We start from the raw sequence: 56,781 nt of genomic DNA, 5'->3' as shown, positions 1-56,781 counted from the left end.
CGCCACCCGGCCCGCCGCGGTCTCCAGGGTGTCCGCGAGCACCGCGAGCGGGTCCACAGAGGCCTCGGCCTCCTCCTCGGGCGCCGCAGCGTCGACGTCGGCGGACGCTTCCGCCGCCTCGGCGACGATCACCCGGAACGGCGCGTCCAGCAGGCCGCCGTACAGGTCGCCGGCCACGGCCCGCGCGTGATCAGGTTCGCCGGCCAGGAGCATGCGCAGCAGCGCCGCGCCCAGCCGCTGCTCCGCCTCCTGCAAAGCCCGGGAGCGCTCGGTGGTGAGAGTGAGCAGAGCGATGGCGGAATGCACGGCGTAACGTTCGGCGGTTCCCAGGGGCGCGCCCGTCCCGACGGCCAGCACTCCGCGTGCGCGCCGCCCGGAGCCGAGTGACTGAAGTTCGACGCGGTCGGCTCCTTCCTCGGCAGGGTCAGTGCCCAGGACGGCGGTCGCGGGCGCGGGGCGCTCCCTCAGCCGCTCGACGTCCGCTCCGAGGCGCGCGGCACGGCGCGCGGCCCACTCGGGCGCAGCCGCGACGACGCCACCTGAGGCGTCGTACAGCGCCGCCCAGCCGTCGAGGTGCGCGGCCAGCCTGGCGACGAGGGCGGCCGGGCCGTCCGGCCCGAGGGCGGCCCGGGTCAGTTCGCGCTGGGCCTCGAACCCGGCGGTCACCGCCCGGTACTGGTCGGCGGCGATGGCCGCGGACACGGCCTTGGTGATGGCGATGAAGGGCGTGCGACGAGGTACCTCCAGCAGGGGCAGGCCCTCCGCAGCGGCGGCGTCGACCAGGGCCTGGGGCACCGTCTCGTAGTTGACGCCGACCGCGAAGCCCAGGCCCACGACGCCGGCGCGCACGAGGCGGCGCACGTACTGCTGCATGGCCTCCGGATCCTCCGCATCGATCTTCAATGCGGTGATCAGGAGCAGTTCGCCGCCGTCCATCCACGGCACCGGATCGGCCAGCTCGCTGACGTGCGCCCAGCGGACCGGCCTGTCCAGCCGGTCCTCCCCCGCGAGCACGGTGAGTTTCAGCGCGGAGTGGTGGACAAGCGAAGCGAGCGTGGGGGGCATGGCACCTTCGGAGGGGGCGTCGCGACAACAGTGCCGCCGCGTATGAACTACTGCGACCGATTCTGCCTCAGTGGAGCAATCGCGGGGAACACAAGTCGCTTCACCGCTGCAGATCGATCAGCACGGGAGGCGCACTGCTGCCCCGTACGGAGGTCACGGACAGCACGGCGTGCCCCGCAGGCACGCCGTGCGCCAGTTCGGAAGCGGACCAGCGCTCGCGCTCCACCTTGCGGACCGTCACGGACTGGGCGGTGACCGCGCGCCCCGTGACCAGCCTGCGCACCACATGGGTGACCCGGGTCAGCGGCTCGTGGGCGATGACCTGGCGGTCGGTGACGTCACGGGTCTCCACCCACTCCTTGCCCCACACCTCCGCGAAGCGCGCCCCGTCCCACGTGGTGACCCCGGAGAAGGCCATGCGGCAGCCGACGGCGCCCAGCAGCGCACTGCGCAGGGACTCGGGTACGTCGTCGAGCGTGCGGAGGGTGAGCAGTGCCCCGGCGTTCGCGGAACGGAGCCGCGCCAGCCCCCGTACCGCCTCGGTGGTGACGGCGTGGGTGGCGTCGTCGAGCACGAGGCAGGCGAAGAGGGAGCGGTCGCCCCGGGCGACCGCGCACTCCGTGAACTGGGCGAGGACGAGCCGGGCCAGCATCCGCGACGCCTCGGCGTGTCCGCGCTCGGGCAGATCGATCCGGACGCGCAGGGGGTGCTCCAAGGCGCGCAGGGAGAAGGTGCGGGAGGGGTCGGTCGTGTCGAAGAAGCGGGCGAAGGCGGGGCGGTCGAGGAGCGCGAGGCGGTCGGCGAGCATGGGGCCGGCGTCGCCGGGGCGGTGAGCCTGCCGTTCCCGCGCGTCGATCTCCCGGACGAGGGCCTCATGCCCCGCGTCCACGAGGGCCGCGCGCAGGGCGCCTACCGCGGAGGGCGAGCCATCCAGGAGCTCCCGCAGTTCGGGGACGGACGGGAAACGGCCGTGGGCAGCGCGGTAGGGGCCGAGGATCTGGGCCAGGGCCGTTGCGGCCCGGCGCCCGCCCTCACCCGGCAGCGTGGCGGTGAGGTCGCCCACGAGCCCTTCGGCGAGGACGGCAGCCGCCTCGTCGGGGTCGTCGGTGCCGCCGTACAGGTCGAGGTCGTACGCGGAGTCCTGCCGGCCGATCCGCACCACGACGTCGAACGCCTCGTCGGGCGCCAGCCCCGCCCCTGCCGCGCCGACCGCAACGACGGCCGCCCGGCCGGCGAGGGCTTGCAGGCACTGCGACTCCAGCACGGGGCGGACCAGACGGTCGGTCTTGCCGCTGCCGGGCGGGCCGACGGCGAGCAGGGAAGTGCCGAGCAGGCCGGGGTCTAGGGCATATCCGGCGCCGCGATGTACGTAGGGATTGCGTTCGTCGTCCAGGGCGGCGCCGATGCGCACCTGCCGGGTGACGAGGTCGTGGCGGGCGGCGCGTACGGGGAGGTCTCGCGCACCGGAAGGGTGCGCACAGGCGGCCGCCCCGTGCCGCAGAACGGTTTCGGTGAAGGCGGCGAGCCGTCCGGGCTGTACGCGTACGGACTGCCAGGCACGCTCGATGCGGGAGTGGTCGACATCGCTCATCAGCCCCGCGCGGGCCTCCGCGGCGAGCCGGTCGGCGGCCTCATGCGCGCCGGCGGCGCGGAGCTGCGGCCAGTCGGCGGGGTCCTGGCGGGGCCCGCCCACAGCAGCAGGGATGACGCCTCCGTCGTCCCACAGGCGCGCGAGCAGCGGGGCGGCGTACCGCCGCCAGACCTGGGGCCAGCGCCCCAGGCGGCCGAAGACGTAGATGAGCGCGCCGAGGCAGATGGCGTAGTAGATGTAGACGGTCCACACCGCTGCCATGCCCTGGTGCCAGGAGTTGGGGGTCAGGACGGTCAGGGGCCAGAGCCAGTACGTGCCGAGGTAGCCGTTCCAGAGCAGCGAACCCAGCAGCCAGCCGCACAGAAGGGCGATGACCGCCCCGCTGAAGAGCTGCCGCCCTGGGATGCGGTCCGGCTCCTCGGGCGGCTTGGGACGGTAGCCGTACGCCCAGATGCCGGGCCCGGCGGAGACGCGCGACGCACGGAGCCAGGTGAGGAACGCGGACCGGTCGTGCGAGGCCGCCTCAGGCGCCCTCCCGGGCTGCTGGGGCACGGCACGGGGCCGGGGCGGGGCCTCTACGGGCATGGGGGGAGGTGCCCCGTGCGGCATGGGGGGTGCGGCATGAGGCATGGGCGGCGCCGCCGGCACGCCCGTGTACTGCTGCGGCCGGGGCGGGGCTCCGGCCGCCCGGGCAGACGCCTCCGCCGCCCCAGGCGGGCCGCCTCGTGCGCCCGGTGCGTCGTACGTGCCCTCGTGCTCCATCGCTGCCCCTCGCCCCCCGCCGGCCGGCTTCATGCTTGTCGTGTGAGTGCGCGCCGCAGCTCAATCTAGTGGCCCGCCGTGGCGAGTTCAGCGCCCCGTGCCATGCCATCCTCGTGATCACCCGGGGAACGTGCGGGCGGGCCCGGTGCGCCCCGCCATGTCCGGTGCGGACAACGCGGCGCGCCCACTTCTCCCGAACGGAGCATGCCCGACCCCCGCCGCCGCCCCTAGCCTGCGACTAAAAGCCTGTCCGAAGCCCGTTCTCTCCCCCTGGAGCACCTCATGACTGAACTGACCGGAGGCCCGGCCCTCCCCCAGGAGCGCCGAATCGTCACCGCGATCCCCGGCCCGAAGTCGCAGGAGCTGCTGGCCCGGAAGAACGCGGCCGTCGCGGGCGGCGTCGGCGTGACACTGCCGGTCTTCACCAAGCGCGCCGGCGGCGGCGTGCTCGAGGACGTGGACGGCAACTCCCTGATCGACTTCGGCTCCGGCATCGCCGTGACCTCGGTCGGCAGCTCCGCCGAGGCCGTGGTGCGCCGTGCGACCGCGCAGCTCGCCGACTTCACCCACACCTGCTTCATGGTGACGCCCTACGAGGGCTACGTGGAGGTCTGCGAGCAGCTCGCCGAGCTGACGCCGGGTGACCACGCCAAGAAGTCCGCGCTGTTCAACTCGGGCGCCGAGGCCGTCGAGAACGCGGTGAAGATCGCCCGCGCGTACACCAAGCGCCAGGCCGTCGTCGTCTTCGACCACGGCTACCACGGCCGCACGAACCTGACGATGGCGCTCACCGCCAAGAACATGCCGTACAAGCACGGCTTCGGCCCGTTCGCCCCCGAGGTCTACCGCGTGCCGGTGGCCTACGGCTACCGCTGGCCCACCGGCCCGGAGAACTGTGCCGAGGAGGCCGCGGCCCAGGCCATCGACGCCATGGCCAAGCAGGTCGGCGCCGAGAACATCGCCGCGATCATCATCGAGCCGGTGCTGGGCGAGGGCGGCTTCATCGAGCCCGCCAAGGGCTTCCTGCCGCGCATCGCGCAGTTCGCGAAGGACAACGGCATCGTCTTCGTCGCGGACGAGATCCAGTCCGGCTTCTGCCGCACGGGGCAGTGGTTCGCGTGTGAGGACGAGGGCATCGTCCCCGACCTGATCACCACGGCCAAGGGCATCGCGGGCGGTCTGCCGCTCGCCGCCGTGACCGGCCGCGCGGAGATCATGGACGCGGCGCACGCGGGCGGTCTGGGCGGCACGTACGGCGGCAACCCGGTGGCCTGCGCGGCGGCGCTCGGCTCGATCGAGACCATGCGTGAGCTGGACCTCAACGCGAAGGCCAAGCGCATCGAGGAGGTCATGAAGGGCCGCCTCTCCGCCATGCAGGAGAAGTTCGACATCATCGGCGACATCCGCGGGCGCGGTGCGATGATCGCGATCGAGCTGGTGAAGTCGGGCACCAAGGACCCCAACCCGGAGGCCGCCGGCGCTCTCGCCAAGGCCTGCCACGCGGAGGGCCTGATCGTGCTCACCTGCGGCACGTACGGCAACGTGCTGCGCTTCCTGCCGCCGCTGGTCATCGGCGAGGACCTGCTCAACGAGGGCCTGGACATCATCGAGGCCGCCTTCGCCCGCCTGTAGCCACGGCAGGGGGGGACAGGGGTGAAGAACCTGTGCGGAGCGGGTAGTGGACGGGTGATCCGGCTGTCCGGACCACCCGGCCTGCCGTACGGTTTCTGCAGATGAGAGAAACACCTCGTCCGCAGGGGACTGCGGGCGGAGCCGAGCCGGTACGTCCCCAGTGCCGACCCGGCCGTGCCTTCGCGCACACCACTGGAGCCCTGCGCTCCGGACATCCTCACCGATCGGATGGCCGCCCGCCCCATACCCCCCGGGGCGTGCGGCACCCCGGTCCTCACGGCGGCCTCGGAACCTCCCCCCCTGTTCCGGGGCCGCCGGCATTGCGCCGCCGCCTCATGCGCGGGTTCTTCCCTGCGCTGTGCGCACTGCTCTTCGTTCTGATCACCTGGCAGGTTGCGGACCACGGGCCCTTGCGGACGCTCGACGAGGATCTCGGCCGTACGGTCGCGGTTTCGTCCGTCCCCGGGGGTGCCGCGCAGTTCCTCGCCGACCTCGGCAACGCGTCGGTCGCGGTGCCCGTGCTGATCGCCGCCATGGCCGTTTCCGTGCTCGTACGCCACCGGCGGCGTCCCAGGCCGTGGCTGCCGGCGGTGTGGGCGGCCCTCACGATGGCGGCCGTCCCGGCCGTGATCGTGCCGGTGAAGGCCTGGATCGGCCGCACGGGGCCACCGGCCATGGCAACGTCCGGGGCGCACGACGGCTTCTTCCCTTCAGGCCATACGGCCACCGCCGCGGTCGCGTACGGGGCTGCTCTCCTGCTGCTCATGCCGCCTCTCGCCTCCACGACACGGGCGCGGCCTCATGCGGGTGTCTCTCCACCACCCCATGCCGCGTGTTCGCGGACCGCGCCTCATGCCGGTTCTGCTGTCGGCAGCAACCCGCCTCATGCCCGCCTCTCCCGCCTGAAGCCACGCAGCCGCTACGCGCGCACGCGCGCGTGGGCCGCAGTCACCTATGTCCTCCTGAACGCGGGCGTGGCGGTCGGCCTGGTGCGGTGCGGCTACCACTGGCCGCTGGACGTGGTGGGCGCCTGGTGCCTGTCCGGCGTACTGCTGTGGGGGCTGGCACAGGCCCTCATGCGTCCCGTTCACGGGCGAGGGTCACGGCCGCCTCGTGCATCGACAACTCCAGCAGCACGGGGTCGGTGAGCGTGCCCGTACCGTCGGGCGGGACCACCCAACGGACGCCTGAGGCGGCACGCGACGGGTGGGGCACGACGACCCAGCTACCGATCCCGGCAGCGCGTACCCCCGTGGCAAACCATCCGGCAGCGGTGCCCGGGGGCACGAAGAAGCCCATGCGGCAGTCGCCGAAGTCCGCCAGGACGGGGCCTACCTGCTCCGTGCAACGGGACAGGATCTCCAGCGTGGGGCGCCCCAGTTCACTGGAGAGGATGAGGACGTCCCAGAGCCTGCCGGCGGGCAGCAGCGTCACCCCGAGGGGGGTGCGCTCCCATTCCCACCGGCAGGTCCCGGGATCGGGTGCCGCCGTCGCCAGCCACTCCACCGCGCTCGGCCTCCCCGTGTCGTCACTCATGGCAGTGCCTCCGTTCCGTGTCCGCTCGTTCTGCGTTCACGGATGGAGAGGCCCCGGAGTGCGGATCATTACGCGGGTTTCCGGGCCGGGTGGAGGTGAAGGGTTCACTGTCCGCAGGACGGCGTGCCCCGGTGCGCCCGCACGCCGCGCATGGGGCACCATGCGGGACGGGCATGAGTTCAACGTGCGGGGGGGGACGCATGAGGCCCGCAGCCCCCGCCGCATGGGGCGGCCTGTGCCCCCTGCGCATGAGGCCGACACGCCGGCCGGCGCACGAGGCAGCTCCCTGCCCCGCCCTGCCGCCCTCAGCTGTCGAACCCCAGGCCGACCTTGTCCATCGCCTTGAGCCAGAGGTTGCGGCGGCCGCCGTTCTCGTCGGCCTTCGTCATCGACCACTGGGTGATGCCGATGCCCATGGAGCGCACCGGTTCGGGCGGGAACGGCAACGGCTTGCTGCGCACCATCTCCAGCTCGGTGCGCTCCGTGCGCTCGCCCGAGAGGAGGTCGAGCATCACGTCGGCACCGAAGCGTGAGGCGCCGACGCCCAGCCCCGTGTAGCCGAGGGCGTAGGCGACCTTGCCCCCGTGCGCCGTGCCGAAGAACGCCGAGAAGCGTGAGCAGGTGTCGATGGCACCGCCCCAGCTGTGGGTGAAGCGCACGTCCTCGAGCTGAGGGAAGCAGCGGAAGAAGTGCTCGGCGAGCTTCTGGTACGTGGCCGGGTGGTGGTCGTATTCCGACCGGACGCCACCGCCGTAGTGGTACACGATGTCGTAGCCGCCCCACAGGATGCGGTGGTCGGGCGTGATGCGGAAGTAGTGGAAGTGGTTGGCGGCGTCCCCGAGCCCCTGGTGGCCCTTCCAGCCGACGGCGGCGAGCTGTTCGGCGCTCAGCGGCTCCGTCATCAGGGCGTAGTCGTAGACGGGCGCGATGTAGGAGCGGACGCGCTTGACCAGTGAGGGAAAGGCGTTGGTGCCCAGGGCGGCGCGGCGGGCGAAGACGCGCCCGTACGGGGTGCGGACGGCGAGGCCGGCAGCGCGGGAGGACAGTTCGGTGCCGGGCGTGTGCTCGTAGATGCGTACCCCGAGCTCCGTGCAGGCCCGTTTGAGGCCCCATGCGAGCCGGGCGGGGTGCAGCATCGCGACTCCGTCGCGGTCCCAGAGACCGGCCAGGAAGGTCGGGGAGCGGACCTCGGCGCGCAGGGCGTCCCCGTCGAGATACTCGTAGCCTGTGAGGCCGAGGGCCTCTAGTTCCTCTGCGGCCTCCTGGAGCTCGTGCACCTGGTGCGGGGCGGTGGCGATGTCGATCTCACCGGTGCGTTCGAAGTCGCAGTCGATGCCGTACCGGGCGAGGGTGGCCTCGATTCCGTCGAGGTTCTTGAGGCCGAGTTCGTGGAGCGTGGCGAGCTCGTCGGGCCAGCGTGAGGCGCCGTTGGCCCAGCCGTGGGTGAGGGAGGCGGAGCAGAAGCCGCCGTTGCGGCCTGAGGCCGCCCAGCCGGTCTCCCGGGCCTCGATGAGGACGACGTCCCGGCCGGGGTCGCGCTCCTTGGCGAGGAGCGCGGTCCACAGTCCGGAGTATCCGCCACCGACGACGAGCAGGTCGCAGTGCTCGTCGCCGACGAGCGCGGGGAGCGCCCCCGGCCGGGAGGGGTCGTCGAGCCAGTAGGGCCGGGGAGCGGCGTCGGAAAGTGCTTGGACAGGGTTCATGGCACGAGCGGCCATGTTCTCAGCTCCTTTTACGGCGCCCGCCGATCAGCTGACCGGCAAGGACGCACAGCACGGCGATGGCGAACATCGCCGTTCCGATGACATTGATTTGAACGGGTGTGCCCCGTTGTGCGGATCCCCAGACGAACATGGGGAAGGTCACAGTCGAGCCGGCGTTGAAGTTGGTGATGATGAAGTCGTCGAAGGACAGGGCGAAGGAGAGCAGGGCGCCCGCCGCGATGCCGGGGGCGGCGATCGGGAGGGTGACCCGCAGGAAGGTCTGCAGCGGGGTGGCGTAGAGGTCCTGGGCGGCTTGCTCGAGGCGGGGGTCCATGGACATCACCCGGGCCTTGACGGCCGTCACCACGAAGCTCAGGCAGAACGTGATGTGGGCGATCAGGATGGTCCAGAAGCCGAAGGTGACGCCCATGTTGAGGAAGAGGGTTGCCAGCGAGGCGGCCATGACGACCTCGGGCATGGCCATCGGCAGGAAGATCAGGGTGCTCACGGAGGAGCGGGCGCGGAAGCGGTAGCGGGCGAGCGCGAAAGCGAGCGCCGTGCCTAGGACGGTGGCGCCCACGGTCGCCCAGACGGCGATCTGCAGGCTGAGCGAGAGTGAGCCGCAGAGGTCGGCGACGCCGCACGGGTCGGTCCAGGCGTCGGTGGAGAAGCGCTGCCACTCGTAGTTGAAGCGGCCGTTGGGCTTGTTGAACGAGAAGACGGTGACGATGACGTTCGGCAGCACGAGGTAGGCCAGCGTGGCCAGGCCTGCGAGCACGACGAAGTTGCGGCGGAGCCACCGCACGGGGCGGCTGGAGAGGGCGGCCGGGCGGGCGGGCAGAGCAGGCATCAGACCAGGTCCTCCGTCCCGGACTTGCGGATGTAGGCGGTGACCATGGCGAGGATGGCGGCCATGAGGATGAAGGACAGGGCGGCGGCGGTCGGGTAATCCAGGACGCGCAGGAACTGGGACTGGATGACGTTGCCGATCATCTTCTGGTCGGTGGAGCCGAGCAACTCGGCGTTGATGTAGTCGCCTGTGGCGGGGATGAAGGTGAGCAGGGTACCGGCGACGACACCCGGCATGGAGAGCGGGAAGGTCACCTTGCGGAAGGTCGTCAGCGGCCGCGCGTAGAGGTCGCCGGCCGCCTCATGCAGCCGTGAATCGATGCGCTCCAGCGAGGTGTACAGCGGCAGGATCATGAAGGGCAGGAAGTTGTAGGTCAGGCCGCAGACGACGGCGAGGGGCGTGGCGAGGACGCGGTGTCCTTCGGTGACGCCGAGCGCGTCGGTAACGTCGAGGACGTGCAGGCTCGCGAGCGCGGAGACGACGGGGCCGCCGTCGGAAAGGATCGTCTTCCAGGCGAGGGTGCGGATCAGGAAGCTCGTGAAGAACGGCGCGATGACGAGGATCATCAGGACGTTGCGCCAGCGGCCGGCCTTGAAGGCGATGAGGTAGGCCAGCGGGTAGCCGAGGGCGAGGCAGAGCGCGGTGGCAGTCGCGGCGTAGGCCACGGAGCGCAGGAACTGGGGGTAGTACTCGGTCAGCGCGTCCCAGTACGTGGCGAAGTGCCAGGTGACCTGGAAGCCCTCTTCGAGGGAGCCGGTCTGTACGGAGGTGGACGCCTGATAGACGAGCGGGGCGGCGAAGAAGACGAGCAGCCAGAGGATGCCGGGGAGCAGGAGCCAGTACGGGGTGGGCTTCCCGCCTCGTGCGGCCGTGCGGCGGGTCGCACGAGGCGCTGGGGTCTTGTCGGTGACGAGTGCCATCAGGTGCCCTCCCCCGCGTCCGTGCCGGCCTCGATGCTCTGCGCGGCGTCCAGACCGAAGCTGTGCCCGGGGTTCCAGTGCAGGACGACGTCGGCGCCCGGCACGAGGCGGCTGTCGCGCTCGATGTTCTGCTCGTAGACGGACAGGCCCGTGGCCGCGGGGCTGTCGACGAGGTACTGGGTGGAGACGCCGATGAAGCTGGAGGCGGTGATGCGGCCGTGGACGCGATTGCGCCCCTCGGGGATGGTGCCGGCGTCGTCGGCGTGCGCGAGGGTGATCTTCTCCGGCCGTATCCCGACGAGGAGCTTCCCGCCCGCACGGGGGGCGGCGGTACATCGCGCACGGGGCAGGGCGAGTTTGGTATCCGCGGCGCGCAGGACGAGGGTCTCGCCGGAGGCGTCGAGGACCTCGGCGGTGATGAGGTTCGAGGTGCCGAGGAAGTTGGCGACGAAGGTGGTGCGGGGGGTCTCGTAGAGGTCGGCGGGGGCGCCGAGCTGTTCGACCCGGCCGGCGTTCATGACCGCGACCGTGTCGGCCATCGTCATGGCCTCCTCCTGGTCGTGGGTGACGTGGATGAAGGTGATGCCGACCTCGGTCTGGATGCGCTTAAGCTCGAGCTGCATCTGGCGGCGCAGCTTGAGGTCGAGGGCGCCGAGGGGCTCGTCGAGGAGGAGCACCTGGGGGTGGTTGATCAGGGCGCGGGCGACGGCGACGCGCTGCTGCTGTCCGCCGGAGAGCTGGTGGGGCTTGCGGCGGGCGAAGTCGCCGAGCTGGACGAGGTCGAGCATGTCGCCGACCTGCTTCTTGACGGACTTGATGCCGCGGCGGCGCAGGCCGAAGGCGACGTTCTCGTAGATGTCGAGGTGCGGGAAGAGCGCGTAGCTCTGGAAGACGGTGTTGACGGGGCGCTTGTGCGGGGGGAGGGCGGTGACGTCCTTGCCGGCGAGTTCCACGGTGCCGGCGGTGGGCTGCTCCAGGCCGGCGATCATGCGCAGGGTGGTGGTCTTGCCGCAGCCCGAGGCGCCGAGCAGGGCGAAGAAGGAGCCGGCGGGGACGGACAGGTCGAGCGGGTGGACGGCGGTGAAGGCGCCGTAGCTCTTGCTGATGGCGGTGAGGCGGACGTCCGTGCCGCTGCTGCTGTCGGTCGGGGCGGTTGCTGTCATGGTTCTTCGGTCCAGGGGTCTCGAGGGCGTGAGCGCGTACGGCACGTACAGCCGCGTACGTTCTCATATGTCCGGGGCCGGGCGCCGCGCCGGTGGCCCGTTTCGGCGGTTCAGGCGCCGGTGAGCTCGGAGAAAGCGGCCTCGAACGCCTTGTCCTCGGCGGCGGTCAGGGAGCGGAAGGCGTGGGCCTTCGCCAGCATCGCCTCGCCGGGGATGATCAGGCTGTTGTCGGCCAGCTCCTTGTCGATCTTCGCGAGCTCGTCCCGCAGCCCGGCGACGGGGCTGACGTAGCTGATGGCGGCGGCGAGCCGCGCGGCGATCTTCGGCTGGTAGTAGTAGTCGATGAGGCGCTCGGCGTTCCTCTGGTGGCGGGCGTTGCGGGGGACCAGAAGATTGTCGCTGGAAAGCATGTAGCCCGCGTCCGGTATCGCGTACTGGATGTCTGTGTTGTCGGCCTGGAGCTGGACGAGGTCGCCCGCCCAGGCGATGCAGGCGGCGATGTCGCCCTTGTTGAGGTCGCCCGTGTAGTCGTTGCCGGTGAAGCGGCGGATCTGGCCGCGGTCGCGGGCCCGGCGCAGTCGGGTGATGGCAGCGGTGTACTCGTCGGCAGTGACTTCTTCGGGCCTGTTGCCCATGTCGAGGAGCGTGAGGCCGACCGTGTCGCGCATTTCGGAGAGCAGTCCGACCCGCCCTTTGAGCCGGGGGTCCTCCAGAAGTTGGGACATGGAGTCGACTTTGCGTCCGCCGGTGGCTTTGCGGTTGTAGGCGATGACAGCGGGGATGCCGGTCCAGGGATAGGAGTGGACGCGCCCGGGATCCCAGTCGGGGTTCCGGAAGGCGGGGGCGAGATTGGCGTAGGCGTTGGGGAGGTGTGATGCGTCGAGCCGCTGTGCCCAGCCGAGCCTGATCATGCGGCCGGCCATCCAGTCGGTGACGCAGACAAGGTCCCGGCCGATGTCCTGGCCGGCGGTGAGCTGTTTGCTGACTTTGCCGAAGAATTCGACGTTGTCGTTGATGTCCTCGGTGTACGTCACGGCGATTCCGGTCCGGCGCCGGAAGTCGTCGAGCGTGGGGTGGCCCTTGCCGTCCGCGCCGGCGTCGATGTATCCGGTCCAGCTGGAAAAGGCGACGGCTCGCTCCCGGGCGGAGCGGTCCGCGGAGGTGCCCAAGGCGCCGTCCGGGCGCCCCGCGGGCGGGATGCCGCAGCCGGCGAGGGCTCCCAGCCCCCCGATGGCGAGCGCACCCGCTCCGCCCGCACGCAGCAGGGCCCGGCGGTTCACCACGGTCCGTGGCTGGTAGCGCTCCATGCGGGGTGCCCTTTCCGTAGCTCCGACGGACTTTGAGCGTGGATCCTGGCAGAGGAAACGGAACCGAACAAGGGATTCCGTTGTTTCCTTTTGATTACGCGGGACCTGCGCTCCCCATGCGTCCGAGCAGGGGAAAGCGAGTGGGCAGCACAAATTCCACTCACGGCACGGAACGGGGGCAATTTCAGGGCAGGCTTACGCGCCGATTGCCGGACCGTGGCAATGCGGGAGACCGGCGGCTGCGAGTGCCGGGCCGGGGTCTATTACGGAAAGACCCGCGAGAGAAAGGCCCGTGAACATGGCAGCCCTGATGTCGGCCCGCATTCGCCCGTTCGGCATCCGGGCCGACCGGGACACATTCGATCGAGGACCGGCCGAACCGGGATTCCGTCGACCAGCATGAGGAATGACGTGTCAGTCCAGCGAGAACACGGTTCGGTGCCACGCCTTCCGGGCGACGGCAGTGTTGTCGGACATGACGTGCTTGATCTGGGTGTATTCATCGAACGAATAGGCGGACATGTCCTTTCCGTAGCCCGACGCCCGGTACCCGCCGTGGGGCATCTCACTGATGATCGGGATGTGGTCGTTGACCCATACGCAGCCCGCCTTGATCTCCCTGGTGGCCCGCCCCGTGCGGTAGACGTCGCGGCTCCATGCGGACGCTGCCAGCCCGTACGGCGTGTCGTTGGCGAGGGCGATGCCCTCGTCGTCGCTGTCGAAGGGCAGCACGACGAGCACGGGGCCGAACACCTCGTCCTGGACGATCTCGCTGTTCTGGGGTGCGCCTGTGATGAGCGTGGGGAGGTAGTAGGCGCCCTTGGCCAGCTCCCCCGCGGGCGTCGCGCCGCCGGTGACGACAGCGGCATACGTACGCGCCCGCTCCACGAATCCGGCGACGCGGTCGCGCTGGACGTGCGAGACGAGCGGACCCAGGTCCGTGGCGGGGTCGAAGGGGTCGCCGAGGCGGACGGACGCCATCAGGTCGGCGACCCCTGAGACGAACGCCTCGTACAGGGGGCGCTGCACGTAGGCGCGGGTGGCCGCGGTGCAGTCCTGGCCGCTGTTGATGAGGGCTCCGGCGACCGCCCCGTGCACCGCGGCTTCGAGGTTTGCGTCGTCGAAGACGACAAACGGGGCCTTGCCGCCGAGTTCGAGGTGGAGCCGCTTGACCGTCCTGGTCGCGATTTCGGCGACCCGCCTGCCGACCACCGTGGAGCCGGTGAACGACGTCATAGCGACGGCCGGATGGCCCACGAGGCGCTCCCCCGCTTCCGCGCCGGCTCCGCTGACGACGTTCACGACACCGTCGGGGATGCCGGCCTCGGTGGCCGCCTGGGCGAACATCAACGATGTCAGGGGCGTCAGCTCGGCCGGCTTGAGCACGACGGTGTTGCCGGCCGCGACGGCAGGCAGGACCTTCCAGGCGGCCATCTGGAGGGGATAGTTCCACGGTGCGACGGAGCCCACGACGCCGATGGGCTCGCGGCGTACGTAGGAGGTGTGGTCAGCGCTGTACTCGCCGGCGGAGCGGCCTTCCAGATGGCGCGCGGCGCCCGCGAAGAAGGCCGTGTTGTCCACGGTCCCCGGGACGTCGAACTCGGTGGTGAGGCGGATCGGCTTGCCGCATTGCGCGGACTCCGCACGTGCGAACTCCGCCGCCCGCCGGGCGAGCACGCCCGCGAAGCGGTGCAGCGCGTCGGAGCGCTCCCCGGGCGTTGCCCCGCCCCATGCGGGAAAAGCGGCTTCAGCGGCCGCGACGGCGGCATCCACGTCCTCCGCGCCGGCCAGCTCGTACCGGAGCAGTTCTTCGCCGGTGGCGGGGTTCACGACCGCGTGCGTACGGCCCGAGGTGCCCGGGCGCAGCCGCCCCGCGATGTACTGCGCACCGCCGGCGAACCGCTCCGCCGCATCGAACCGCTGATCCGTCGCGCCCATCGCACACTCCTCCGCCGACTGCGTCCCTGCGCGCTGTACAGCACAGGGGCATCGAGGCCGATCCTGACAGAGGAGACGTCGACCAACAAGGGATTCCGTCGCAGTTACGAGGCCCTGCGACGGAATCGGTGCAGCAGGTGGGATCCGGCTACAGCCCGGCGCCGAGGCCGAGCAGGCTCGCGAAGAAGGCGAACCACAGCACGGGGAGCACCAGGGCCACGATGCCGAGGACGATGCCGGTGGTCGCGGCGCTCCGGTTGTTCGCCTCGCCCTTCGTGACCTTGGAGCGGCCGACGGCGCCGAAGATGATGCCGAGGATGCCGAGGATCAGGCCGAAGAACCACAGGAAGACCAGGAGGCTGCATACGGCGCCGATGATGCCGCAGACGAGGCCGGCGGTACCCATGCCGTTGCTGGGCTGCATGGGGCCCGCGTAGCCGCCTGCGGGGTAGGCCTGGGCGGGCGGTGCGGAGGGGTAGCTGCTCTGCGCCGGGTAGGCGTTCGGCGCCTGTGCGGGGTAGCCGCTCTGACCGGGATAGCCGCTCTGCGCCGCCTGGTTCGGGTAGCCGTAGCCGGGCTGCTGGGGCGGCACCGGGGGCTGCTGGGGCACCTGCTGCGGCGCTCCATAGGGATTCTGGTTGTAGTCAGACATGAAAAATGTCCCCTCCGTTGAACTGCGTCCGGCAATGCTATGGGGAACGGTCGGGCACGGTCAGCCGAGTTCAGGTGCCCGCGGAGGACGCACAATGACAGACATGAAGATCAACGGGGACCTGCGGGGAGACGAGCGCATGGAGCGGCATGCGGGGCAGCAGGAGGGGCGGCAGGCGGACGGGCCGCGCTCGGTGGCGGAACTGACGGCGGCTGTCGCCCGCGGGGAGCGCTTCAAGTACGTCTACTTCTGGGGGCACCAGCCGCTGCGTGATGGGCGCATAGGCGCGAGCTGCTTCAGCCAGTGGTGGCCTTCGCCGTTCACGGTGGACGGCACCGTCTACGCCACCGCCGAACACTGGATGATGGCCGGCAAGGCACGGCTCTTCGGCGACGCGGAGGCGGCAGCCGAGGCGATCGCGGCCTCGCACCCGAAGCAGGCGAAGGATGCGGGGCGCAAGGTGCGCGGTTTCGACGAGGAGACGTGGCGGCGCCACCGCTTCGGGCTGGTGGTGGAGGGCAGCGTGCACAAGTTCGCGCAGGACGCCGCGCTGAGCGACTACCTGCTGGGCACCGGGAACCGGGTGCTGGTGGAGGCCAGCCCGCTCGACCGGGTCTGGGGCATCGGCCTCGCCACGGACGACGAGCGGGCCGCGGACCCGGCCCGCTGGCAGGGCGACAACCTCCTGGGCTTCGCGCTGATGGAGGCGCGTCAGCGGCTGGCCGGGCGGTCCACGATCAGCACCGGCGCCGACAGGTAGGCCCCATAGGTCCCCTCGGGGTCGTCCTCGGGCGCCGGACCGTCGCTGTCGTCGACATCGATGTTGATGTACACGATGACCATCAGGACGGTGGCGATGAGCCCCACGCCCCCGAGGATCAGGCCGGCGAGCGCCTGCCCGGGGTTCGTGGCCTCTCCCTTGCGCGCCTTGACTCGGCCCACCGCGCCGAAGACGATCGCCAGGACGCCGAGCACCGCCCCCAGGACGACCGTGGGGGCGAGCACGGTGCCGACGATGCCGAGTACGAGGGCCGCCAGCCCCATGCCGTTGCTGGGCACGGGCGGCACGTAGAACGGGGCGACCGGATAGCCGTACGAGCCCGGCTGATACGCACCCTGGCCGTACGGGCCCTGGCCGTACGGCTGCGGCTGCATGCCGTAGGGGGCCGGGCCGGGGGGTGCGGAGGGGAGACCGGGCGGTCCGTAGAGCGTCTGGTCGTACGGGTTGCCCTGGTACGCACTGGGGGTGCCGGGGCCGGTCGGTGCGAGGGGCACGGGCGGGACGGTGCCCGGGGCCGGAGCGGAGGGTGGCACCGGGGCCGCATGGGGCCCGACCCGGTCCGCATGAGGCGGGACGACGGCATGAGGCACGGGCGCTGCATGAGGCGGCAGCGGTCCGGCGGCATGGGGCACCGGAGCGACACCTGCGTGCCGCCCGGGGGCCGGCTGCGCATCAGGCTTGTCGAGGGGTATCCGCGGCGGCGGAGCCCAGGGATCGGAGTCCCGCGGCTCCGGCTGCTCGTCGGCCCCGGTGGCCTTGTCGGACATAGCCCTCCCCAGTCGATACTCCGTCATGCTAAGGCCTGAGGACAACGGTCGCGCACGTCCCGCATACGATGAACGGCACCCGTCGACCGGCTCCAGCCGACCGCGCCATGGAGGCACGCATGTCCGTACTCGACTCGTTCATCGCAGGGCTCCCGAAAGCGGAGCTCCATGTGCACCACGTCGGGTCGGCATCCCCCCGCATCGTCGCCGAACTGGCCGCCCGCCACCCGGACTCGCCCGTCCCGACGGACCCCGAGGCGCTGGCCGACTTCTTCACCTTCCGCGACTTCGCGCACTTCATCGAGGTCTACCTCTCTGTGGTCGACCTGATCCGCGACGCGGAGGACGTGCGGCTACTGACGTACGAGGTCGCGCGTGACATGGCGCGGCAGAACATCCGCTACGCCGAACTGACCGTCACCCCCTTCAGCTCGACCCGGCGCGGCATTCCCGACGCCGCCTTCGTGGAGGCCATCGAGGACGCCCGCAAGGCGGCCGAGACGGAGCTGGGCGTGGCGCTGCGCTGGTGCTTCGACATCCCCGGCGAGGCGGGGCTGGAAGCTGCGGAGGAGACCGCGCGGATCGCCTGTGAGCTCAAGCCCGAGGGGCTCGTCTCCTTCGGGCTGGGCGGGCCGGAGATCGGAGTGCCCAGGCCGCAGTTCAAGCCGTACTTCGACCGGGCCATCGCCGCGGGGCTGCACAGCGTGCCCCATGCCGGTGAGACGACGGGCCCGCAGACCATCTGGGACGCCCTGGTCGACCTGCGCGCCGAGCGCATCGGGCACGGCACCAGCGCCCCTCAGGACCCGGACCTGCTGGCCCACCTGGCCGAGCACCGCATCCCGCTGGAGGTCTGCCCGACGTCCAACCTCGCCACCCGCGCCGTGACCGACCTGGAGCAGCACCCCATCAAGGAGATGGTGGCCGCCGGCGTCCTGGTGACGGTCAACAGCGACGACCCGCCCATGTTCGGTACCGACCTCAACCGCGAGTACGGGGTCGCCGCCCGCCTCCTGGAGCTCGACGCGGCCGGCGTCGCCGGTCTCGCCAAGAACGCCGTTGAGGCTTCGTTCATGGACACGGCGGGCAAGGCGGCGCTCCGGGCCGAGATCGACGCGTACACCGCAGCCTGGCGGGGCTGACGGCCTCAGGCGCACTCCGCGGCGACAATGAGCAGCATGTCCAGCCCGAACTCCCCCGCTGTGGAAGCCCGCGCCGTGACCGCTGTCGCCCACCGCGGCGATCCGTACCGGTTCCGGGAAAACACCCTGCCCTCGATCCGTTCGGCGCTGGAGGCCGGAGCCGGGGCGGTGGAGATCGACGTCCGCCTCACGCGTGACGGCGTGCCCGTACTGCTGCACGACTCGACGCTGGAGCGCCTGTGGGGCCTCACGCGGGTCCTGGACTCGCTCTCGGCGGACGAACTGCGCGAGCTGACCGGCGGCGGCGTGCCCACCCTGCGTGAGGCCCTGCACCTCGGCGCGGGGCACTCGGGGCAGCGGCTGTTCATCGACCTGCCGGATGCATCGGCCGCCGAGGCGGCGGTCGCCGAAGTGCACGCGAGCGGGGCCACCGAGCGCGTCTACTACTGCGGTGGCACGGCGTCGATGCTGGCGATACGCCGCGCGGACGCGGACGCGGAGACGGCTCTGACGTGGACGACGCTGATGCCGCCGCGCCGTGCGCTGCTCAGCGCCGTCGCTCCGCGCTGGCTGAACTACCGCTTCGGCCTGGTGAGCCCCGAGCTCGTGGCCCGCAACCACTCCGACGGGCTGCTGGTGTCGGCCTGGACCGCGGACACCCGGTTCACGATGCGGCGGTTGCTGGCGGCGGGCGTCGATGCGATCACCACGAACCGGATCGGCACTCTGCTGTCGCTGCTCCCGGGCTGAGGGCTGGGGAGTGCGGCGGGGCTGGAGTGCCGGGGTGCATGGGGCGGGCGGCGGAGGCTGCCGCATGAGGCGGGCTAGAGGCCGACGATCTCGTTCCACTCCTTGGTGAAGACCGGCCGCTCCCTCGCGGTCATGTCGCGCGCGGTCGCCAGGCGTTTGCGCATGTCGTCGCTGGGGAAGATGAGCGGGTTCTCGGCGAGCTCAACCTCTTCCTTGTCCGAGGACGAGGCGAGGACGTCGCGCGCGGCCGGCACGGGGCAGACGTAGTTGACCGCGGCGGCAAGCTGGGCGGCGACTTCCGGCCGGTAGTAGTAGTCGACGAGCGCCTCGGCGTTGCGCTTGTGGCGGGCGAGGTTGGGCACCATGAGGCTCTCGGCCCACAGCTCGGCGCCCTCTTCCGGGACCACGAACTTGATGTCGGGGTTGTCGGCCTGGAGCTGGATGATGTCGCCGGAGTACGCCTGGCAGGCCAGGACGTCGCCGGACGAGAGGTCCTTGATGTAGTCGTTGCCCGTGAAGCGGCGGATGTGCCGCTTGCGCACGAGGCGGCGCAGTTGGTCGGTCATGGTGTGGAAGTCGTCGGCGGTCCAGCGGGTGACGTCGGCGCCGTTGCCCTGCATGAGCAGCGAGTACGCCTCGTCCAGGCCGGCGAGCAGCGTGACCCGGCCGCGCAGGTCGTCCTTCCACAGGTCGGAGGTGTGGCGGATCTCCCGGCCGAGCTTTTTGCGGTTGTACGCGATGCCCGTGATGCCGGACTGCCAGGGGACGGTGTGGAGCCGGCCGGGGTCGAAGGAGGGCTTGCGCAGCAGCGGGTCGAGGTGGCGGTCGACGTTCGGCTGACGCGATCGGTCCATCTCCTGGACCCAGCCCAGGCGCACGTAGCGGGACGCCATCCAGTCGCTGACGACGATGAGATCCCTCCCCGTCTCCTGGTGGTTCATCAGGGCGGGGCTGACCTTGCCGAAGAACTCGTCGTTGTCGTTGATCTCCTCGGTGTACTTCACCGATATGCCGCTCTGCTTCTCAAACGCGTCGAGCGTGGGGCGCTTCTGCGGGTCGTTCTCGTCCACGTCGATGTAGAGCGGCCAGTTGGCGAACACGAGGCGCTTGTCACTGCCGGACCGGTCTTCGGCGGCCCTGTCGGCCGGCTCGACGTAGGCGGCGGGTACGCCGCAGCCTGCGAGTGCGGCGGCCCCGGCGCCCGCGCCCAGCGCGCGCAGCAGGGTCCGGCGGGACAGGGGCTTCACGGGCTTCTCTCGCATTCCGGCAGCATGGTGGGTCGGATCTTCGCGGACAATGTACGGCCTGTCCGGGAGGTGACCGCTCTTCCCGACACCCTGACGGCCGGGAACGGCCGGCCGTCGATGATACCGGCGCAAAGCGCGCGACGGCCCGCACCGGAACGATCATCCGGTGCGGGCCACGGCGGCGGCATGGGGCACCGCGGGGCAGCGGGCCTGGGGCGCACAGCCTTACGGCATGAGGCCGGCGGCCGTGCGGCATGGGGCGCGGTGGCTCCTGCGGCATGAGGCGGGCCCGTCCACGGCATGAGGCAGCCCGGCCGCCGCACGAGGCAGGCGCGCTCCCTACATGAGGCGAGCCCCCCGGCCGCATGAGGCGGGCTGATCCGCCGCATGAGGCGGGCCCCCGCCCCTCGCATGAGGCGGAGGCCGGCCCGGCCCTCGTCAGTCCAGCGACGTCATGACGTGCTTGACGCGCGTGTAGTCCTCGAAGCCGTAGGCCGAGAGGTCCTTACCGTAGCCGGACTTCTTGAAGCCTCCGTGGGGCATCTCGGCGACCAGCGGGATGTGCGTGTTGATCCACACGCAGCCGAAGTCGAGCTTCTTGGACATCCGCATGGCGCGGCCGTGGTCCTTCGTCCACACCGAGGAGGCCAGCGCGTACTCGACGCCGTTGGCGTACTCGACGGCCTGGTCCTCGTCCGCGAAGGACTGGACGGTGATCACGGGGCCGAAGACCTCGTGCTGGATGATCTCGTCGTCCTGCTTGAGGCCGGAGACGACGGTCGGGGCGAAGAAGTAACCCTTCTCGCCGACCCGGTGCCCGCCCGCCTCGAGCTTGGCGTGGCCGGGCAGCCGCTCGATGAAGCCGGTGACCTGCTTGAGCTGGTTGGCGTTGTTGAGGGGGCCGTAGAGCACGTCCTCGTCGTCCGGCTGCCCCGTCTTGGTGTCGGCGGCGGCCTTGGCGAGGGCGGTGACGAACTCGTCGTGGATCGACTCGTGGACGAGGACGCGGGTCGCGGCCGTACAGTCCTGGCCGGCGTTGAAGTAGCCGGCGACGGCGATGTCCTCGACGGCCTTGGCGATGTCGGCGTCGGAGAAGACGACGACGGGGGCCTTGCCGCCGAGCTCCAGGTGGACGCGCTTGAGGTCCTTGGAGGCCGACTCCGCGACCTGCATGCCGGCCCGCACGGAGCCGGTGATCGAGGCCATGGCCGGCACCGGGTGCTCGACCATGAGGCGGCCGGTCTCCCGGTCACCGCAGATGACGTTGAAGACGCCCTTGGGGTGGCCGAGCTCCTCCAGCACGCCGCCGATGATCTCGGCGATGAGGACGGTGGAGGCGGGCGTGGTGTCGGAGGGCTTGAGGACGACGGTGTTGCCCGCGGCGAGCGCCGGGGCGAACTTCCACACGGCCATCATCATCGGGTAGTTCCACGGGGCCACCTGCGCGCAGACGCCGATCGGCTCGCGGCGGATGATGGAGGTCAGGCCCTCCATGTACTCGCCCGCGGAGCGGCCCTCAAGCATCCGCGCGGCGCCCGCGAAGAAGCGGATCTGGTCCACCATAGGGGGGACCTCTTCGCTGCGCGTGAGGCTCAGCGGCTTGCCGGTGTTCTCGGACTCAGCGGCGATGAGCTCCTCGGCGCGCGCCTCGATGGCGTCGGCGATCTTGAGCAGGACCTTCTGGCGCTCGCCCGGCACCAGGTCACGCCACGCGGGGAAGGCCGCCTCGGCCGCGGCCATGGCGGCGTCGACGTCCGCGGCGCCGGACAGCGGAGCGGTGGCGTAGGCCTCGCCTGTGGCCGGATTGACCACCTCGGTGGTCCGCCCATCGGCGGCGTCCCGGAACTCCCCGTCGATGAAATTGCGAAGACGACGCAGTTCGGTGGTCATGGCTGCCACCCCTCCTGTCAGATGTCCACTGGGTGAGACCGTCAGCCTAGTCAGTGAGCCCGCGTTTTCGACATACCTCACAGCCATGAACGACGGAATCAGTTATTCAGGGACCTTACCGCAACGAATTTCATCGCTTCAGGGTTGCCACACGGGCGAGACGCATGCACAGTGGACGTGTGGCCACTCGTAGTCCAGACCCGAAGAACGTGCACGGCACGCCGCCCATCGACGCCGTCTCCCTGGCGATCATCGAGCAGCTCCAGGAAGACGGCCGCCGCCCCTACGCGGCGATCGGCAAGGCCGTGGGGCTGTCCGAGGCAGCCGTGCGGCAGCGTGTCCAGAAGCTGCTCGACCAGGGCGTGATGCAGATCGTCGCCGTCACCGACCCGCTCACCGTGGGCTTGCGGCGCCAGGCGATGGTCGGCATCAACGTAGAGGGCGACCTCGATCCGGTCGCCGACGCGCTGACCGCGATGGACGAGGTCGAGTACGTCGTCGTGACCGCGGGCTCCTTCGACCTCCTCATCGAGATCGTCTGCGAGGACGACGACCATCTCCTCGAAACGATCAACAAGCGCATCCGGACCCTGCCGGGCGTGCGCTCGACCGAGAGCTTCGTCTACCTCAAGCTCCGCAAGCAGACCTACACATGGGGAACCCGATAGCCGTGAGCAAGGACCTCTCCCAGACTGCGTACGACCACCTGTGGATGCACTTCACCCGCATGTCGTCGTACGAGAACGCCCCCGTGCCGACCATCGTGCGCGGCGAGGGCACCTACATCTTCGACGACAAGGGCAAGCGCTACCTGGACGGCCTCGCGGGGCTGTTCGTGGTCCAGGCGGGCCACGGGCGGGCCGAGCTGGCCGAGGCGGCCGCCAAGCAGGCTCAGGAGCTGGCGTTCTTCCCCGTGTGGAGCTACGCGCACCCCAAGGCGATCGAGCTCGCCGAGCGGCTCGCCCACTACGCGCCGGGCGACCTCAACAAGGTCTTCTTCACCACCGGTGGCGGAGAGGCCGTGGAGACCGCCTGGAAGCTCGCGAAGCAGTACCACAAGCTCACCGGCAACCCCACGAAGTACAAGGTCATATCCCGGGCCGTCGCCTACCACGGCACGCCCCAGGGGGCGCTGGCCATCACCGGCCTGCCGGCGCTCAAGGCTCCTTTCGAGCCGCTCGTCCCCGGCGCGTTCAAGGTTCCCAACACCAACATCTACCGGGCCCCGATCCACGCTGACGACCCGGAGGCGTTCGGCCGCTGGGCCGCCGACCAGATCGAGCAGCAGATCCTCTTCGAGGGTCCCGACACGGTCGCGGCCGTCTTCCTGGAGCCTGTGCAGAACGCCGGCGGGTGCTTCCCGCCCCCGCCCGGCTACTTCCAGCGGGTACGCGAGATCTGTGATACGTACAACGTGCTGCTCGTCTCGGACGAGGTCATCTGCGCCTTCGGCCGCCTGGGCACGATGTTCGCGTGCGACAAGTTCGGCTATGTCCCGGACATCATCACGTGCGCCAAGGGCATGACGTCCGGCTACTCCCCCATCGGCGCCGCCATCATCTCCGACCGGATCGCCGAGCCGTTCTTCAAGGGCAGCAACACCTTCCTGCACGGCTACACCTTCGGCGGCCACCCCGTGTCGGCGGCGGTCGCGCTCACCAACCTCGACATCTTCGAGCGCGAGGGCCTCAACCAGCACGTGCTCGACAACGAGGCGGCCTTCCACGCGACCCTGTCGAAGCTGCACGACCTGCCCATCGTCGGCGACGTGCGCGGCAACGGCTTCTTCTACGGCATCGAGCTGGTGAAGGACAAGGCCACCAAGGAGTCCTTCACGCCGGAGGAGTGCGAGCAGCTGCTCTACGGCTTCGTGTCCAAGAAGCTGTTCGAGAACGGTCTGTACTGCCGCGCCGACGACCGCGGCGACCCCGTCATCCAGGTCGCCCCGCCGCTGATCTCCGACCAGTCGACCTTCGACGAGATCGAGCAGATCGTCCGCGGCGTGCTCGCGGAGGCCTGGACCAGGATCTGACGGACCAGGGCAGGCCGCCGGCACCGCCCGCGGTTCGCCCCTCCCGCCGTGGCCCCGCGCGACCCCCCACAGGTCATGCGCGCGCGGGCCACGGCTTCGCTGCATGCGGGCGGGCATGAGGGCGCAGGTACCGCGCGGCGCCCCAGGCCGGGCCCCATGCGGGCCCCATAACGGGACCTCAAGCCGAGCTTCGTGCCCGGCCTCATGCCGGGCCTCATGCGGGGCCTCATGCCGTCGGCGGGCCCGTGGCGCTCCAGGGCGCATACGACCGCACACCCGTCGCACGCGGGACGTACGCCCGTCGCACGCGCACCACGCCCCACCGCACACCCGGTCGCACGGTTCCGTCGCATTTGCGCTCCGACTCATATGTGACCCCTGGGGCATGAGGCCGACCGGAGGAAAGTGGGCCCTCCAGCGCCGAGCCTGGGCAAAGGCTAGGATCCCGGTTCCGTACGGTGCCAGTGACCCAATGGCCTCCGGTTCGTTCCCCCGGACAGGGGAACGGACCCTACAGCGACCCGAGGTGCTCGATATGGTGGCCCCGCCGGACAACGACGTGCTCTGGGCACGCGGCCTGCACTACGCCCACAGCGGTTCCCCCGCGCTCGCGGGGGTCTCCATCGGCGTACGCGAGGGAGAGATTCTCGCCATCACCGGGCCACGCGGCTCAGGCAAGACCACGCTCCTCAAATGCCTGTCCGGGCAGATCGTTCCCTCCCCCGGCGAGGTGTGGTTCAACAGCGCCCCCGTGCACACCCTCTCGCGTGCCGCCCGGGAGCGGCTGCGGCGGGAGCGGTTCGGCTGGATCGACAGCGAGCCCCACCTCGTGCCGGAGCTGACGGCCTGGGAGAACACGGCGCTGCCGCTGCTGATGCGCGGCGTGGGGCACCGGGCAGCCAAGCGCACCGCCGGTGAGTGGCTGGAGCGTCTCGATGTCGGCGATTGCCAGCGCAAGCGGCCGGCCGCCCTGCTCCAGGCGCAGCGCCAGCGGATCGCCATTGCACGGGCGCTGGCGAGCGAGCCCACTGTGCTGTTCGCCGACGAGCCGACGGCCCCGCTGCACAACGCCGACCGCGCGCAGGTGTTGCGCACCCTGACCACGGCAGCGCGCTCGCACCACATCACGGTCGTCATCGCCACACTGGACGATGAGATTGCGACCTTGGCCGACCGGACGGTCTCCCTGGTCGACGGCCGCCGGGGCACCGCTCTCCCGGTGCTTGACGCGCCTGACGGAGAGGGCAGGGCGGCGTGCTCAGTCTCCGCCTAGCGCGCGGCGCGCACCCGCTCGTCCTGCTGCGCAGGCTGCTGGTGGCGGCCGCCGCTGCGGGCGTGGGCTTCCTGCTGCTGTGCACGCTGGGTTACGCGGTGGCCCATCCGCAGTCGACGGGCCAGTCGCTCGTCCGGCTGGTGTGGTGCGCGGTGCCGCTTGCGGCGGTCGTGCAGTTCGCGCTTGCAGTGGCCCGCAGCGACCCGGCCACGCGCCCCCGTGACGGCCTGGATGCCGCGGGCCTCGGCCCCGTGCAGCTCACGCTGCTTGCCGCGGCGTCCACTGCGATCTCGTGCACTCTCGGCAGCGGGTTCGCGCTTCTGCTGTACATGGAGCTCCGTGGCGACCTCGGTGGCCCGCTGAGCGGTTCGGCGAGAGGACTGCTGGACGGGCAGGCGCACCTGCCATGGGGCGCGACGCTGACCCTGCTCGGGCTCCTGCCGGCGCTTGCGGCGGGCGCCTGCATCATTGCGCTGCACCCTCGGCGTGAGGCGGCGGCCATGAGGCAGCAGGCTGCCGATCAGGCCCCCATGGAGCCCGCGGAGGGCACGGAGGACGCGGAGGCAGCGGAGACCCCTGCCGAGGCCTCTCCGGTCCCGCCTGCCGCCCCCATGCCCAAGCCCGCCTACGCGGGCCTCCCGTGGGGCATCGCGATCATCGCGGTGGGGCTCGCCCTGGAGGCGTACGTGGGTCACGGCCCGGCGCCCGACCCCAACAAGCTGATCTCACTGCCCGGACGTACGGACGGCACCTCTCCCGGCGTGCTGGGGGGCTGGCTCCTGGCCTCCCTGGGGCTCGTGCTGGCCGGCCCCGGGCTGACCCACTGGTGCGGTGTGCTCCTGGCGGCCGGGCGGCCCGGAGCGGTGCGGCTGCTGGCCGGGCGGATACTGCAGGACGCCGCCACCCGGATCGGCCGGCCGCTCGGCGTGCTCTGCGCGGTCGCCTCGAGCGCCCTGGCCGCCGCCGAACTCTACGGCGCCGCCTGGGACTCCTCCGGGCCCCGCCCCTTCGGCCCTCTCACAGGCCTCGGCGCAGCGCTCGTGATGGCCTGTGTCACGGCTACGGCCATCACTGCGGCCCTGGACAGCCGGCAGAACCGGACCGGCACCACGGCGGCCTTGCAGCGCCTCGGCATCCCCGCGTCCATGCTCCGTGGGGCGGCCGTCCTGCGTACGTGCGTGCTGCTTGCCGTCCTGACGCCGCTGACGTGGGCGATCGCCGAGCTGGTGGCACTGCCGATGTCACGCTGAGGGCGCCTGGGGCGGGCCCGCGCTCCAGGCCGGGCTCCAGGCCCGCCAAGCGGCTGCAACACAACAGTTCTTGACCAGTTCTTGACTCAAGGCAACTTCGTCGCCGGATTGAGCGTCTGCTGAAGAGCACGACGGATATCCGGCGAACGGAGCTATTGGTGATCATCGGCCTTGTGACGGCTGTCGCGGCCTCGGCCTGTTATGGCACAGGTTCGGTCCTGCAAGCCGTGGGCTCGCGGAAATCGGCCCGCCGGGAGGCCGAGAAGGCCTCTTCGACGGGCACCACCCAGCACGGTGGACCGAGCCTGTCCTCCACCGCGAAGGCCGCGGTGACGTGGGAGTTCATGGTCGGTACGGTCCTCGACTTCCTCGGCTTCGGGCTCGGCGCACTCGCCGCCCGCATGCTGCCGCTCTTCCTCTCCCAGACGGTCATCAGCGCCAACCTCGTCGTGACCGCGCTGCTGAGCATCAAGCTCCTGGGCATCCGGCTGACCAGGCCCGAGTGGGCGTCCATCGGTGTCGTCTGCTCGGCTCTGGTGCTGCTGGCGACGGCCGCGGGCCACGAGGGCGGCGGTGACACCCCGATGTCCACGCACTGGTGGCTGCTGATCATCTCGGTCGTGCTGATGGGGGGCGGCACCGTGGCCGTCCGTCTGCTGGGTGCGCGGGCCGCGATCCTGGCCGGCCTGCTGTCCGGTCTCGGCTTCGGTGCGATCGGTGTGGGCGTCCGGATCCTGGACGGGATCGACCCGTTCGACCTGCCGACGCTGATCGCCGACCCTGCGCTCTACGCGATCCTGATATCCGGTGCGGTCGGCATGTACCTGCACACGGTGGCCCTGCAGATCGGTTCGGTCAACGGCGCCACGGCGGCGCTCGTGGTCGGCGAGACCATCCTTCCGGGCATCATCGGCGTCCTGCTGCTCGGCGACAACTCCCGCCCCGGCTTCGCCTGGGTCGCCGTCCTCGGCTTCGTCCTGGCGGTCGCGGGTGCTGTCTCAGTCGCCTGGTTCGGTGAACCGGACACGCCTGTTGCCGAGCCCGAATCACAGGAGCTCCAGCCGTCGGCGGTCCGCTGACCGCCGTCCGGGCCCCGGTCGCCGCCCAGGCAGCCGGGGCTCGGACGTATCCGGCCTCATGCCGTCGCTCAGCCGTGCCCCGCGGCCGCGCTGTCCAGCACGACGACATCCGCCACGTCGAATGCGACGCCTACGCGGTCACCGGCTTCGGGGGCCCCGTGCAGCCCGCATGCGGCCTCCAGCACGGGTCCGTCCGCGGGGCGCAGCATCAGCACCACGTGATCGCCGCGGAACGTCCGCCCGGTGACCGTGCACGGCAGGCCCTCCGCCTCAGGCACCAGCCGTACGCCTGCGGGCCGCACGAGCAGCCTGCAGGCGCCCTGCCGCGAACCTGACGGGACGGGAACCGTGCCCCATGCGGTGTCCGCGCGATCGCCGCTGACCGTCGCCTCGACCACGTTGTCGAAGCCCAGGAAGCGGGCCACGAATTCGGACGCCGGCCGCTGCCACACCTCGAGCGGGGTGCCGGCCTGGGCGATACGGCCGTCACGCATGACGACGACCCGGTCGGCGAGTGCGAACGCCTCCCCCTGGTCGTGGGTGACGGCCAGCACCGTGGTGCCCAGTCGGCCGAAAAGGTCGCGCAGCTCCACCACCAGGCGCTCGCGCAGTCCGCGGTCCAGCTGTCCGAGGGGCTCGTCGAGCATCAGCAGCCGGGGCTGCGGTGCGAGGGCCCGGGCGAGGGCCACCCGCTGTTGTTCGCCGCCGGACAGGGCCGCGACCGAGCGGCGCTGTGCACCGGGCAGCCCCACCAGGTCGAGCAGATCGGCGACCTTCCGGGCCGTCTCGGCGCGCCCTGTCCCGCGCATGCGCAGCCCGAACGCGACGTTGCCCGCCACGTCCCGCTGCGGGAAGAGCTGGTGGTCCTGGAACATGAGGCCCACCCCGCGCCGGTGCGTGGGGACCCCGCTCTGGTCCTGGCCTGCGAGGAGCACCCGTCCGGCGTCCGTGGTCTGGAGGCCGGCCACCACCCGCAGCAGTGTGGACTTGCCGCTGCCGCTGGGGCCCAGCACGCAGACGATCTCGTGCTCGGCGACCTCCAGGTCCACTGCGTCGAGCACCGCGCGCTCACCGAAGCGCACGGCGACATCTTCCAGGTGCAGCAGGGCCATCTAGAACTCCCCCGTACGGTCGGTGCGGATACGTTCCAGCACCAGCAGCGCTGCGGCACACACCAGCATCAGAATCGTGCTCAGGGCCATCGCCTGCCCGTAGGTGAGCTCCCCGGGCCGGCCCAGCAGCCTGGCGACCGCAACGGGCAGTGTGGGGCTGTCGGGGCGGGCGATGAAGACGGTCGCCCCGAACTCGCCCAGGGACACGGCGAACGCGAAACCGGCCGCAACCCCGAGCGCCCTGCCGACCAGCGGCAGATCCACCTCCCGCCACGCCCGCAGCGGTGAGGCGCCCAGCACGGCGGCGGCCTCACGCAGCCGTGCGTCCACAGCACGCAGGACCGGCAGCACGGTGCGGACGACGAACGGGACGCCCACGAGGGCCTGTGCGAGCGGTACCAGGATCCACGACGCCCGCAGGTCCAGCGGTGGCTTGTCGAGGCTGATGAGGAAGCCGAAGCCGACGGTCACGGCGGACGTGCCGAGCGGCAGCATGAGCAGGGCGTCGAAGCCCCGCACGAGGCGCCCCTCGCGCCGCGTCAGCGCCGCGGCCGCCAGCCCGCCGACCACGACCGCGATGGCCGTCGCGGCGAGCCCGTACGCGAGGGAGTTGCCGATCGCCTCCAGCGGGGCGACGACGAACGTGCCGGCGTTGCCGTCCGCGGAGGCAAGGGCGCGGTAGAAGGCCAGCCCGTATCCGTCCGGGCCGTCGAAGGAGCGCAGCACGAGGACCACGAGCGGCGCGAGGATGAGCACCGCGATGACCGCCAGGACGGACGCCAGGAACGCCCACTGCCCCGCGCCCCGTGGGCGCCGCGCGGTGCGCGACGGGTCGACCAGCCGCAGGGTCGCCTCACGCCGGCGCACCGTCCAGGCGTGCACGGCCAGCAGGGCGGCCACGGCCACGAACTGGAGCAGGGTGAGGACGGCTGCCGTCGGCAGGTCGAGCATCTGCGCGGTCTGCTGGTAGATCTCCACTTCCAGGGTGGCGTAGTGCGGTCCGCCGAGGATCTGCACGACGCCGAAGGAGGTGAAGGTGAAGAGGAAGACCATGAGGGCAGCGGCGGCCACCGATGGGGCCAGGGCGGGCAGCGTGACCCGCCGCCAGGCCGTGAAGCGCCCCGCGCCCAAGACCCGCGCCGCTTCCTCCTGACGGGGGTCGAGCTGGGCCCACAGGCCGCCGACGGTGCGGACGACCACGGCGTAGTTGAAGAACACGTGAGCGATCAGGATCGCCCAGACGGTGGTGTCCAGACGCACCCCCCACCATTCGTCCAGCAGTCCTCCGCGCCCGAGCAGCGCCAGGAAGGCCGAGCCCACGACGACGGTCGGCAGGACGAACGGCACGGTCACCACGGCGCGCAGCATGCGCTTGCCGGGGAAGTCGAACCGCGCGAAGGCGTACGCCCCGGGCAGGGCCACGGCGAGCGTCAGTGCGGTGGAGGCGGCCGCCTGCCAGGTGGTGAACCACAGCACGTGGCCGATGGCCGGGTCGGTCAGGACCTCGCCGACGCGGGCGAACTGCCACTGCCCGCCGTCCTTCAGGCCCCGGGAGACGATCGCGGCGACGGGGTAGGCGAAGAAGACGCCGAAGAAGGCGAGCGGCAGGGCCATGAGGCCGAGCCGCACCGCCGTCCGCCGCCCGGAGCCGGCTGCGCCCCGTGCGGGGCCCCGTGCCGCGGCCCCGGCTCCTACTTCAGGACGAGCGAGGACCATGCCTTGACCCACTGGTCGCGGTTCTTGGCGATCTTCTCGGGGGCCAGGGTGCCGGGCTCGTTCACCTGCGCGCCGTACTTGGTGAACAGCTCGGGCAGCTTGGCGTCCTGGTTGGCGGGCTTGACGAACATCTGCAGCGGCATGTCCTCCTGGAACGTACGGCTCAGGAGGAAGTCGATCAGGGCCTTGCCGCCCTCGGGGTTCTTCGCGCCCTTCAGCAGCCCGGCGAACTCTGTCTGCTGGAAGCAGGTGCCCGTGGCCACGCCGGTCGGCGCCTCGGCGGGCTGCGGCTTCACGCCCATCACCTCGGCCGGCGGGCTGGAGGCGTAGGAGACGACGAGGGGCTTGTCGCCCTTGGCCTTCTTCCCGCCCGCGGAGCCGGAGAAGCGCTCGTTGTAGGCCTGCTCCCAGCCGTCCACGACCTCCACGCCGTTGGACTTGAGCTTCTTCCAGTAGTCCTGCCAGCCGTCGTCGCCGTACTTGGCGGCCGTGGCGAGCTGGAAGGCGAGGCCGGGGGACGAGGTGGCGGCGTTCTCGGTGACGAGGAGGTTCTTGTACTCGGGCTTGACGAGGTCGTCGAGGGTCTGCGGCGGGGCCAGCTTGTGGTCGGCGAAGTAGGCGCGGTCGTAGTTGACGCAGATGTCGCCGGTGTCGACGGGGGTGACCCGGTGCTCGCCGGCGTCGGCCTGGAGCTTCCGCGGGACCCGCTCCAGGCCCTTGGCCTCGTACGGGGCGAAGATGCCGTTGTCGAGCGCCCGGGAGAGAAGGGTGTTGTCGACGCCGAAGAAGACGTCGCCCTGCGGGTGGCTCTTGGACAGGATGGCCTGGTTCACGGCCTGGCCGGCATCGCCGCCCTTGAGGACGTTGACCTTGTAGCCGGTCTGCCGGGTGAACTGCTTGAGCACCTCGTCGGAGGCGTTGAAGGAGTTGTGCGAGACCAGGGTGACGGTCTTGTCCTTGCTGCCGGACGCGCCCGAGCCGCCGGAGTCGTCCGAGCCGCCGCATGCGGCCAGGGCCGGGAAGGCGACCGCGGCAAAGGCGGCGGTGCCGATGGCACGCCGCAGGTTGGTGTTCATGGTTGAGCTGACTCCCTACGCCGGTATGACCCGGATCAGGTCCGAGGGTCTGCGGGCCGTGCCGCACTCTCAGCGCCCCGTGGGCGCTCCCCTGTCGGATTGTTCATTTGTGCGAGGGCACCGTATCAGTGCCCTCTCCACGGATCGGCGTCCGACCTGCGGCGCCCGCTCAGCGCTCGGTGGCGGCCAGCTGTCCGCAGGCGCCGTCGATCTCCTGGCCGCGGGTGTCGCGGACGGTCACGGGCACGCCGTGCGCGGCGATCGCCGCGACGAAGGCGCGCTCGTCCTCGGGCCGGGACGCCGTCCACTTCGACCCCGGGGTGGGGTTGAGCGGAATGAGGTTGACGTGCACACGCTTGCCCTTGAGGAGTCGCCCCAGGAGGTCGCCGCGCCATGCCTGGTCGTTGATGTCGCGGATCAGGGCGTACTCGATGGAGATCCGGCGGCCGGACTTCTCCGCGTACTCCCACGCCGCGTCGAGAACCTCGCGGACCTTCCAGCGGGTGTTGACCGGCACCAGGGTGTCGCGCAGCTCGTCGTCCGGGGCGTGCAGGGAGACGGCCAGGCGGCACTTGAAGCCCTCGTCGGCGAAGCGCAGCATCGCGGGGACCAGGCCCACGGTGGAGACGGTGATGCCGCGCTGGGAGAGCCCCAGGCCGTCCGGCTCGGGGTCCGTGAGGCGGCGGATGGCGCCGACGACGCGCTTGTAGTTGGCCAGGGGCTCGCCCATGCCCATGAAGACGATGTTGGACAGCCGCGCGGGGCCGCCGGGGACCTCGCCGTCGCGCAGGGCCCGCATGCCGTCCACGATCTGGTGGACGATCTCGGCCGTCGACAGGTTCCGGTCCAGCCCGGCCTGGCCCGTGGCGCAGAACGGGCAGTTCATGCCGCAGCCGGCCTGTGAGCTGATGCACATGGTGACCCGGTCGGGGTAGCGCATCAGCACGGACTCCACCAGCTTGCCGTCGTGCAGGCGCCAGAGGGTCTTGCGGGTGGTGTCGTCGTCACAGGAGATGTGGCGCACGACGCTCATGAGCTCCGGCAGCAGCTCGGTGGCGAGCTTCTCGCGCGCCGCCGCCGGGATGTCGGTCCACGTCGCGGGGTCGTGCGCGTACCGGGCGAAGTAGTGCTGCGAGAGCTGCTTGGCGCGGAAGGGCTTCTCGCCGATCGCGGAGACGGCCTCACGGCGCTCGGCGGGCGAGAGATCGGCAAGGTGGCGCGGCGGCAGCTTTGCCCCGCGAGGGGCGACGAACGTCAGTTCTCCAGGCGCGGGGGCCATGAGCAAAGACTCCTCATTGACGATGGCGGATGACCTCCGCAATCGCGGAGCCAGCGGCAGGACGATGCCGGAACCCGGAGATCTCACCAGGGGCACCCCCGCTGGGTGCGGGGCCGGAAAAGGGCCCGCCGCACAGCGACGAGCCCTTCCAGGGTACCTGGCCCGCCTCAGGCCGAGCCGACGAAGACGACCAGGAGGAGCCAGACCACCGGCGCGGTCGGCAGGAGCGAGTCCAGCCGGTCCATGATGCCGCCGTGCCCCGGCAGCAGCGCGCCCATGTCCTTGATGCCGAGATCCCTCTTGATCATGGATTCGCCGAGGTCGCCCAGCGTGGCGCTGACCGCGACGGCCAGGCCGAGGAGCAGCCCCTGCCACCACACTCCGTCGTCGATCAGGAACTGCATGCACAGCGCGCCGGCGACCATCGCGAAGGCGACCGCTCCGACCAGCCCCTCGCGCGTCTTGCCGGGGCTGATGCGCGGGGCCAGCTTGCGCTTGCCGAACTTCCAGCCCACCGCGTACGCCCCCGTGTCGCTGACCACGGTCAGGATCAGGAACGTGAGCACCCGCCACGCACCGTCCCCGGCCGCCAGCATGAGGGCCACGAAGGTGGCCAGGAACGGCACGTAGAAGGCCGCGAAGATGCCCGCCGTGACGTCCTTCAGGTAGTCGTCCGGGGACTCCGTCATGCGCCACACGAGGACTGCCAGGGCCGTGAAGGCCACGGCCACCCACGCGCCCTCGGCGCCGCTGGCGTAGCCGGCGATGACCATGGCGGCCCCGCCGACCGCGAGGGGCACCAGCGGGGCGCGGATCGACTTGCGCTCCGCGAGGCGGGACGTCAGCTCCCACAGCCCGACCACGACGGCGATCACGATCACGCCGAGGAAGACGGGCTTGTAGATGAACAGGGAGGCGAGAATGACCGCACCGAGGCCGACGCCGACCCCTATCGCCGCCCGCAGATCGCGGCCGGCGCTCTTCTTTCCTGCCTTCGGCGACTCGGGCGAGGCAGGCACCGGGGCAGGGTCCTGGGGCCGGATGTCGGGCTCCTGTTCATCGCGGAACAGGGGGCCGCGGAGATGGGCGGCCCCCTGGTCACGGTCGTCCTGGTCTCCGCCTGAGGAGGGCACGATGGGCATGGGCCGAGTCTGCGCCGCCACGCCCGCCTCGTGCAGAGGACCCGCCGAGAGGGCCGCAGAGGACGGCCCCCGGTCGGTGGACCCCCGGAAACCGGCGCTCGGCGGGGTCCCCCAGGATGTCTCGTTCATCAGACCTCGAGGAGCTCGGCTTCCTTGTGCTTGAGCAGCTCGTCCACCTGCGCCACGTACTTCGCGGTGGTGTCGTCGAGCTCCTTCTCCGCGCGGCGCACCTCGTCCTCGCCGGACTCCTTGTCCTTGACGAGCTTGTCGAGGGCGTCCTTGGCCTTGCGGCGCACGGAGCGGATCGAGACCTTGGCGTCCTCGGCCTTGGTCTTCGCGACCTTGACGAACTCGCGGCGGCGCTGCTCCGTGAGCTCCGGGAAGGTCACCCGGATGATGTTGCCGTCGTTGCTCGGGTTGACGCCGAGGTCGGAGTCGCGGATCGCCTGCTCGATGTTGCGGAGCGCGCTCTTGTCGAAGGGCGTCACGACCGCCATGCGCGGCTCCGGCACCGAGAAGGACGCCAGCTGGTTGATCGGCGTCAGCGCACCGTAGTAGTCCGCCACGATCTTGTTGAACATCGCCGGGTGCGCACGCCCGGTGCGGATCGCCGCGAAGTCCTCCTTGGCGACCACAACGGCCTTCTCCATCTTCTCCTCGGCCTCGAGGAGGATCTCTTCGATCACCACTTGCTCCTGGTGTTATCAGTAAGCAGAGCCTCGCCCCTGCGCGCGTCTTCTCCTGCACGGTGTCCGACCGGCAGGCAGTTGTCCATCCCCGTGCCGAGGTCTTCCCTCGGCACGGAGTTGCCGTCCGTATCGGGTCTGGCCACTACGGACGGCCGTGCGGGTGGTTCAGTCCCGCGTGCTCTGGTCGCTCACCAGCGTGCCGATCTTCTCACCCTTGACCGCACGCCCGATGTTGCCCTCGGCGAGCAGCTCGAAGACCAGGATCGGCAGCTTGTTGTCCATGCACAGGCTGATGGCGGTGGCGTCGGCGACCTTCAGGCCCCGTGCGAGCACCTCGCTGTACTCGAGGGCGTCGAACTTCACCGCGTCGGGGTTCTTCTTCGGGTCCGAGTCGTAGATCCCGTCGACGCCGTTCTTGCCCATCAGGATCGCCTCGGCGTGGATCTCCAGGGCGCGCTGGGCGGCGGTGGTGTCGGTGGAGAAGTAGGGCATGCCCATGCCCGCACCGAAGATCACGACGCGGCCCTTCTCCAGGTGGCGCACGGCGCGCAGCGGGATGAACGGCTCCGCGACCTGCCCCATGGTGATGCCGGTCTGGACGCGGGTCTCGATGCCTTCCTTGACCAGGAAGTCCTGGAGGGCGAGGGAGTTCATCACGGTGCCGAGCATGCCCATGTAGTCCGAGCGGGCCCGGTCCATGCCGCGCTGCTGCAGCTCGGCGCCACGGAAGAAGTTGCCGCCGCCGATGACGACGGCGATCTCGTAGCCCTCGCGGACCACGGCCGCGATCTCACGGGCGATGGCGTGCACGACATCGGGGTCGACGCCGAGGCCGCCCCCGCCGGCGAACGCCTCGCCGGACAGTTTGAGCAGGAACCGGCGGCGTGGGCCGCCGTGGTCAGCACTGGTGTCGTCGGCAGCCTGCCGGGCGTCCGCACCCTGATTCATTGGAGCTCTCCTCGTGCACATACGAAGAAGGCCATTGCCGGATGGGTCCTTTCGGTTCCCTGTACGGCAATGGCCTCCTCGTCACATCAGCGGCCGACCGGTGAGGGATCGGCTGCGTACGACCCTAGCGGGTCGCAGGTCAATCGCTGCCCTGCTGACGGCTCAGGCGCCGACGCGGATGCGCGCGAAGCGCTTCAACGTGACACCGGCCTCGTCCAGGATCTTCTGGACGGACTTCTTGTTGTCCTTGGCGAACGCCTGGTCCAGCAGGACGTTCTCCTTGTAGAAGCCGGTGACGCGACCCTCGACGATCTTCGGCAGGGCGGCCTCGGGCTTGCCCTCCTCGCGAGCGGTGGCCTCGGCGACGCGGCGCTCGTTCTCGACCGTCTCGGCCGGGATCTCCTCGCGGCTGAGGAACTTCGGCGCGAAGGCGGCGATGTGCTGCGCGACGTCCTTGGCGACCTCGGCGTTCTCCTTGTCCAGCTCGACCAGGACGCCGACCTGCGGGGGCAGGTCCGCGGCGGTGCGGTGCATGTACACGGAGACGAAGCCGTTGTCGAAGCGCGCGAAGCGGTCGACGACGATCTTCTCGCCCAGGGTGGCGTTGGCCTCGTCCACGAAAGCCTGGACGGTCTTGCCGGCCTCGATCTCGGAGGCCATGAGGGCCTCGACGTCGGCCGGGGCGCTCTTGGCGACGTGAGCGGCCAGGGCGTCGGCGACGGCCACGAACTTCTCGCCCTTGGCGACGAAGTCGGTCTCGCACTTCAGCTCGACGATGACACCGGAGGTGTTGTCGTCGGCGACGACGGAGACGACAGCACCGTTCTCGGTGGTGCGGCTCTCGCGCTTGGCCACGCCCTTCAGGCCCTTGACGCGCACGATCTCGACGGCCTTCTCGAGGTTGCCCTCGGCCTCGTCCAGCGCCTTCTTGCAGTCCATCATGCCGGCGCCGGTGAGCTCACGGAGCTTCTTGACGTCAGCGGCGGTGAAGTTCGCCATGGTCTGTGAATCTCTCTCGAAAGTCGTTGGGTGACTACGGGTGCACGACGGGGGCGGCGCCGGTGCGCCGTCCCCCGTCATGATCTACCGACTGAGTTGTCAGGCCTGCTCGGCGTCCGCGGCCGGAGCCTCGGCAGCAGCCTCGGCCTCGGCCGGCTTCTCGGCCTCGGCGTCGGCCTTCTTCTCGCCCTCGAGCAGGTCGCGCTCCCACTCGGCGAGGGGCTCGCCGGCGGCCTTGTCGGCCTTCGCGTCACCGGTGGCGGCACCGGAACGGGCGATGAGGCCCTCGGCGACGGCGTCGGCGATCACACGGGTGAGCAGCGTGACGGAGCGGATCGCGTCGTCGTTGCCCGGGATCTTGTAGTCGACCTCGTCGGGGTCGCAGTTGGTGTCGAGGATCGCGACGACCGGGATGCGGAGCTTGCGCGCCTCACCGACGGCGATGTGCTCCTTCTTGGTGTCGACGATCCAGACGGCGCTCGGCACCTTCTGCATCTCGCGGATGCCGCCGAGGGTCTTCTCCAGCTTGGCCTTCTCGCGGGAGAGGACCAGGAGCTCCTTCTTGGTGAGGCCGGAGGCGGCCACATCCTCGAAGTCGATGAGCTCGAGCTCCTTCAGGCGCTGCAGGCGCTTGTAGACGGTCGAGAAGTTGGTGAGCATGCCGCCCAGCCAGCGCTGGTTGACGTAGGGCATGCCGACGCGGGTCGCCTGCTCGGCGATGGCCTCCTGGGCCTGCTTCTTCGTGCCGACGAACATGATGGAGCCGCCGTGCGCGACGGTCTCCTTGACGAACTCGTAGGCGCGGTCGATGTACGACAGCGACTGGAGCAGGTCGATGATGTAGATGCCGTTGCGCTCCGTGAAGATGAAACGCTTCATCTTCGGGTTCCAACGACGGGTCTGGTGACCGAAGTGGACGCCGCTCTCCAGCAGCTCCCGCATCGTGACGACGGCCATGGCCGCGCTCCTTGAAATACTCGGTTTCACGACGGCCGGGCGGCCGCCGCTCCTGACGCCCCGACGCGCCTGCCGTGGAACGGTGCCCTTGCGAGGACCCTTCCGCGGACCGAGAGACACGGCCACCGGGCTGCCCGAAAAGGGACTGACGCGCCGGTAGCGGGGCGTGCGAAGTCGATCCGGTGACCCGGATCGCCATGAGAAGTGTACGGGACCCGGGAAGGCCCGGGTGACGGCGTTGTGCACAACCCGCGAGTAGTCCACAGATCTCCGTCAAGATCCCCGCGATCGCCGGAAGTCCGCCACCGTACCGGCATGACTCTCATCGGATCTTTGACACGGCTCGGATCTCTTTCGCGGCGCCTGCTCGCCGGGGCCGGGGCGGTCACGCTCTGTGTCCTCGCGGCGGTGGTCGCCGGCAGTGCGAATGCGGATGCACGGGACTCGGCGGCTCCCGCTCCGGCACCCGGCGGTGTGCCGGCTCCTGCGCCCGCTCCCGGGCCCGCTTCGGCACCCGAGGCGTCCGCCGCCGTAGCACCCGCCCGGTTCGCGGCCGTGGGGCCCGGCCCGTCCGGCCCGGGAGGCAGCGGGCCGCCGCCGGGCGACCGTGCCTGGCCGGTCGCCGGGGCGCGAGGCGGCAGGCCCCTGCTCGTACGGGCCTGGCGGCCGCCGCCGGTGCCCTGGGCGGCCGGGCACCGCGGGGTGGATCTCGTCGCCCGTCCGGGTCAGCCGGTACGGGCCGCGGCGCCCGGCACCGTGTCCTTCGCCGGCACCGTCGCGGGGCGGGGTGTGGTGGCGGTCAAGCACGCGGGGACGGGCGAGCCGCCGCTGCGGACCACGTACGAGCCGGTGGACGCGGTGGTGAAGGAAGGGGACGAGGTGTCGGCGGGGCAAGTGATCGGCACGCTCCAGGCGGGGCCCTTCCTCTCCCACTGCCTGAAGGGGGCCGGGGGTGCCGCCGGTTCCGGGGGCTGCCTGCACTGGGGGCTGCTCCGCGGAAAGATCTACCTGGATCCCATGTCCCTGCTGCCGCCGTGGATGCTGCGCAGACCGCCGTCGCGGCTGCTGCCGCTGTCCGGCGGGGCCGGTACGGCGGTGATCAGCCCCTGACGCCGCGCAGCGCCATGGACACGGCCGCCTCGATGATGCGGTCCGGGTCCTCGGCCGCGCCGAGCTCGATCCGGCGTACGGCGGCGTCGACGACGCCTTGCAGCAGCATGGCGGCCAGACGCGGCTGATCGTGGCCGAGGCCTTCGAGGGCTTCCACGACCATGGCGATGAGCCCGCCGTGGGCGGCCCGGATCTTCTCGCGGGCGCCGGCGTCCAGCTCTCCGGCGGAGATCGCGACCACGGCGCGGTGGCGGCGGTCGCCGACGAGGGCCAGCTGGCGGCGGACGTACGCCTCGATCTTCGCCTCGGGCGTGTCCGCACCCTCCATGGCGGCCTCGACCTCCGCCGCCCACACGGGGAAGTCGACGGCGCACAGCTCCTCGACCACGGCCGCCCGCGAGCGGAAGTACTCGTAGACCGAGGACCGCGCCAGTCCCGTGCGCTCGGCCAGGGCGGGGAAGGTCAGCGCCTCCGTGCCGCCCTCGGACAGCAGGGATCGGGCGGCGTCCAGCAGGGCGCCGCGCTGCATCGTCCGGTGCTCGGCCACTGAGGCCGCTCGAATCCTGGGCACGTCCCCACTTTACGGATTGCCGGTGGTGGGGACGACGCCGAGGGAGGATTCCCGGCCGGGTGTCAGCGGCCGACGTCCGCCAGCTTGGCCCGCAGCTGGAGCACCGACTTCGTGTGGATCTGGCTGACCCTGCTCTCCGTGACGCCGAGCACGTGCCCGATCTCGGCCAGCGTGAGGCCCTCGTAGTAGTAGAGGGTGACCACGGTCTTCTCGCGCTCGGGGAGCGTGTTGATCGCGCGGGCGAGGAGGCGGCGCAGCTCGCGGTCCTCGGCGACCTCGACGGGGTCGTCGGCGGCGGTGTCCTCCAGGGTGTCCATCAGGCTCAGCCGTTCGCCGCCCTCGGCCCCGGCGTGCAGGAGGTCCTCCAGGGCGACCACGTTGGTGAGCGACAACTGACTGAAGACGCCGTGCAGTTCCTCGATGCCGATGCCCATCTCGGCCGCCACCTCGGCCTCGGTGGGGGTGCGCCGCAGCTCTGCTTCCAGCGTGGCGTACGCACGCTCGACCGCGCGCGCCTTCTGGCGGACGGAGCGCGGGATCCAGTCCAGCGCGCGCAGTTCGTCGATCATCGCCCCGCGGATCCGGGTGATGGCGTACGTCTCGAACTTGATCTCCCGGGCGGGGTCGAACTTCTCGATGGCGTCGATGAGTCCGAAGATCCCCGAGGACACGAAGTCGGCCTGCTCGACGTTGGACGGCAGACCGACGCTGACGCGCCCCGCCACGTACTTCACCAGGGGTGAGTAGTGGAGGATCAGCTGTTCCCGCAGCCGGTCGTCGCCCGAGGCCTTGTACGACCGCCACAGCTCATCGAGCGTCGAGGGTGCGGGAGGGCGCTCGGCGCCGCGCGCCGCGGGCGGCACCGCCGCGCGGTCCGAACCGGAGGTGTGCTGGGGCATTCGTCGTCTTGAGCCGTTCTGCTGTGACGTGGGTCGAGTGGTACGAATGGCTGGAATCCCGTGAGCGTAGCGTGACTGTTGCGTTGCGGTATGCGATGAGTCCTCTTCGTCGATGGGCGGGTGCCTGCTCCGCCGGCGGCACCGGCGTGCAGCTGCCGGGGGCGGGTGGCCGTACGGGCCTCGCCGTATCGGCGGCCGCGGTCGTCCCCTTAACCTTTTCACCCGATCGCCCCAGGTCAAGAACCGCCTCGCCGCACGGACGGGCGCCGTCCGGGGGGCGTGGGGGTGCCGGATGTTGACGGCGGGGCGGCCAACTTCCAGTGATCGTCGTGGCGTTCGACGAAGCCGAGGGACTGCAGCTCGTACAGCCTGGCGAGCGTCTGATCCCTGCTCAGGCCCGCGTTTCGCGCGATGAGCTCCGCGTCGCCGCCGCTGCCTCCGGGCACGGCTTCGAGCACCACGGCCGCCGCCCGGGCCAGCAGGTCGCGCGCGATCACGGGGCCGTGGCGCTCGGGGGCGAGGTCGCCGATGCCGCCGACGAGCTCGGCGACCTCGTCGGCGTCGGTGACGAGGGCCGCGTCCTCGCGGAGCAGTTCGTGGACGCCGGCCGAGAGGCCGGACGTCACGGGCCCTGGAACGCCCATCGTCTGCCGTCCCAGCCTGCGTGCGCGACGGGCCGTCACCAGCGAGCCGCTGCGGTACTCGGCCTCCACGACCACGGTGCCGCGCGTCAACGCGGCGATGACACGGTTGCGCAGGACGAAGCGACTGCGGGTGGGGTGGCCGCCCGGGGGCAACTCGGCCAGCACGAGACCCCGTTCCACGATCCGGTCGAGCAGGTCCGCGTGCCCGCGCGGGTAGGGCACGTCGACGCCGCAGGCCAGCACGGCCACGGTCGCGCCGCCCGCGGCGAGCGCACCTCTGTGCGCGGCGCCGTCGACGCCGTACGCGGCGCCGGACACGACCACCCAGCCGCGCCGGGCCAGCCTGGAGCCGAGGAGGGACGCGACGTGCGAGCCGTAGTCGGTGCAGGCGCGGGCGCCGACCACGGCGACGGAGCGCAGGGCCCACAGCCGCAGGTCGGCGCCGCCGCGCACCCACAGGCCGAGCGGTCGGGCATCGCCGAGGTCGTCCAGTTGCCCGGGCCATTCACGGTCGCCGGGGCAGACGAAACGGCCGCCCAGCCGGGCGACGGCGTCGAGGTCGCCCTGGGGGTCGAGGGCGGTGGCGCGCTGCCGGCAGCCCGCCAGCCGCTCACGGCCGGCGCCCTTCGGCGCCGGCCCCGCACCGGTGAGGCCCCGCACCACGCCCGCGGCCCCCATCTCCCGCACCCAGCGGCCCACGCGCTCGTCCCCGGGCTCGGTCAGCCTGGTCAGTGCGGCACGGGCCAGCCGCTCCTCGGAGGCGCAGGTGAGGGCGGTCATGGCCGGTCCCCTGCCAGAACGGTGCCTCGATGGACACCCGTACGCAGCTCCAGCGCGCAGTTGACGTCCGCGGCGTCGGGGCGGTCGTGCCCGGCGAGGTCGGCCACGGTCCATGCGACCCGCAGTACGCGGTCGAGGCCACGTGCCGTCAGCATGCCCCGCTCCATGTCGCGTTCGGCTTCGACGAGGGCCCCGGGGTCGACGCGCCAGCGGGTTCGCAGTTCGTGGCCGGGGACCTCGCTGTTGGTCGCCCAGGGCATGTCCGCGAGACGGGCGGAGGCCCGCTCACGGGCGGCACGGACCCTCTCGGCCACCTCGGCCGTCGTCTCCGACCCCCTCTCGGCTCCCGTGAGCTCGGAGCGGGCCACCGGTTCCACCGTCACCCTCAGGTCGACCCGGTCCAGGAGGGGGCCGGAGAGGCGGGCCCGGTAGCGCCTGACGGCCTGCGGGGCGCAGTCGCAGCCCTCGCCCAGCATCCCGTGCCTTCCGCAGGGGCAGGGATTCGCGGCCAGGACGAGCAGGAACCGGGCCGGAAGCCGCAGCACTCCGCCGGAGCGGGCCACGATCACATGCCCCGATTCGAGCGGCTGTCTCAGCGCATCGAGCACGCGCCCGGAGAACTCGGGTGCCTCGTCCATGAAAAGAACTCCCCGATGTGCCAGAGAGACCGCGCCGGGGCGCGGCAGCCCCGAGCCTCCGCCGACTAGGGAGGGCATCGACGCCGAGTGGTGCGGGGCGCAGTAGGGAGCCCGGTCGAGGAGGGGCTGCCCGGCGGGGAGCGTCCCCGCTACGGAGTGGACCGCCGTGACTTCGAGCGACTCCTGCGGGGTGAGCGGCGGCAGCAGGCCGGGTAGCCGCTCGGCGAGCATGGTCTTGCCCGCTCCGGGCGGGCCCTGGAGGAGCAGGTGGTGCCGCCCGGCGGCGGCCACTTCGAGGGCCATCCGGGCCTTGGCCTGCCCGGCGACCTCGGCGAGGTCGGGCTGCCGTTCGCCGAGCAGGACTCCCGTCCCCAGCCCTGCCCCCGGCACGGAGAGTCCCGCGAGCATCGGATCCGGGCGGCCCTCCTGCAACGGCTCCTCCTCCGGCACCGGCGCGTCCGTCAGGACCGCGATGAGCTGGCGCAGGCTGCGGATGCCGAGGACCGAGACGCCGGGCACGAGGGACGCCTCGGCGGCGGTGCGCTCGGCGACGACGACCTGACGGTAGCCGGCGTCAGCGGCGGCCAGGACAGCCGGAAGGACGCCCGGCACCGGCCGGACGCGGCCGTCGAGGCCCAGCTCCCCGATCAGCACCAGATCGGCGATCTCGCGCGGATCGAGGTGCTCCGCCGCGGCGAGGACGGCGCAGGCAACGGCGAGGTCGAAGCCGCTGCCGCTCTTGGGGACCGCCGCCGGGCTCAGGCCCACGGTCAGCTTCTTCTGCGGCCACTCGGCGCCGGAGTTCACCACGGCGGCGCGAACGCGGTCCTTGCTTTCGACGAGGCTCTTGTCGGGGAGGCCGACGAGGGTGAAGGCGGCGACGCCGGGCTCCAGGTCGGCCTGGACCTCGACCACCACGCCCTCGACGCCGGCCAGCGCCACCGAGCACGTACGGGCGAAGCCCATCACGCCACCCCCTTGGCGTGCTCGACGGCGGGGGCGCCGCGACCGGGGACGATCACGCCCACCAGGTCGATCCGCACACCGCCCGCGGGCGGGCCGCCGTGGCGCTCCAGCCAGCGATCGGCGAGGCGGCGCAGCCGCTCCGCCTTCGCCGGGGTGACGGCGGCCATCGGGTGTTCGTACACACCGGTGCTGCGGGTCTTGACCTCACAGACCACCAGGGTGTCGGCCTCTATGGCCACGATGTCGATCTCGCCCTCGCGGCATCTCCAGTTCCGTTCGAGGACGACGATGCCGGCCTGGGTCAGCCGGCGGACGGCGAGATCCTCGCCGTAGCGACCGAGTGCTTCTCGGGCGTTCACGGGCACCACCTCCGGCGCCCACCCTGCCGCCGCGGCCCGCAACTATTGGATCTTGGTGGATAACCCGTCGGTTGTGGAGAACTCAGCCACCCGGAAGGTCGAGGTCGCTCTTGTTGAGCTCCTCGATGTTCACGTCCTTGAACGTGAGCACCCGCACCTGTTTCACGAAGCGCGCGGGGCGGTACATGTCCCAGACCCAGGCGTCGGCCATCGAGACCTCGAAGAAGACCTCACCCTGGACGGAGTGCACCTGCATCTCGTAGTCGTTGGTGAGGTAGAAACGGCGCTCGGTCTCGATCACGTATTTGAACAGACCGACGACATCGCGGTACTCCCGGTAGAGCTTCAGCTCCATCTCGGTCTCGTACTTCTCGAGGTCCTCGGCGCTCATGGCATGTTCCCCTTCAGCCGTGCGTCTCCCCATTGTGCGTCAGGCACGCTCCGTCTCCAGGAGCACCGGCGTACGCGGGGGTCCCTCGTCGAGCAGCGTACGCAGCAGCCCGGCGAGCCTGGTCGGATACACCGTCTCACGGGTCGCGAGGAGTTCCTCGCAGGTCCACCAGCGCAGCCCCGTGACGCTGCGCTGCTCCAGTTTCGTCCCGCCGCCGGTCCACCGGCCGGGCTGCGCCGTGCGGGCCAGGAAGTAGCGCTCGTCCTGGGTCCACAGGCGGCCGTCGAAGGGGAAGGAGCAGGTGCGGCGCCACAGCACGGGGCCCAGTTCGGTCTCTGTGATCCCGGTCTCCTCGGCCAGCTCCCGGCGTGCCGCCTGCTCCCACGTCTCGGCGCCCTCCAGGCCGCCGCCCGGGGTGAACCACCAGGTGGTCGAGGGATCGTCCGGTTCGTAGCCGTGCATCAGCAGGATGCGGTCGGACGGGTCGAGCAGGACGACCCGGGAGGCCCTGCGCGGCTCGACGGGACTGCCGGACGCCTCACCGGCCATGGGCGAGCACCTCCTCCCTGCGCCTCGGCGTGACGAGGCGCGCCACGGGGCCGTACGCCGCGCCGCCCAGGATGAGCACCGCTCCGGCGATCACGGCGGCGAGCACCAGCGGCAGCGGGCCGGGCTGCGAGGTGCCGCCGGGAAGGGCGGCGAAGGACTCGGGTCTGTCCATCATGCCCCAGCCCGCCACGGGCCAGGCAGTGGCGTCCACGCGCGCCCTGACGGCCCCGCGCGGCACGGTGCCGTGGGAGGCGTCGGAGAGGTGGCCTCGGGAGTCCACGGAGTCGCTGCGGTGGTCTCCGAGCAGGAAGAGCTGCCCCTCGGGGACGGTCACCGAGAAGCGGGAGAACGACGCCGTGCCCTTGTCCTGAAGATACGGTTCCTCGACCGGTTTGCCGTCGACCATGAGGCGGCCCCGGCTGTCGCAACAGGCCACCGTGTCGCCGCCCGTGCCGACGACCCGTTTGACCATCGGCGAGTCGCCCCAGACCTTGTCCTTGAAGACGACGATGTCCCCGCGCCGTACGTCGCCGCCGCCGATGCGCTCGGCGAGGACACGGTCGCCGCGCCCGATGGTCGGCGCCATGGAGTCGGTGGGGACGGTGTACGGCTGGTAGAGCAGGGCGCCCCAGGCGAAGCCGCCGAGGAAGAGCACACAGCCGACGGCCACGGCCAGCCCGGACAGCAATCTGCCCGCGCGGCCGTGGCCGTCGTCCGTACGTCCCGCTCTGCTCATCCCAGTGCCCCCGCCCCGCGTAGAAAGATCGGACTCCGCATGCCCAGTGGCACGGGAACCGCACACTACCGGGCGGTATGCGGGCGAGTCAGCCCTTCGGGAGGCTCTGCCGGTCAGTCCCTGGGGGCGCTCCGGAGGGTGAGCTCCTCGGTGCCGCTCCGTGCGGCCGACTTGCGCCGCCGCCACAGGACGAGCGGCACCGCTCCGGCGAGCCCGAACGCGGACGGCGCGGCCGCGGCGGCAGCGTTGATCCCCGGCTGATCGAAGGTGCCGGGAACGCCGAGGAAGGACCAGCGGTTGATCGGCCAGGCGACCACGAAGGCGCGGCCCACGACGTCCGACACGGGGACGAAGCCGTGGTCCTGGTTCGGGTGGTAGCGCGAGTCCAGGGAGTTCTGGCGGTGGTCGCCCATCACCCAGAGCTTGCCCTTGGGGATCTCGATCGGGCCGAAGGGCTGGTCGTCGCACGGGGTGTTGTCGGGGAAGAGGTAGTCCTTCTCCGACAGCGCCTTGCCGTTGACCTTGACCGGGCCGCCCTTCTGGCACTCCACGGTGTCCCCGCCGACCGCGATGACGCGCTTGATGAGGTCCTTCTCCTCGGCCGAGGGCATGAGGCCGATGAAGCTGAGGACCTTCTGCACGCCGCCGCCCACCGGGCCGGGCTGCGGGGTCTGGGCCTCGTCGCCGAGCCAGTTGTCGGGGTCGTGGAAGACCACGACCTCGCCGCGCTCGGGCTCGGCGCCGAACCACGGGGTGAGCTTGTCCACCAGCACGCGGTCACCGCGCTGGAGGGTGTTCTGCATCGAGTCCGAAGGGATCGAGAACGCCTGCACCAGGAACGTCTTGATCAGCAGCGCGAGGACCAGGGCGATGCCGATCAGGATCGGCAGTTCCTTCCAGAACGACCGCTGCTTCTTGGGCTGCGCCCCGCGCGGCCCCTCGCCGTCGGCGTCCCCGCCCGGGCTCACGTCTTCGCCGTCCGTCCGCGCCGGTCCGCCCGTAGCCTCCTGGGACGCCTGGGACATGGCCTCCGCCGGCACCCCGGCCCCTGGCGACCCGTCAGCCTCCCCGGGACGCTTCTCGGGCTCTTCGTGACCGGACCGTGCGCCGACCGCCAAGTCCCCCACATCCACTCCTCTCGCTCCGCTCTCCACGCTGCGGCCTGCCGTACGCATGGGGCAGGCCCACCACTCCCATAACGAGCGGGAGTTCCGCAGGGGTCGGGAGTTGGATCGATCCTTGCTGATCCATGGGGGACACACTATGCGGCGAACCGCGCGCTTGTGTCTCCGCGGGCGGCGCGTCACCGACCGATGCGAAAGTGTCTCTTTCGGACAGCTGCCGCCAGTGGCCCAGCGGCCAGGCGATCACGACCGCGCGCCCGACCACCAGGTCCTGCGGCACGGTGCCCTGGCCGGGATCGTCCAGGTGGAAGCGGGAATCAGCCGAGTTCGAACGGTGGTCGCCCATCACGAAGTAGCGCCCCGCGGGGACCCGTACCGTGAAGTCGAGCTTGGAGGGCGGGTTGCCGGGGTGGAGGTAGGGCTCGTCGAGCGGCGTTCCGTTGACCGTGATTTTGCCGTTCTTGTCGCAGCACTTGACCGTGTCACCGCCGACGCCGATCACCCGCTTGATCAGGTCGTGCTCGTTCGCCGACGGCAGCAGGCCGATGAAGGTCAGGAACTGCTTGACCTGTTTGACCCCCACCGGGTCGGGCCCGGTGTCCGCGACCTCCCCGTCCAGCCAGCCGCCGGGGTCCCGGAAGACGATGACGTCACCGCGCTGCGGCCTGGAGCCGAACCAGGGGGTCAGCTTGTCCACGAGCACGCGGTCGCCGATCCGGATGGTCTGCTCCATGGAGCCGGAGGGGATCACGAACGCCTGCACCAGGAAGGTCTTGAGCACGAGGGCGATCAGCAGCGCGACCGCTATGAGGATCGGCACCTCTTTGACCGCGGAGCGGCGCCGGCGCCGCTTGACCCGCCGGGCCGCCTTGCGCCGCGCCGCGCGGCCGCCCGTGGCCGCGACGCCCGTACCGGCCGGTCCCGCGTCCGCGGGGCCTGCCGGGCCCGGCAGCGTACGCCCCCGGCTACCCACCCGGCCTCCCTGCGTGTCCTGCGGGCTCCGCGGGGCGCCCGGCGGGACCGGGGGCCTGTCCGTCCGGCCCTGCGGTGTGCTCGCCGCCTCGTGCGGCGCCCCGTGCGGGCTGCTGCTCCCCGCCCCGTGCGGCCGGCTGTCCTACGTGTCCGGCCCTCTCGTCGGGCTCCGGAACGCGCGCGTAGGCGCCGGGGCGCTCCAGGGTGCTCATCCTCCCGAAGGGCCAGGCGATCCAGTCGGCCCGTCCGACGACCCTGCTCACCGGCACCATGCCCCCGCCGGGCTCCCCCAGGTGATCACGCGAGTCGCGGGAGTCGCCCCGGTGGTCGCCCATCACCCACAGCTTCCCCGCGGGCACCACGACGTCGAAGGGCACGCTCGAGGGCTCGTCGCCCGGGTAGAGGAAGTTCTCGTCCACCGGGTGGCCGTTGACCTGCAACCGGCCGCGCGCGTCGCAGCAGGTGACCCGGTCGCCCGCGACACCGACCACGCGCTTGATGTAGACCGTCGCCGCGGGCCCCATGAGGCCGACGGACGAGGCGGCCTTGCGGAACAGCGCCGCCACCGGGTTCTCCGCCGGCACGTCCTGGACGAAGGACCCGGTGCCGTCGAAGACGATCACGTCACCGCGCTGCGGCTCGTCCCCGAAGGTGTAGGCGAGCTTGTTGACCAGGACGCGGTCCCCCACGCGGAGCGTGTTCTCCATCGAGCCGCTGGGGATCAGGAAGGGCTGCACCACATAGCTGCTCAGCAGCAGCATGAAGGCGAGGCAGAGCGCCAGCAGCACGCCTGCACGGCGCATGGGGCCGCCGCCCCGCAGCCATGCCCCGGCGGCCCTGGCCGAGGCCGCCGGAGAGGCGGGAAAACGCGAGGAGCGCGACCCCTGCTCCTCCCCCTCTGCGGGGCGGGGAGAGCGGTCGCGCTCCGAAAGCTGTACGTCGGTGTCCATCGAGCCGAAAGCCTATCCGGCCGGGCGCGGACTCCGGACGGAAGCTCAGTTGTCGCGCTTCTCCTTGATCTTCGCGGCCTTGCCGCGGAGCTCACGGAGGTAGTACAGCTTGGCGCGACGGACGTCACCGCGGGTGACCAGCTCGACCTTCTCGAAGATCGGGCTGTGCACCGGGAAGGTGCGCTCGACGCCGACGGAGAACGAGACCTTGCGGACCGTGAAGGTCTCGCTGATGCCCGCGCCCTGGCGGCGGATGACGACACCCTTGAACTGCTGGATACGGGAGCGGTTGCCCTCGATGACGCGGACGTGGACGTTCACGGTGTCGCCGGGGCGGAAGGCCGGAACGTCGGTGCGCAGCGACGCGGCGTTGACGTTGTCGAGCAGGGAGGACATATGCGTCTGCTTCCTCGCCGATGCCACAGGTCATCAGCGGAATTCGTACTGAAGTGGGGATGGTGCCGGAGCACCGGGCGGACGTCGTTCCCCCTGTGGCAGGGGCGCGCGCCGGGCGCAAGGCAACGGCTTATTCTTCCACGTCCGGGGCCACTCGCCCAAATCGGCCGTCGGGTCCGGGGCCCCAGCCCAGGATCGAGAGGATCTCGCGGTCCTTCTTGTCGAAGGCCGCGGGGTCCGCGCGCTCGATCAGATCGGGGCGGTTGCGCACGGTGCGGCGGAACGCCTCGTCGCGGCGCCAGCGGGCGATCTTGCCGTGGTGGCCGCTGAGCAGGACGTCGGGGATGCCACGGCCGCGCCACTCCGGGGGCTTGGTATAGACGGGGCCCTCGAGGAGGTCCGCCATGGCGCCCGGGGCGAAGGAGTCGTCGCGGTGGGACTCGGCGTTGCCGAGGACGCCGGGCAGCAGGCGCGCGACGGCCTCGACCATCACGAGGACGGGGGCCTCGCCGCCGGCCAGGACGTAGTCGCCGATGGACACCTCGCGCACGTCGAGGCGGTCGCCGTACTCCTCGATGACCCGGCGGTCGATGCCCTCGTAGCGGGCGGGGGTGAAGACCAGCCACGGCTTCTCGGAGAGCTCCACGGCGAGCTCCTGGGTGAAGGGGCGGCCGCTGGGGGTCGGGACGACGAGCACGGGCGGCTCCTCCCCCTGTACCCCCGAGCCGATGACCGCGTCCAGGGCCTCGCCCCAGGGATCCGGCTTCATGACCATGCCGGGGCCGCCGCCGTAGGGCGTGTCGTCGACGGTGTTGTGCTTGTCGTGCGTCCATTCCCGCAGGTCGTGCAGACGGACGTCCAGGAGGCCCCGTGCGCGCGCCTTGCCGACGAGTGAGACGTTCAGCGGCTCGAGGTACTCGGGGAAGATCGTGACGACGTCGATGCGCATCAGGCGTCGCCCCGCTCGGAGCCTCGCCCGGAATCCTGCTCGGAGCCGTGACCGGCATCCTGGCCGGACTCCGCCTCAGGGGCCTGTCCGGCCTCGTGCGCCGCCCCATGCGCCGCCTCAGTGGCCGCCCCATGCGCCGCCGCGCCGTGCTCCGCCTCACGCGCGGACGCGACCTCCGCCTCGTCGGCGTCGATCAGGCCGCGCGGCGGGTCGATGACGGCGCGCTGCTCGTCCAGGTCGATCTCCGTGACGATCTCGGAGACGAAGGGGATCATGACCTCGGACCCGTCGGCCCGCTCCACGATGAACAGGTCCTGCGACGGCAGGTGGGAGATCTCGCTGATCCGGCCGACGACGGTGCCGTCGACGGTGACGACCTCCAGGTCCATCAGCTGGTGGTCGTAGAACTCCTCGGGGTCCTCCGGGGTGTCCTCCGGGTCGACCTCGGCAATGAGGAGGGTGTTGCGGAGCGCCTCGGCGGCCGTACGGTCGCCCACACCCGCGAAGCGCAGCAGCAGCCGGCCGCTGTGCACGCGGCCGGACTCGATGGTCAGCGGCCCCACGGGGGCGGGGTCCGTGGCCAGGACGGCGCCGGGCCCGAGCCGCAGTTCGGGCTCGTCCGTACGCACCTCAACCGTGACCTCGCCCCGGATGCCGTGGGCGCGGCCGATCCTGCCGACTACGAGCTGCATGTTTCCTTCTCTGCTCTCCGTACGCGACAACGGGCCGGGAAGGGCCCAAGCCCTTCCCGGCCCGTGCCGGTGCTCAACCGCTTCTCAGCGGACCTGATCCACGTCGACAAGGTCGACGCGGATGCCACGGCCGCCGATGGCGCCCACGACAGTGCGCAGAGCGCGCGCGGTGCGGCCGTTGCGGCCGATCACCTTGCCGAGGTCGTCGGGGTGGACCCGGACCTCCAGCACGCGCCCGCGGCGCAGGTTGCGCGAAGCGACCTGCACCTCGTCGGGGTTGTCGACGATGCCCTTCACGAGGTGCTCAAGGGCCTCCTCGAGCATCCTCAGGCCTCGGTCGACTCAGCGGACTCGGCCTCAGCGGCCTCGTCCTTCTTCTCCGACTTCTTCGCCTTCGGGGTGATGGCCTCACCCTTCGCCTCGCCCGCGGCGCTCACGACGGCGTCGAAGAGACCGCTGTGGTCCTTCTTCGGCTCGGCGACGAGCATCGGGGCCGGGGCCGGCAGGCCCTTGAACTTCTGCCAGTCACCGGTGACCTTGAGGATGGCCATGACGGGCTCGGTCGGCTGCGCGCCGACACCCAGCCAGTACTGGACACGCTCGGAGTCGACCTCGATGCGCGAGGGGTTCTGCACCGGGTGGTACAGACCGATCTCCTCGATGGCCCGGCCGTCACGGCGGGTACGGGAGTCGGCGATGACGATGCGGTAGTGAGGCGAACGGATCTTGCCCAGACGCTTCAGCTTGATCTTGACTGCCACGGGAGTGGTGTCTCCTGGTCTTGACGTGGTTGGGCACAACGAGATGCCACGTGGGGTTGCGGTACTCGGATGCCCGATGGACGCGCCAGCCGGAGGAGAGAGGGGTCCTATGCGACTGTCGAGTACAGCGTCCCATTGTGCCACACCGCTCCAGGTCAGCCGACCGTGACCGCCTCGGGAATCCGGAAGGGCTGGCCGCAGCCGCCGCACATGATGGGCGCCTGGGCGAGCACGGAGGGCACGACCCGCACGTTCCGGCCGCATTCGCACACCGCCTTGACCCGTACGCCGCCGCCCGACGAGCCGTGCCGCGCCGCCGGCCCGCGGAAGGTGCGCGAGGTGTCGGCGGTGGTGGCGACCGTGTGCGCCTTGAGGGCGCGCTGGAGTCTGTCGATGGTGGGGCGGTAGCGCTTGCGCGCTTCCGGGTTGAGCACGACCAGGGAGAAGCCGCTGCTGGGATGCGGATCGTCGCTGTGGTCGAGCCCGAGCTCCTCGGCGATCGCCAGGAACCGGCGATTGTGGTAGCGGCCCGCGCGTGACGTGTCACGTACACCGCGGGCGGCCGCGATGCCGTGCACTGCCTCGTGCAGCAGCCGTTCGAAGGAGAGCTCGGCGCCGCATGCGGACGACGACTCCCCGATCAGCGATTCGGGCGCGGCAAGATCCGGCAGCTCGGGGTGGTGCCGCTGAATGTCGGCCCACGCCTGCGCCAGCTCTGCGGCGAGAACAGGTGGTGTCGTGCTCACGTCGTGACAACGAGCAGGGGCGGCCCGGTGTTCCGATACCGGGCCATCCCAAATAATTTGCACGTACCAGTCAGTTTCACGCTCATGCGTCGCGACGAGGGCGGGTGCGCAGATCTATGGAGAAGCCGCGCACCCGTTCGCAACCCGGGACGTACTGACTCACCAGTAAGCGCGCACCGGGGGGCGTGCGCCCCCTAGGGCCGGCCGGCGCCCCTGGGCGCCCCGTGGAGCGTGGAGGGCGGCGCACGAGGCGACCCGTCCCCGGGTGCCCCATGCGCCGCCCCATGCCTTCGCTCTTAGTAGGCGCGCCCCACGATCGCGATCGTGCCCGGCGCGTCGTCCGACTGCGGCACGGAGCCGTCCTCGGCCACCAGGCAGCGGACGGACACGGCCTGCTCGGCCAGCTTGGCCTCGCCCTCCGGACCCAGGTCCGCCCAGCGGATCCGCGCCCAGCCGCCGGCGACGGCGGCCTCGGCGGCCTCCTCGATGGTCGTCACGTCGCTCGTACGGGACTCGCGGCGCTCGCGCGACTGGGTCAGCAGCAGCGCCTGGTCCTCCTCCAGGACCTTCGGCAGCATCCCGACGAGCTCGTCGATGCGGACCGGCTCCTTACCACCGGGGATGCGGCGGGCCAGCATCGCGGTGCCGTTCTCCAGGTCGCGCGGGCCGACCTCGATGCGCACCGGGACACCCTTGAGCTCCCAGTCCACGGCGCGGCGGCCGAACGGCGTGTCCGTGCGGTCGTCGACCTGTACCCGGACTCCGGCGGCCTTCAGCTGGTCGCCGATCTCGCGGACCTTGGCGATGACGGCGTCGTCACCCTTGATCGCGAGGACGACGGCCTGGACCGGCGCCAGGCGCGGCGGCACGCGCAGGCCGTTATCGTCGCCGTGCGACATGATCAGACCGCCGACCATCCGGGTGGAGGAGCCCCAGGAGGTCTGCCAGACCAGCTCCTGCCGGCCGTCCTTGGACAGGTAGGAGGTGTTGAAGGCCTTGGCAAAGTTCTGGCCGAGCTCGTGGCTGGTGCCCATCTGCAGCGCCTTGCCGTCGCCCATCATGCCCTCGAGGGTGAGGGTGTTGATCGCGCCCGCGAAGCGCTCCTTGGGCGTCTTGCGGCCGAGGACCACGTCGATGCCCAGGACGTTGATCATGAAGTCCGCGTACACCTCCTTGTGGATGTACGCGGCGTAGTCCCGGGCATCCTCGTAGGTGGCGTGGGCGGTGTGGCCCTCCTGCCAGAGGAACTCGGTGGTGCGCAGGAAGACGCGCGGGCGCATCTCCCAACGGACCACATTCGCCCACTGGTTGATCAGCAGGGGCAGGTCGCGGTAGCTCTGCACCCACTTCGAGAAGTAGTCGTTGATGATCGTCTCGGAGGTGGGGCGCACGACGACCGGCTCCTCCAGCTCCTTGCCGCCGCCGTGCGTGACGACCGCGAGCTCGGGGGCGAAGCCCTCGACGTGCTCGGCCTCACGCGTCAGGTACGACTGCGGGATGAAGAGGGGGAAGTACGCGTTGGAAGCGCCCGCGTCCTTGATGCGCGCGTCCATCTCCTGCTGCATGCGCTCCCAGAGCCCGTACCCGTACGGCCGGATGACCATGGTGCCGCGCACGGGGCCGTTGTCGGCCAGCTCGGCCTTGTTGATCAAGTCCTGGTACCAGCGGGGGAAGTCGTCCGCCTGGGGGGTGAGAATGGGAGCCTTTGCCATGATGCGAATGGTACGGGCCCGATCCGTCCGAGCGTGAATCCGCCGTTCCGGCCCCTCCCCCGCGCCGTCCGTGCGCCGCCACCGGCCGCGTACGCGCCCTTGTGCGCCTCCCGTGCGGATGCGCCCGGCACATGCCATCGTGGGCGTACGGGAACGCGCCTGCGCCACCCCCTGGACTCGGGAACGGATGCGGAGTTCCCTGGCACCAGGGGGTGCTTTCCGGCAACGCGCACGGCAGCACACGGGGGCGGTGGATCGGGCATGCACACGTCTCTCGGCGGATTGGGGCGCTTTCCATGACACCTACGCTCGTTCGGCGGCACCGGCCGTCCTCTTCGTCGCCCGAGTCGCGGGCCCGTGACTGGGCGGAAATCCAGGAACGGATGCTGGTGCCGCTCTACGAAGCGGTGTACGAACGCCTCGAGGTCGGCTCGGGCACCAGGCTGCTCAGCCTGGGCTGCGGATCCGGCCTGGCCCTGCTCATGGCGGCCGCCCGCGGCGCCACGGTCTCCGGCGTCGACCCGGACGGCCGCCGGCTCGCGCTCGCCCGCGAGCGGCTGCTGCCCGAGGGCGGCGGCGCCGCGCGCCTGGGGCACGGGGCCCCCGAGAGCCTCATGGAGCGGGGCGCGCCGGCCTTCAACCTGATCACTGCCTTCGACCCGCTGTACTGCGCGGGCGGGAGCGCGCGTGGCATGGCCGCGGCGCTCGCCCGGGCGGCCTCGTGCGCCGAGCGGGGCGCCCCCGTGGTGCTGGCGGGCTGGGGCCCCCAGGAGCGCTGCGCGGCGTCGGGGGCGCTTCGGGTCGCGGCCCGGCTCGCGGACCCCATGTGCGCACCGGCGCGCTGGCGGCCGAGCGGCCGCGACGACCTGGAGAACCTGGCGCATGAGGCGGGTCTCCGGCCGGACGGCTCGGGGCGGGTCGCCTGCCCGTACGGCTATGCCGACATGGGCAGCGCGGTGCGCGGCATGCTCTCCACCGGCGCCTTCGACGCGGCCGCCCGCGCCACGGACGAGGAACAGGTCACCAAGGAGCTCGTCGAGGCGCTCCACCCGTATCTGCGCCGCGACGGCACGGTGTGGATGCCCAACGTCTTCCGCTACCTGATAGCGCGCGCCTAGCCGACGTCCGCGTCCGCAGCGGAAGGCGCGGCGCGTACGCGACAGCCCCCGCGGCCTCTCGGCTGCGGGGGCTGTCGATGTTTAATGCGGATGCGGCCGCCTACAGGACGCTGTCCGCGCACGCGCCTACGGCGGCGCGCCGCGGGACGTGCGCGGTCAGCCCATGAACTTCTTGAACTCCTCCGGGAGTTCGAAGTTCTTCGCGTCCTCGCCCGCGGGCAGACCCAGGGCGCCGCCCTGTTCGCGGCGGGCGGCCGCGGCCTGCTCCTCGGCCTTGCGCTTCATCGGGTTGCCGCTCTGGCGCTTGCCCTTGGCCTGCTTCTGCTGCTTCTTCTTGCGGCCGGCGCCGCCACCCATGCCCGGCAGGCCGGGCATCCCCGGCATGCCGCCGCCCTGCGCCATGCGGGACATCATCTTGCGGGCGTCGAAGAACCGCTCCACCAGGTTCTTGACGGCGCTGACGTCCACGCCCGAACCCTTGGCGATGCGGGCCCGGCGCGAGCCGTTGATGATCGTCGGGTCCTGGCGCTCGGCCGGGGTCATGGACTTGATGATCGCGGCGGTGCGGTCGACGTCGCGCTCGTCCAGGTTGTTGATCTGGTCCTTGATCTGCCCCATGCCCGGCAGCATGCCGAGGAGCTTGCTGATGGAGCCCATCTTGCGGACCTGCTCCATCTGCGACAGGAAGTCGTCGAGCGTGAACTCCTTGGGGCCCTTCGCCAGCTTGGCCGCCATCTTCTCGGCCTCGTCCTGGCTGAAGGTCTGCTCGGCCTTCTCGATCAGGCTGAGCATGTCGCCCATGCCAAGGATGCGGGACGCCATGCGGTCCGGGTGGAACGCGTCGAAGTCGTCCAGCTTCTCGCCGTTGGAGGCGAACATGATCTGCTTGCCGGTCACGTGCGCGACCGACAGGGCGGCACCGCCGCGGGCGTCGCCGTCGAGCTTGGAGAGCACCACGCCGTCGAAGCCGACGCCGTCGCGGAAGGCCTCGGCGGTGTTGACCGCGTCCTGGCCGATCATGGCGTCGAGAACGAACAGGATCTCGTCCGGGGAGACCGCGTCGCGGATGTCCGCGGCCTGCTGCATCATCTCGGCGTCGATGCCGAGGCGGCCGGCGGTGTCGACGATGACGATGTCGTACTGCTTGGTGCGGGCGAACTCGATCGAGTCCTTGGCGACCTGGACCGGGTCGCCGACGCCGTTACCCGGCTGCGGCGCGTAGACGCCGACGCCGGCGCGCTCGGCGACGACGGAGAGCTGGTTGACGGCGTTGGGGCGCTGAAGGTCACAGGCGACGAGCAGCGGGGCGTGCCCCTGGCCCTTCAGCCAGCGGCCCAGCTTGCCCGCGAGCGTCGTCTTACCGGCACCCTGGAGGCCGGCGAGCATGATGACGGTCGGCGCGGTCTTGGCGAAGCGCAGCCGGCGGGTCTCGCCGCCGAGGATGCCGATGAGCTCCTCGTTGACGATCTTGATGACCTGCTGGGCGGGGTTGAGGGCCTGCGAGACCTCGGCGCCGAGCGCCCGCTCCTTGACCTGCTTGATGAACGCACGGACGGCGGGCAGGGCCACGTCCGCCTCGAGCAGGGCGATACGGATCTCGCGCGCGGTGGCGTCGATGTCCGCCTCGGAGAGGCGGCCCTTGCCCCGGAGGTTCTTGAAAGTCGCTGCGAGGCGGTCGGAGAGGGTATCGAACACGGTGGTCGCGGATCCTTCTTGTTGAGTGTCAAGTCGGCGGCTGACCCCCAAGGGTATCCGCACCCTCCCGGTCCGGTCAGCCGCCCAGCGCCTCCTCCATCGCGCGAGCGATCGCGGAGGCCGCACGGGGCGTGAGCGCGGCCCCGTCCGGGCCCGTCACGTAGAACGCATCCACCGCGCTCGCCCCGAGCGTGCTCACGCGGGCGCTGCGCACCCAGACACCCGCCCCGTCCAGGGCCCGGCCGATGCGGTGGAGCAGCCCGGGCTCGTCCTGGGCGCGGACCTCCAGGACCGTGGCCCCGTGCGAGGCCGCCGCGGCGACCGTCACGCTCGGCGGGGCGTGCACCACGCCCCGCCGGCGCTTGCTGTACGCGGCCTCGCGCTCGGCCAGGCGGGCCGGGACGTCGAGGGAACCGTCCAGGGCGCGCACGAGGTCGTTGCGCAGGCGGGCGGCCCCGGGCGGGGTGCCGTACTCGGCCGCCACACGCCAGTTCAGCACGAGCGCTCCGTCGACCGCGTGCAGGTCCGCGGCCCGTACGGTCAGCCGGTGCAGTGCCAGGACGCCGGCCGCGGCGGGCAGGACGCCGGGCTGGTCGGGGACGGCGATCCGCAGCTCCACGCCGACAGGGGCCGGGTCGCCGTCGGCGGCGGGCCCCGTGCCCTCCGGGCGGGACTCGAGCGTCACGGCCGGGCCGCCCGTACGGACGGCCTCGGCGGCCAGGCGGAGCGCCTCCGGACCGGGCGGAGCGGGCGCATGGGGCGCCGGGGCCCCGTC

Annotated in this window: 54 protein-coding genes and 1 riboswitch (2 of these 55 only partly in view); of the genes, 12 read left to right on the top strand and 42 right to left on the bottom strand. The window is 71.2% G+C overall.

Annotation, left to right across the window (positions count from 1 at the left end; all coding sequences use genetic code 11):
• Both D7231_RS06665 and D7231_RS06660 read right to left on the bottom strand, forming a co-directional pair.
• On the bottom strand, positions 1-1,065 hold the 5' portion of the coding sequence (locus D7231_RS06665) for a PucR family transcriptional regulator (protein WP_120753955.1). Its footprint begins 591 nt before the window's first position; the window shows 1,065 of its 1,656 coding nt (coding positions 1-1,065); its start codon is at positions 1,063-1,065; its stop codon lies off the left edge, out of view.
• 100 nt (positions 1,066-1,165) lie between these two features.
• Complete coding sequence (locus tag D7231_RS06660; protein ID WP_120753954.1) at positions 1,166-3,418, bottom strand: ATP-binding protein; 2,253 nt, start codon at positions 3,416-3,418, stop codon at positions 1,166-1,168.
• A 282-nt stretch (positions 3,419-3,700) separates the two neighbouring features.
• On the opposite strand from D7231_RS06660, the gene gabT reads away from it, so the two are divergent.
• Positions 3,701-5,050, top strand: a complete 1,350-nt coding sequence (gabT, locus tag D7231_RS06655; RefSeq protein WP_120753953.1) for a 4-aminobutyrate--2-oxoglutarate transaminase — start codon at positions 3,701-3,703, stop codon at positions 5,048-5,050.
• Between the two features lie 101 nt (positions 5,051-5,151).
• Positions 5,152-6,198, top strand: coding sequence for a phosphatase PAP2 family protein (locus tag D7231_RS38295; protein WP_120753952.1), 1,047 nt, complete (start codon positions 5,152-5,154; stop codon positions 6,196-6,198).
• Here the strand turns inward: D7231_RS38295 and D7231_RS06645 are convergent.
• The 8 genes from D7231_RS06645 to D7231_RS06610 all read right to left on the bottom strand — a co-directional run bounded on the left by D7231_RS06645 (position 6,125) and on the right by D7231_RS06610 (position 15,119).
• Complete coding sequence (locus D7231_RS06645; protein WP_120753951.1) at positions 6,125-6,586, bottom strand: hypothetical protein; 462 nt, start codon at positions 6,584-6,586, stop codon at positions 6,125-6,127. The two genes, D7231_RS38295 and D7231_RS06645, sit on opposite strands and share 74 nt — an antisense overlap.
• Before the next feature lie 305 nt (positions 6,587-6,891).
• Positions 6,892-8,304 (bottom strand): NAD(P)/FAD-dependent oxidoreductase, encoded by a 1,413-nt coding sequence (locus tag D7231_RS06640; protein WP_241999590.1) that lies wholly within the window; start codon positions 8,302-8,304, stop codon positions 6,892-6,894.
• 4 nt (positions 8,305-8,308) lie between these two features.
• Positions 8,309-9,139 carry an ABC transporter permease gene (locus tag D7231_RS06635; protein ID WP_120753949.1) on the bottom strand — a complete coding sequence of 277 codons (831 nt, stop codon included), beginning with the start codon at positions 9,137-9,139 and terminating at the stop codon, positions 8,309-8,311.
• Positions 9,139-10,059, bottom strand: a complete 921-nt coding sequence (locus tag D7231_RS06630; protein ID WP_228774435.1) for an ABC transporter permease — start codon at positions 10,057-10,059, stop codon at positions 9,139-9,141. Before D7231_RS06630 ends, D7231_RS06635 begins: the two co-directional genes overlap by 1 nt.
• Positions 10,059-11,222, bottom strand: coding sequence for an ABC transporter ATP-binding protein (locus tag D7231_RS06625; protein WP_120753948.1), 1,164 nt, complete (start codon positions 11,220-11,222; stop codon positions 10,059-10,061). The genes D7231_RS06630 and D7231_RS06625 overlap by 1 nt, the downstream gene beginning before the upstream one ends.
• 110 nt (positions 11,223-11,332) lie before the next feature.
• Positions 11,333-12,529 carry a polyamine ABC transporter substrate-binding protein gene (locus tag D7231_RS06620; RefSeq protein WP_120753947.1) on the bottom strand — a complete coding sequence of 399 codons (1,197 nt, stop codon included), beginning with the start codon at positions 12,527-12,529 and terminating at the stop codon, positions 11,333-11,335.
• Positions 12,530-12,943: 414 nt separating this feature from the next.
• The gene (locus D7231_RS06615) at positions 12,944-14,467 is read right to left on the bottom strand and encodes a gamma-aminobutyraldehyde dehydrogenase (protein WP_120753946.1); all 1,524 of its coding nucleotides are present in this window, start codon (positions 14,465-14,467) and stop codon (positions 12,944-12,946) included.
• Positions 14,468-14,615: 148 nt separating this feature from the next.
• A complete protein-coding gene (locus D7231_RS06610) occupies positions 14,616-15,119 on the bottom strand; it encodes a DUF4190 domain-containing protein (protein WP_120753945.1) in 504 nt (167 codons plus the stop codon).
• A 139-nt stretch (positions 15,120-15,258) separates the two neighbouring features.
• Here D7231_RS06610 and D7231_RS06605 point away from each other — a divergent pair, with 139 nt between their 5' ends.
• Entirely contained in the window at positions 15,259-15,879 is a 621-nt protein-coding gene (locus D7231_RS06605; RefSeq protein ID WP_120754030.1) for an NADAR family protein, read from the top strand.
• On the opposite strand, the gene D7231_RS06600 is transcribed toward D7231_RS06605, so the two are convergent.
• On the bottom strand, positions 15,831-16,394 hold the full coding sequence (locus D7231_RS06600; RefSeq protein ID WP_158673723.1) for a DUF4190 domain-containing protein: 564 nt from the start codon (positions 16,392-16,394) through the stop codon (positions 15,831-15,833). The two genes, D7231_RS06605 and D7231_RS06600, sit on opposite strands and share 49 nt — an antisense overlap.
• A gap of 392 nt (positions 16,395-16,786) precedes the next feature.
• Here D7231_RS06600 and D7231_RS06595 point away from each other — a divergent pair, with 392 nt between their 5' ends.
• Positions 16,787-17,809, top strand: a complete 1,023-nt coding sequence (locus tag D7231_RS06595) for an adenosine deaminase (RefSeq protein ID WP_120753943.1) — start codon at positions 16,787-16,789, stop codon at positions 17,807-17,809.
• A gap of 36 nt (positions 17,810-17,845) precedes the next feature.
• Positions 17,846-18,559, top strand: a complete 714-nt coding sequence (locus D7231_RS06590) for a glycerophosphodiester phosphodiesterase (protein WP_120753942.1) — start codon at positions 17,846-17,848, stop codon at positions 18,557-18,559.
• A gap of 74 nt (positions 18,560-18,633) precedes the next feature.
• On the opposite strand, the gene D7231_RS06585 is transcribed toward D7231_RS06590, so the two are convergent.
• A complete protein-coding gene (locus tag D7231_RS06585) occupies positions 18,634-19,797 on the bottom strand; it encodes a polyamine ABC transporter substrate-binding protein (protein ID WP_120754029.1) in 1,164 nt (387 codons plus the stop codon).
• Between the two features lie 447 nt (positions 19,798-20,244).
• Positions 20,245-21,696 (bottom strand): gamma-aminobutyraldehyde dehydrogenase, encoded by a 1,452-nt coding sequence (locus D7231_RS06580; protein ID WP_120753941.1) that lies wholly within the window; start codon positions 21,694-21,696, stop codon positions 20,245-20,247.
• A 164-nt stretch (positions 21,697-21,860) separates the two neighbouring features.
• Here D7231_RS06580 and D7231_RS06575 point away from each other — a divergent pair, with 164 nt between their 5' ends.
• The 5 genes from D7231_RS06575 to D7231_RS06555 all read left to right on the top strand — a co-directional run bounded on the left by D7231_RS06575 (position 21,861) and on the right by D7231_RS06555 (position 27,330).
• A complete protein-coding gene (locus D7231_RS06575; protein WP_120753940.1) occupies positions 21,861-22,364 on the top strand; it encodes an Lrp/AsnC family transcriptional regulator in 504 nt (167 codons plus the stop codon).
• Positions 22,349-23,728: an aspartate aminotransferase family protein gene (locus tag D7231_RS06570; RefSeq protein ID WP_120753939.1), complete on the top strand. Its 1,380-nt coding sequence runs from the start codon at positions 22,349-22,351 to the stop codon at positions 23,726-23,728. The genes D7231_RS06575 and D7231_RS06570 overlap by 16 nt, the downstream gene beginning before the upstream one ends.
• Before the next feature lie 535 nt (positions 23,729-24,263).
• The gene (locus D7231_RS06565; protein ID WP_120753938.1) at positions 24,264-25,001 is read left to right on the top strand and encodes an ABC transporter ATP-binding protein; all 738 of its coding nucleotides are present in this window, start codon (positions 24,264-24,266) and stop codon (positions 24,999-25,001) included.
• Positions 24,983-26,251 (top strand): hypothetical protein, encoded by a 1,269-nt coding sequence (locus D7231_RS06560; RefSeq protein WP_194960380.1) that lies wholly within the window; start codon positions 24,983-24,985, stop codon positions 26,249-26,251. Before D7231_RS06565 ends, D7231_RS06560 begins: the two co-directional genes overlap by 19 nt.
• Before the next feature lie 158 nt (positions 26,252-26,409).
• Entirely contained in the window at positions 26,410-27,330 is a 921-nt protein-coding gene (locus D7231_RS06555) for a DMT family protein (RefSeq protein ID WP_120753937.1), read from the top strand.
• 68 nt (positions 27,331-27,398) lie between these two features.
• Here D7231_RS06555 and D7231_RS06550 read toward each other — a convergent pair whose 3' ends face one another.
• The 9 genes from D7231_RS06550 to rpsB all read right to left on the bottom strand — a co-directional run bounded on the left by D7231_RS06550 (position 27,399) and on the right by rpsB (position 37,248).
• Positions 27,399-28,442: an ABC transporter ATP-binding protein gene (locus tag D7231_RS06550; protein WP_120753936.1), complete on the bottom strand. Its 1,044-nt coding sequence runs from the start codon at positions 28,440-28,442 to the stop codon at positions 27,399-27,401.
• The gene (locus tag D7231_RS06545; protein WP_391474040.1) at positions 28,443-30,071 is read right to left on the bottom strand and encodes an ABC transporter permease; all 1,629 of its coding nucleotides are present in this window, start codon (positions 30,069-30,071) and stop codon (positions 28,443-28,445) included.
• Between the two features lie 62 nt (positions 30,072-30,133).
• On the bottom strand, positions 30,134-31,234 hold the full coding sequence (locus D7231_RS06540; RefSeq protein ID WP_120753934.1) for a thiamine ABC transporter substrate-binding protein: 1,101 nt from the start codon (positions 31,232-31,234) through the stop codon (positions 30,134-30,136).
• Positions 31,230-31,337: riboswitch (TPP riboswitch) on the bottom strand. Its footprint overlaps the gene before it by 5 nt.
• 66 nt (positions 31,338-31,403) lie before the next feature.
• On the bottom strand, positions 31,404-32,513 hold the full coding sequence (rlmN, locus tag D7231_RS06535) for a dual-specificity RNA methyltransferase RlmN (RefSeq protein WP_030369662.1): 1,110 nt from the start codon (positions 32,511-32,513) through the stop codon (positions 31,404-31,406).
• Positions 32,514-32,680: 167 nt separating this feature from the next.
• The gene (locus D7231_RS06530) at positions 32,681-33,784 is read right to left on the bottom strand and encodes a phosphatidate cytidylyltransferase (protein ID WP_120753933.1); all 1,104 of its coding nucleotides are present in this window, start codon (positions 33,782-33,784) and stop codon (positions 32,681-32,683) included.
• A complete protein-coding gene (gene frr, locus D7231_RS06525; protein ID WP_030369660.1) occupies positions 33,784-34,341 on the bottom strand; it encodes a ribosome recycling factor in 558 nt (185 codons plus the stop codon). Before frr ends, D7231_RS06530 begins: the two co-directional genes overlap by 1 nt.
• Before the next feature lie 168 nt (positions 34,342-34,509).
• Positions 34,510-35,292 (bottom strand): UMP kinase, encoded by a 783-nt coding sequence (pyrH, locus tag D7231_RS06520; protein WP_120753932.1) that lies wholly within the window; start codon positions 35,290-35,292, stop codon positions 34,510-34,512.
• Between the two features lie 162 nt (positions 35,293-35,454).
• Complete coding sequence (gene tsf, locus D7231_RS06515) at positions 35,455-36,291, bottom strand: translation elongation factor Ts (protein WP_120753931.1); 837 nt, start codon at positions 36,289-36,291, stop codon at positions 35,455-35,457.
• 99 nt (positions 36,292-36,390) lie between these two features.
• Entirely contained in the window at positions 36,391-37,248 is an 858-nt protein-coding gene (gene rpsB, locus D7231_RS06510; RefSeq protein WP_058046487.1) for a 30S ribosomal protein S2, read from the bottom strand.
• A 555-nt stretch (positions 37,249-37,803) separates the two neighbouring features.
• Here rpsB and D7231_RS06505 point away from each other — a divergent pair.
• A complete protein-coding gene (locus tag D7231_RS06505) occupies positions 37,804-38,358 on the top strand; it encodes a murein hydrolase activator EnvC family protein (protein ID WP_422396680.1) in 555 nt (184 codons plus the stop codon).
• Here the strand turns inward: D7231_RS06505 and D7231_RS06500 are convergent.
• From D7231_RS06500 to proS, 18 genes are all read right to left on the bottom strand, one after another.
• Positions 38,348-38,887 (bottom strand): TetR/AcrR family transcriptional regulator, encoded by a 540-nt coding sequence (locus D7231_RS06500; RefSeq protein ID WP_120754027.1) that lies wholly within the window; start codon positions 38,885-38,887, stop codon positions 38,348-38,350. The two genes, D7231_RS06505 and D7231_RS06500, sit on opposite strands and share 11 nt — an antisense overlap.
• Before the next feature lie 104 nt (positions 38,888-38,991).
• Complete coding sequence (whiG, locus tag D7231_RS06495) at positions 38,992-39,828, bottom strand: RNA polymerase sigma factor WhiG (RefSeq protein WP_030369654.1); 837 nt, start codon at positions 39,826-39,828, stop codon at positions 38,992-38,994.
• A 236-nt stretch (positions 39,829-40,064) separates the two neighbouring features.
• The gene (dprA, locus tag D7231_RS06490) at positions 40,065-41,252 is read right to left on the bottom strand and encodes a DNA-processing protein DprA (RefSeq protein WP_120753929.1); all 1,188 of its coding nucleotides are present in this window, start codon (positions 41,250-41,252) and stop codon (positions 40,065-40,067) included.
• On the bottom strand, positions 41,249-42,856 hold the full coding sequence (locus D7231_RS06485; protein WP_120753928.1) for a YifB family Mg chelatase-like AAA ATPase: 1,608 nt from the start codon (positions 42,854-42,856) through the stop codon (positions 41,249-41,251). Before D7231_RS06485 ends, dprA begins: the two co-directional genes overlap by 4 nt.
• On the bottom strand, positions 42,856-43,215 hold the full coding sequence (locus D7231_RS06480) for a YraN family protein (protein ID WP_120753927.1): 360 nt from the start codon (positions 43,213-43,215) through the stop codon (positions 42,856-42,858). The genes D7231_RS06485 and D7231_RS06480 overlap by 1 nt, the downstream gene beginning before the upstream one ends.
• Positions 43,216-43,297: 82 nt before the next feature.
• Complete coding sequence (locus D7231_RS06475; protein ID WP_009714730.1) at positions 43,298-43,606, bottom strand: DUF2469 domain-containing protein; 309 nt, start codon at positions 43,604-43,606, stop codon at positions 43,298-43,300.
• A 39-nt stretch (positions 43,607-43,645) separates the two neighbouring features.
• Entirely contained in the window at positions 43,646-44,155 is a 510-nt protein-coding gene (locus tag D7231_RS06470) for an NUDIX hydrolase (protein WP_120753926.1), read from the bottom strand.
• Positions 44,145-44,891 carry a signal peptidase I gene (gene lepB, locus D7231_RS06465; RefSeq protein WP_120753925.1) on the bottom strand — a complete coding sequence of 249 codons (747 nt, stop codon included), beginning with the start codon at positions 44,889-44,891 and terminating at the stop codon, positions 44,145-44,147. Before lepB (D7231_RS06465) ends, D7231_RS06470 begins: the two co-directional genes overlap by 11 nt.
• Before the next feature lie 113 nt (positions 44,892-45,004).
• Positions 45,005-46,009, bottom strand: coding sequence for a signal peptidase I (gene lepB / locus D7231_RS06460; protein WP_120754026.1), 1,005 nt, complete (start codon positions 46,007-46,009; stop codon positions 45,005-45,007).
• A complete protein-coding gene (lepB, locus tag D7231_RS06455) occupies positions 45,951-46,988 on the bottom strand; it encodes a signal peptidase I (protein ID WP_120753924.1) in 1,038 nt (345 codons plus the stop codon). Before lepB (D7231_RS06455) ends, lepB (D7231_RS06460) begins: the two co-directional genes overlap by 59 nt.
• Positions 46,981-47,937 (bottom strand): signal peptidase I, encoded by a 957-nt coding sequence (lepB, locus tag D7231_RS06450; RefSeq protein WP_120753923.1) that lies wholly within the window; start codon positions 47,935-47,937, stop codon positions 46,981-46,983. Before lepB (D7231_RS06450) ends, lepB (D7231_RS06455) begins: the two co-directional genes overlap by 8 nt.
• Positions 47,938-47,982: 45 nt before the next feature.
• The gene (gene rplS / locus D7231_RS06445) at positions 47,983-48,333 is read right to left on the bottom strand and encodes a 50S ribosomal protein L19 (RefSeq protein ID WP_030369336.1); all 351 of its coding nucleotides are present in this window, start codon (positions 48,331-48,333) and stop codon (positions 47,983-47,985) included.
• Between the two features lie 130 nt (positions 48,334-48,463).
• Positions 48,464-49,282, bottom strand: coding sequence for a tRNA (guanosine(37)-N1)-methyltransferase TrmD (trmD, locus tag D7231_RS06440; RefSeq protein WP_120753922.1), 819 nt, complete (start codon positions 49,280-49,282; stop codon positions 48,464-48,466).
• A complete protein-coding gene (rimM, locus tag D7231_RS06435) occupies positions 49,282-49,974 on the bottom strand; it encodes a ribosome maturation factor RimM (RefSeq protein ID WP_120753921.1) in 693 nt (230 codons plus the stop codon). The genes trmD and rimM overlap by 1 nt, the downstream gene beginning before the upstream one ends.
• 84 nt (positions 49,975-50,058) lie before the next feature.
• Positions 50,059-50,298 (bottom strand): RNA-binding protein, encoded by a 240-nt coding sequence (locus tag D7231_RS06430; protein ID WP_020868149.1) that lies wholly within the window; start codon positions 50,296-50,298, stop codon positions 50,059-50,061.
• Positions 50,299-50,300: 2 nt separating this feature from the next.
• Positions 50,301-50,735 (bottom strand): 30S ribosomal protein S16, encoded by a 435-nt coding sequence (gene rpsP / locus D7231_RS06425; protein ID WP_030369333.1) that lies wholly within the window; start codon positions 50,733-50,735, stop codon positions 50,301-50,303.
• 155 nt (positions 50,736-50,890) lie between these two features.
• Complete coding sequence (locus D7231_RS06420; protein ID WP_120753920.1) at positions 50,891-51,481, bottom strand: hypothetical protein; 591 nt, start codon at positions 51,479-51,481, stop codon at positions 50,891-50,893.
• 296 nt (positions 51,482-51,777) lie between these two features.
• Positions 51,778-53,193, bottom strand: a complete 1,416-nt coding sequence (gene proS / locus D7231_RS06415) for a proline--tRNA ligase (protein ID WP_120753919.1) — start codon at positions 53,191-53,193, stop codon at positions 51,778-51,780.
• Between the two features lie 296 nt (positions 53,194-53,489).
• Between proS and D7231_RS06410 the strand changes: the two genes are divergently transcribed.
• On the top strand, positions 53,490-54,311 hold the full coding sequence (locus D7231_RS06410) for a class I SAM-dependent methyltransferase (protein ID WP_120753918.1): 822 nt from the start codon (positions 53,490-53,492) through the stop codon (positions 54,309-54,311).
• A 156-nt stretch (positions 54,312-54,467) separates the two neighbouring features.
• Here D7231_RS06410 and ffh read toward each other — a convergent pair whose 3' ends face one another.
• Entirely contained in the window at positions 54,468-56,006 is a 1,539-nt protein-coding gene (gene ffh / locus D7231_RS06405; RefSeq protein ID WP_120753917.1) for a signal recognition particle protein, read from the bottom strand.
• Positions 56,007-56,082: 76 nt separating this feature from the next.
• On the bottom strand, positions 56,083-56,781 hold the end of the coding sequence (locus tag D7231_RS06400; protein ID WP_120753916.1) for a [protein-PII] uridylyltransferase. The gene runs 1,731 nt beyond the window's last position; 699 of the gene's 2,430 nt are visible here — the last part of the coding sequence; its start codon lies beyond the right edge, outside the window; its stop codon occupies positions 56,083-56,085.

The organism is Streptomyces klenkii, from assembly GCF_003626645.1.
Classification (GTDB): Bacteria; Actinomycetota; Actinomycetes; order Streptomycetales; family Streptomycetaceae; genus Streptomyces; species Streptomyces klenkii.
The sequence above is the reverse complement of the archived record's forward strand: the minus strand, read 5'-3'. Positions and strand labels throughout refer to the sequence as shown.

Coding starts and splice junctions, on each gene's coding strand:
- D7231_RS06580 (WP_120753941.1), bottom strand. CDS start 21,696: ATGACCACCGAACTGCGTCGTCTTCGCAATTTCATCGACGGGGAGTTC.
- D7231_RS06595 (WP_120753943.1), top strand. CDS start 16,787: ATGTCCGTACTCGACTCGTTCATCGCAGGGCTCCCGAAAGCGGAGCTC.
- D7231_RS06620 (WP_120753947.1), bottom strand. CDS start 12,529: ATGGAGCGCTACCAGCCACGGACCGTGGTGAACCGCCGGGCCCTGCTG.
- D7231_RS06485 (WP_120753928.1), bottom strand. CDS start 42,856: ATGGGCTTCGCCCGTACGTGCTCGGTGGCGCTGGCCGGCGTCGAGGGC.
- D7231_RS06475 (WP_009714730.1), bottom strand. CDS start 43,606: ATGAGCGCCGAGGACCTCGAGAAGTACGAGACCGAGATGGAGCTGAAG.
- pyrH (WP_120753932.1), bottom strand. CDS start 35,292: ATGAATCAGGGTGCGGACGCCCGGCAGGCTGCCGACGACACCAGTGCT.
- rimM (WP_120753921.1), bottom strand. CDS start 49,974: ATGCAGCTCGTAGTCGGCAGGATCGGCCGCGCCCACGGCATCCGGGGC.
- D7231_RS06645 (WP_120753951.1), bottom strand. CDS start 6,586: ATGAGTGACGACACGGGGAGGCCGAGCGCGGTGGAGTGGCTGGCGACG.
- D7231_RS38295 (WP_120753952.1), top strand. CDS start 5,152: ATGAGAGAAACACCTCGTCCGCAGGGGACTGCGGGCGGAGCCGAGCCG.
- rpsB (WP_058046487.1), bottom strand. CDS start 37,248: ATGGCCGTCGTCACGATGCGGGAGCTGCTGGAGAGCGGCGTCCACTTC.
- D7231_RS06635 (WP_120753949.1), bottom strand. CDS start 9,139: ATGCCTGCTCTGCCCGCCCGCCCGGCCGCCCTCTCCAGCCGCCCCGTG.
- D7231_RS06470 (WP_120753926.1), bottom strand. CDS start 44,155: ATGGCCGGTGAGGCGTCCGGCAGTCCCGTCGAGCCGCGCAGGGCCTCC.
- D7231_RS06430 (WP_020868149.1), bottom strand. CDS start 50,298: ATGCTCGAGGAGGCCCTTGAGCACCTCGTGAAGGGCATCGTCGACAAC.
- gabT (WP_120753953.1), top strand. CDS start 3,701: ATGACTGAACTGACCGGAGGCCCGGCCCTCCCCCAGGAGCGCCGAATC.
- tsf (WP_120753931.1), bottom strand. CDS start 36,291: ATGGCGAACTTCACCGCCGCTGACGTCAAGAAGCTCCGTGAGCTCACC.
- whiG (WP_030369654.1), bottom strand. CDS start 39,828: ATGCCCCAGCACACCTCCGGTTCGGACCGCGCGGCGGTGCCGCCCGCG.
- D7231_RS06550 (WP_120753936.1), bottom strand. CDS start 28,442: ATGGCCCTGCTGCACCTGGAAGATGTCGCCGTGCGCTTCGGTGAGCGC.
- trmD (WP_120753922.1), bottom strand. CDS start 49,282: ATGCGCATCGACGTCGTCACGATCTTCCCCGAGTACCTCGAGCCGCTG.
- D7231_RS06625 (WP_120753948.1), bottom strand. CDS start 11,222: ATGACAGCAACCGCCCCGACCGACAGCAGCAGCGGCACGGACGTCCGC.
- D7231_RS06410 (WP_120753918.1), top strand. CDS start 53,490: ATGACACCTACGCTCGTTCGGCGGCACCGGCCGTCCTCTTCGTCGCCC.
- D7231_RS06590 (WP_120753942.1), top strand. CDS start 17,846: ATGTCCAGCCCGAACTCCCCCGCTGTGGAAGCCCGCGCCGTGACCGCT.
- D7231_RS06565 (WP_120753938.1), top strand. CDS start 24,264: ATGGTGGCCCCGCCGGACAACGACGTGCTCTGGGCACGCGGCCTGCAC.
- D7231_RS06530 (WP_120753933.1), bottom strand. CDS start 33,784: ATGAACGAGACATCCTGGGGGACCCCGCCGAGCGCCGGTTTCCGGGGG.
- D7231_RS06640 (WP_241999590.1), bottom strand. CDS start 8,304: ATGGCCGCTCGTGCCATGAACCCTGTCCAAGCACTTTCCGACGCCGCT.
- lepB (WP_120753925.1), bottom strand. CDS start 44,891: ATGAGCAGAGCGGGACGTACGGACGACGGCCACGGCCGCGCGGGCAGA.
- D7231_RS06570 (WP_120753939.1), top strand. CDS start 22,349: ATGGGGAACCCGATAGCCGTGAGCAAGGACCTCTCCCAGACTGCGTAC.
- D7231_RS06630 (WP_228774435.1), bottom strand. CDS start 10,059: ATGGCACTCGTCACCGACAAGACCCCAGCGCCTCGTGCGACCCGCCGC.
- D7231_RS06575 (WP_120753940.1), top strand. CDS start 21,861: ATGCACAGTGGACGTGTGGCCACTCGTAGTCCAGACCCGAAGAACGTG.
- D7231_RS06540 (WP_120753934.1), bottom strand. CDS start 31,234: ATGAACACCAACCTGCGGCGTGCCATCGGCACCGCCGCCTTTGCCGCG.
- D7231_RS06500 (WP_120754027.1), bottom strand. CDS start 38,887: ATGCAGCGCGGCGCCCTGCTGGACGCCGCCCGATCCCTGCTGTCCGAG.
- rlmN (WP_030369662.1), bottom strand. CDS start 32,513: ATGGCCCCCGCGCCTGGAGAACTGACGTTCGTCGCCCCTCGCGGGGCA.
- D7231_RS06660 (WP_120753954.1), bottom strand. CDS start 3,418: ATGGAGCACGAGGGCACGTACGACGCACCGGGCGCACGAGGCGGCCCG.
- proS (WP_120753919.1), bottom strand. CDS start 53,193: ATGGCAAAGGCTCCCATTCTCACCCCCCAGGCGGACGACTTCCCCCGC.
- D7231_RS06605 (WP_120754030.1), top strand. CDS start 15,259: ATGGAGCGGCATGCGGGGCAGCAGGAGGGGCGGCAGGCGGACGGGCCG.
- dprA (WP_120753929.1), bottom strand. CDS start 41,252: ATGACCGCCCTCACCTGCGCCTCCGAGGAGCGGCTGGCCCGTGCCGCA.
- rplS (WP_030369336.1), bottom strand. CDS start 48,333: ATGTCCTCCCTGCTCGACAACGTCAACGCCGCGTCGCTGCGCACCGAC.
- D7231_RS06615 (WP_120753946.1), bottom strand. CDS start 14,467: ATGGGCGCGACGGATCAGCGGTTCGATGCGGCGGAGCGGTTCGCCGGC.
- D7231_RS06610 (WP_120753945.1), bottom strand. CDS start 15,119: ATGTCTGACTACAACCAGAATCCCTATGGAGCGCCGCAGCAGGTGCCC.
- lepB (WP_120753923.1), bottom strand. CDS start 47,937: ATGGACACCGACGTACAGCTTTCGGAGCGCGACCGCTCTCCCCGCCCC.